The organism is Vannielia litorea, from assembly GCF_018424695.1.
Classification (GTDB): domain Bacteria; phylum Pseudomonadota; class Alphaproteobacteria; order Rhodobacterales; family Rhodobacteraceae; genus Vannielia; species Vannielia litorea_A.
The window spans coordinates 1-57671 of record NZ_QTNQ01000006.1 but is presented as its reverse complement, the minus strand read 5'-3'; the positions used below and the strand labels follow the sequence as shown (position 1 = coordinate 57671).

Sequence of the window (57671 nt, the reverse complement as noted above, 5' to 3'; positions counted from 1 at the left end):
CCGGGAAGGGGGGTCTTATCGATCTGCACGTCGCCTCGTTCGGTTGCGGTCTCATGGCATCAATCGGGGTCTTGGTGCCCCGGGGTCAAGTCTGTTGTGCCAGCACCTCGTCCAGCGCCACCCGCCAGTCCGGACGCGGCAGGCCGAAAGCGGCCTCGGTTGCGGTGCAGTCGAGGCGGGAGTTCAGCGGGCGTTGTGCCGGGGTCGGGTAATCGCTGGAGGGGATCGGCGCCACCTCGCAGGCAAGCCCGGCACGGGCAAAGATCTCGCGGGCAAACTCCGCCCAGCTCACATCCGGCGCGCCCGAGAAATGGTAGGTGCCGCTCTTGGCCGGATCGGCGCAAAGCGCCCCGGCGATGGCCAGGCAGGCGCGGGCAATATCGGCGGCGGCCGTCGGCCCGCCGCGCTGGTCATCGACGATGGTCAGCCGGTCGCGTTCCGCGCCAAGCCGCAGCATCGTCTTCACGAAATTCGCGCCATGGGCCGAGAAAACCCAGGAGGTGCGCAGAATGGCATGGGGGCCGCCCGCGGCTCGCACCGCCTCTTCGCCCGCCAGCTTGGTGCGGCCATAGGCGCCCAGCGGGGCAACCGGCGCATCCGCGGCCCAGGGCTGCGTGCCGCTTCCGTCGAAGACGTAGTCCGTCGAGATATGCACCAGCGGCAGGCCGCGCGCCGCGCAGGCTTCGGCGATGGCACCCGGGGTCGTTGCGTTCACGCCGAGGGCCAGCGCCTCTTCCTCTTCGGCCTTGTCCACGGCAGTGTAGGCAACGGCGTTGATCACCGCGTCAGCCCCGGTTTCGGCCACCAGCGCCGCCGCCTCTTCGGGCCGCGAGAAATCTGCGCGGCTGCGCGGCACCGTCTCGATCCGGGGGCCCTCGCTGCCAAGCGCGGCAAGCTCCCGCGCCACCTGTCCGGTTTCGCCAAAGACGAGTAGTTTCATGCCTCGTGCACCTCTCCGCCGCCTAGCTCACAAGTTCCTGCGCGTACCAGGCGAGGGTCTTCTCGATCCCGGCGCGCAGGTCGTGCTGCGGCGCAAACCCCAGGTCGGCGCGGGCGCGGGCGATATTGGCACAGTTGTGACGAATCTCGCCCGGCAGTGCCGGTGCATGCGCCAGCTTCGGCGGCCTGTCCGGGCAGAGGTCGCGGAAGATCTCCACCACCTGCATCAGCGAGGTCGGCACCCCCGTGCCGAGCTGGTAAAGCCCTTCCGAGCGGCGCTGCAACGCCGAGACCATCGCGCCCGAAATGTCATCCGCATAGATATAGTCACGGGTCTGCCGCCCGTCGCCGTTCACGTTCAGCCGCCCGTCGCCCAGAACCTGCCGGCAGAAATGCGGGATCACCCCCGGCTGCCGGCGCGAGTGCGGGCCGTAGACGTTGGAAAACCGCAGCGTCAGCGCCGTGAGCCCCCAGGAGCTGGAATAGGCCCTGAGCAGCGCCTCTGTTGCCAGCTTCGAGGCGCCGTAGGGCGAGGCCGGGTTGGCCGTGGCCCGCTCGTCAATCGGGCCCTCGTCCTGCGAGACAGCACCGGTGGAGGCAAATATGAAATGGCAGTCCGGCGCATGTCGCCGCAGGTGCTCGATCAGCCGGTGACTGCGCGCGACATTGTTCTCGAAGGTGCCCAGCGGGTCGATCACACTCAGCTGCACCGAGGCCTGCGCAGCCAGGTGGACGACGGCATCGGCACTGGCCGCAAGCGCCAGCCCGGCATCGCTGGCAAAGCAGCCGATATGCAGCTTGTCGAACACCGCGCGCTCTGCCTCTGGGGCATCGCTGTAGCGATCCACGCCGATGAGGTCGCAGGGCATGCCGGAGGCGCGGATGTAGCGCGCCAGGTTCTGCCCGATGAAGCCCAGAGCGCCGGTGATTACCAATCTCATGTCGCGGCCTCACGCGGCAGTACGTTTTCCATCACCACTCCTGCCATGATGGCGCGCCTACTACTTGAGCGCGAACACACCAAACCGTTTCTCTCCGATTGGCTCTAATCCAATCGTGCCGAAAGGCAAACCCCGGCACCATCGGACTGCCTGTGATCGGCAAGATACCTCTTTATTATCTATGTTTGGTTAACCAAGGCGAGATTTCCCTCACGGCACGTCAGATCCGGGCCGCCTTGGCGCGCAGCCGTTGCAGCCGACGGCCCGGCAGCGAGGCTAGCTTGCCCGCCGTCAGATAAAGGATGTAGAGGTCCAGGCACAGGCTTTGCCTACGGTTGTAGAGCCTGTCGAGCGCCGCCTTGCGCGGAATGCAGCGCCGCACGTAGATTGCCTCGGTCTCCTCCGCCGTCCGGCAGTGCTTTATCATGCTCTCCTCGTGGCTGTGGTGCATGATCGTGGCGAGCCCGGTGATCCCGGGACGGCTCTTCAGCACCTCGCCGTAGAGCTCCGGAAACTGCTCCACATATTGCCGCATCGGCGGGCGCGGGCCGACGAAGCTCATGTCGCCCTTCAGCACGTTGAAGAGCTGCGGCAGCTCGTCGAGCCGCAGGCGCCGCAGCTTGTGGCCAAGCGGCGTGATCCGCGCCGCCTTGTCACCGCCTGAAACGCCCACCTCCGCCTCCCGCGAGCCCTTCTGCATGGTACGAAACTTGTAGAGCCGGAAGGGCCGCCCCGGCGCCTTCATCCGTTCGGAGGTGTAGAGCGCGGGCAACCCGTCGCGCGCGGCGATCAGGCACCACAGCCCCAGCATCAGCGGCAGGCCCGGCACCAGCAAGAGCAGCGCGAGGGCAATGTCGAAGGCCCGTTTTCCCGCCGTCACCGGCTCAGCCCCCCACGGCCTGCTTCAGCCCGCCACGGCGGCCACACCGGCCTTGCCCTGAAGCCCCTCGGCATCCGGACGGCCCACGCAGATATAGGCGTCGAACCCCGCCGCGCGGGCATCCTCGGCAGAGTAGATGTTTCGCAAGTCGGCCATGTGGGCCGTGTTCATCGTGCCCGCCATCCGGGCCAGGTCAAGCGCGCGAAACTCGTTCCACTCGGTGAGCAGCACCAGCACGTCCGCACCCTCCGCGGCGGCATAGGGGTCTTCCTCCCATCGCACGCCCGGCAGCAGCGCTTCGCCCTCGCGGCGGCCCTGCGGGTCCACCACCCGCACATCGGCGCCCCCGCCCACCAGCGCGGGCACGATGGTGAGAGAGGGGGCCTCGCGCATATCGTCGGTGTTGGGCTTGAAGGTCACGCCCAGCACGGCAACCTTCTTGCCGTTGAAGGAGCCGCCGCACAGATCCTTCAGCTTCTCCACCATCCGCCGCTTCATGTCTTCGTTCACGGCAATGACGGCCTCGGTGATCTCCAGCGGCACCGCATGGTCCTGCCCGATCCGGGCCAGCGCCTTGGTGTCCTTCGGAAAGCAGGAGCCGCCATAGCCCGGGCCCGCATGGAGAAACTTGTTTCCGATCCGCCCATCGAGGCCCATGCCCTTGCTGACCGCCTTGATATCGGCCCCCACCCGCTCGCAGAGCGTGGCGATCTCGTTGATGAAGGTGATCTTCGTGGCCAGAAAGGCATTGGCCGCGTATTTGATCATCTCGGCCGACTCCAGGTCGGTGTAGACGATGGGGAAGTCACGCAGGAACAGCGGGCGGTAGATGTCTCCCATCACCTCCCGCGCGCGCTCCGTCTCCACGCCCACCACCACCCGGTCGGGCCGCATGAAATCGTCAATCGCCGCGCCCTCGCGGAGGAACTCGGGGTTGGAGGCCACGTCAAAGCTGCCCTCCTCGCAGGTCTTGGCGATGATCTCATAAACCTTCCGGTTGGTCCCCACCGGCACGGTGGACTTGGTGACAACCACGGTGAATCCGTCGAGCGATTGCGCGATCTCCTCGGCGGCGGCGTAAACATAGGTCAGGTCGGCATGGCCATCGCCCCGGCGGGTCGGCGTGCCCACGGCGATGAATACCGCATCGGCGCCCGCAACGGCGGGGGCGAGGTCTTCGGTGAAGGTCAGGCGCCCGGCGGCCGTGTTCTTGGCCATCAGCACATCAAGGCCGGGCTCGTAAATCGGCACCTCGCCCCGATTCAACTGCGCCACCTTCTCGGGGTTCTTGTCCACGCAAACGACTTCGTGGCCAAAGTCGGAAAAGCACACCCCGGACACCAGTCCAACGTAGCCCGTGCCGATCATCGCGATTTTCATCTGTCACTCATCCTTGCGCCCAGCGTTTCTGGCCCGCTCCTGAATGGCGGGCGTAGCGAAAAAAAGCAACGTGCGCATCCGAGTTTCCTCATTCGCGCCTCAAAATGGCCCAAGCAGGCGGCTTCGGTAGGGGCAGAGCAGATGGTGGGGGCCAGTTGCTTGAGGTAACCAATGCAATTTGCAATCCGCCTGGCCCTCGGGGCCATGATGACGGTGGTCAGCCTGTCATCTTCCGCCATCGGCTGCACCCGGGGCGACGTGTCCGGGGCGAACCGCGTGATCGACCCCGCTCGCATCAACCAGCCCTTGCTGGATGCCGCCGTCGCCGTCGAAGTGAACTACCAGCGCTGCCGCAAGGGGCTGCCCCGCCTCGCCGGTGCCGCCAAGCTGCGCGACACGGCGCTCGGCCACGCCCGCTGGATGGCCAAGCACAGCACACTCAGCCACAACTCCACCCGCCCGGGCCGGGCCACGGTAAAGGCGCGCATCCTCGCCTCCGGCCTGAAGGTGCGGCGCGGCTCCGAGAACATCGCCCGCGTCGCGCTTTACAAGGTCGAGGGAGAGCGCGGCTACAAGATCGCCGACGCCGCGCGCTGCGTCTTCACCACGCGGTCGGGCGCCCCGATCGGGCGGCACAGCTACGGCTCGCTGTCCCGCTACATCGTCGCACTCTGGATGGATTCGCCCAGCCACCGGGTGAATATCCTCGAGCGCAAATACAAGATGGCCGCCAGCGCCATCGCGGTCGATCCGCGCGGGCGGGCCTGCGGCTCCGTCTATATTGCCCAGAACTTCGCCGGTTGACCTGAGGTCATCCGTCGGGCCGTGGTAAATGCGCCACGGCCCGGCCACCGCGGCGCCGGGCGCCGCTTCGGCACAAAACCCCTGATTTCAAGCGCTTCACTCAGTACCTGTCTCGGTTGAGCCGCAGTCAGCGGGTTTTTCCGCCGATTCATGCAGCGTTAACCACTCCGCGCTTTACGGTTAACGGATTGGCAGAAATAATGGGGACAACGCAGTTTCAGAGTTATGGAGCAAACAATGTACAAGATTCTGACCACCGCCGCCGTCGCAACCGCGCTGGCCACCTCCGCCTTCGCAGGCGGCTATGAAGAGCCCGAACTGGAAGGCGAAGTCTTCGTCGAAGAGAACGGCTCCAGCTCCGCGTCCAGCGGGTCCATGGGCGGCCTCGGTGCCGGCCCGATCATCGGCGGCGTGCTCGCCCTGGCCGCCATCGGCGCGCTGGCCGGCTCCGACGATGACACCGCCGACGACGATGACGGCCAGACCGCGATCCAGAACTGAGCCATCCGCTCACGGAAGCAGAAAGCGCCCGCAGGAGTTCTCCGGCGGGCGCTTTTCTTTGCCTGGTCTGGCGGTGGCCGGATCAGGCGTAATGCCTGTCATACCAGTCCACAAAAGCCTTCACGCCCTCTTCAAGGCTGGTCTGGGGCAGGGCGCCGACAAGCTCGGTGAGCAGGCGGGTGTCGGCCCATGTGGCGGGCACGTCGCCAGGCTGCATCTCCATCATGTTCTTCTCCGCCCGCTGGCCCAGCGCGGCCTCGATCGCCTCGATGAAAGCCCCAAGCTCCACCGGCGCGGCATTGCCGATGTTGACCACGCGCCATGGTGCCACCGGTGAAAGGCTGTCGGCCTCGCCCACCGGGGCACCCTGCGCGGGCGGGCAATCCACCAGCCGCCGGATGCCCTCCACCAGATCGGCGATGAAGGTGAAATCCCGCTTCATCCGCCCGTGGTTGTAAACGTCAATCGCCTCACCCGCCCGAATCGCCTTCACGAACTTGAAGAGCGCCATATCGGGCCGCCCCCACGGCCCGTAGACCGTGAAAAACCGGAACATGGTGATCGGCAGCTCGTAGAGATGGGCGTAACTGTGCGCCATCGCCTCATTCGCGGCCTTGGTGGCCGCGTAAAAGCTCATCTGATGCGCCGTCCGGTCGGTCTCGCCATAGGGCATTTGCTCGTTGGCGCCATAGACGCTGGAGGTCGAGGCCATGAGCATGTGCTGCGGCGGGTGCGCGCGCGCGGCCTCCAGCAGGCGGAAGGTGCCAATGAGGTTCGCCTCAACGTAGCTCTCCGGCGCGTCGATCGAGTAACGCACCCCGGCCTGGGCGGCGAGATGGATGACGATCTCGGGCGCGTGCTCCTCCAGCAGGCTCTCCAGCCGCCCCGGCTCCTCCAGCCGCGCCTCCACGGCGCTGAAGCTCTCCGATTGCATCAACCGCTGATGCCGCCGCTGCTTGAGGCTCACGTCGTAATAATCGGTCATCGCGTCCAGCCCGATGACGCGAAAGCCGTCGTCCAGCAGCCGCCGGGCGGTGTGGTAGCCGATGAAGCCGGCCGTTCCGGTGACAAGCGCGGTGCGTCCGGTCATGCGCGGGCCTACCTGCGCAGGAGTTGCAGCGCGATGTAGCCGTTCTCCGGCCCGATCCACTGGCGCGAGTTCCACACCGTGCCACCGCCGCCCACCTGGTAGATGTTGGTAAAGGTCTGGCCCCCGCCACGGCAGATCTCCACCATCCGTACCGCGCTCACCGTGCCCGCCGTCACCGTCTGGAGCGGCTCCACCTTGTCGCGGCTGATCCGGCAGGCAAAGCGGGTTGCCACCTCGTGCCCCTCGCCATCCAGCCAGCGCATCGTCCGGCTGGCCTCGCCGCCACGCCGGGCGGTGACAAGCGCGGCGCTGGCCCCAACCTCCGATGACATCAGGTCATAGTTCAGCCCGCGCGTCTCCGCGACGAGCCCGCGATAGAGCGTGAGCGTCTGCTTTTCCGTGGTGGTGTAGGTCCGCCACGGCCCGCGCGTCTCCTGCTCGCCCAGCGCGGCAAGCTGGGTGTTGTCGCGGAACAGCGCCATCAGCGCCGAGCCCCTGATGCGGTTCAGCGCCACCGGCACAAGCGCGGCAATCTGCTGCGGCGTCACCTCTTTGGGTTTCTCGCCCCGGCCCTTGAGCGATTGCAGCGCCAGCTGCGCCACGCTCGGCCCCTGCTTTGTCGGATCGTTGCTGCACCCGGCCAGCACCAGCCCCGCTGCGGCCAATGCCGCCATCATACCTGCGCGCAATACCGTCATCGCCAGAACCGCCCCCAGCGGTCTTCCAGTTCCGGACGATGCGTGTCGCGCACCGTCTCGTAGAGCCTGCCATTTACCGAAAGCCGCGCGCCGCCATCGCGGGCGAGCGAGCGGATCGTGGTGCTCGCCACCTGCTTCGTCGCCTGCCCGGTAAAGACGCTGAACGGCACGGTCACCCGGATACCCTTGTCAAACGACCCCTCGCCGAAATCCTCCGCCGAGACATCGGTAAAGGTGGCATAGGCCCCAAGCTTCCAGCCGTTGTCAAACTCCCGGTCCAGCGCCACGGTCGCGCCCCAGTCGCCTGCAAGGTAGCGGCCCACGTCCAGCGTGCCGTGGTAGCCATTGCCGAAATCGTAATAGGCCGAGGCATGGCCGGTGACGACCTCGTAGTCGCGAAAGCTGAAGAGCTGATCGTAGTCCCGCTGCTTCACCACGTTCAGCTCCGCGCCCAGCGCAAGGCGGCTGTTGACCGGCTTCCAGAGCAACTCGCCCGACACCCCGCCAAACATCGGCTCCAGCAGGCCCACCGTCACCCGGCTGTACAGGTCGGGTCCGGGCCGCCCGTAATAGGCCAGCGTCAGCGTCTCGATCGCCGGGTCGCCCTTGGCGGCATAAAGCGCCCCGTCCGAGCGGACATGCGGCAACACCGAGGTGGAGGGGTCTTCATCCTCGCCCCCGTTCCCCGCGATCTTCTTGGTGATCGAGCCCGCGAGCACCCAGCCGGTGGCGATGTCATAGCGGCCCGAAAGCCGCAGCCCCACGTCTCCCCGCAGCGGTGCCTCCGGGTCGAAGGCGGTCAGCTTCAGGTAGGGCGCAAGCGAATAGGTAAAGCGCGGATACTGGCCGGGCAGCGGCTCCAGCCCCGCCGGGTCTGGCGCGGACCGGGCATCGGAGATGTCAGCGCGCGCCAGCATGGGGGCCGAGCCCTCGTGCTCCAGCTCCTCCACGTCACTGCGCCGCAGGGTCACCCGCGACGTGGGCATGCCGTTGACCACCGGCACCAGCTTGAAACTCTCGACCGAGGCGGGCATGGCACGGGTCAGGATGCGGGCGATCCGCCCCATCGCCTGCGGCTCCGCCATGAAGCGCGTGTTGCGATAGCGCAGCTCCACCGAGCGCGCGTCAAAGGCCATGGCCTCGAGGATCAGCCCCTCCTTCGCCATCGCCTCGCCCAGCACCCGGCGCAGGCCCGGCTTCGCGGCGGGGTCGTCGGCCCAGTCGGTCTCCCAGGCGCCGGGGTCGGAGCGGCGCGCGGGGCGCCCGGCCACCGGCAAGGGTGCGGCTTCGCTGCCGGTGCCGGCCACGGGCTTGCGCGGGTTGGTGCTGAAACTCAACTGCACCGCCAGTTCGGAGCCGCCGATATAGGCGGCCTGAACGCGCGTGTTGTCGCGGATGCGATACTCCAGCCCGAAGTTCCACGGGCTCTCCCGTTCCAGCAGGTCGTTGCCCGCCTCGTCGAGGTAGCCGGCGGTGGAATACTCGGCCTTCAGGGTCAGCCGGTCATTCGCCCTGAACGACACGCCGCCAAAGGCCGCCACATCTCCCTGAAACCAGCTCGTCGCGTTCACCTGCCCGCCCTCGTCGCCGGGCACATAGGCTTCACGAGTGCCGAAACTGTCGATCACCCCGTAGCGCGCCAGCCCGCCCCAGCCGAGCCCGGCGGAAAAGCGCAGCCGCGGGCTCACCGACTTGGTCGCCACGATGTATTCGCCGCTGTAGATCCCGGTGCCGAGAAAGTCCTGCAAGCCGATGGCCACCGCAGGCCACCACTTGCCCTCCTGCTCCTCCACCAGCTGGAACTTCAGGTCAAAGCTGCGGTCCGAAAGGTCTTCTCCGTCGGTGTAATACCCCTCGATCCGCGAGTAACGAAAACTGCCGGTCAGCCTCGGCGCGATCTGGAAGGTGAAGGTGTTGCGCAGCTGTCCACCAATCGCAGTGGTCGAAGCCACAATCTCCGCATCCTTCAGCACCTCCGCCGAGGGCATCGAAAGCACGCCTGGCGTGCCGAACAAGGTCAGGCTGTCGGTCACCAGCGGTTCCGTGCCCGCCGGATTCGGTGCAACTCCGGCCGCCAGCCCGGCCGCCACCGCAATTGCGCTCACTCCTGCCCGGCTCGTGATGCGTTTCACGTCTCGCCCCTCGGTTGTTGTTGACACCCGACTATAGAGAAGCGCGGGCCGCCTCAAAGCCCTTCTCCCCGGGCGGACCACAAACCGACCAAATGTCGCTCATCTACATCGCCCAGCAGTCGCCCGGCACCCGCCACACCTGCTGCGGACGGCGGCGAAAGGCGCCCTCTTCAGGCGCGATGGGCGGCAGGGCCACAGCGCCCTCGCAGGCGGGCGGCACAGCGCGGCGGGTAACGTAAAGCACCTCGCCCGCGCTGCCCGGAAAGGCGTGGCTCTGCACATAATGGTTGGGTGCCCGCCCGCGCTCGGGCCGGGCATAGGCCTCCAACCCGGTGATCTTCCCGGCCACGCCCCGGCCCCGGATGCGATAGAACAGGTCGGCGAGCACGTCCCGGTCATCGGCCACCACCACGCTCAAGCCCTCCGCATCGGCGCGCGCCGCGATCTCCGCGCTCATCGCCACCCGGCCAAGATAGCGCTCCATCAGCAGCGGCCCGTCGCTTGGGCGAAGCACCGAGGCAAAAACCGTCGCCAGCACCAGCACCACCGAAAACAGCGTGCCCAACCCAAGGCTCAGGCCCATCCAGCCCGCGCCCCAGCGCCGCACCACCGGCACCGCCACCAGCACGCCCGCGAGATAGGCCGCTGCCGCCCAGTTGGCATAGGCCTTCGAAAGCAGCGCCTGCCCGCAGACCAGCAGCAGGATCGGCAGCGAGAACCAGAACAGCATCGCCACAAGCGGCACCCGGAACGGCAGGCCGCGCGCAAATCGCACCGCCTCCGCCAGCAGCGCCACCAGCAGCAGCGGCCCGAATACGATCAACTGGCTCCCGGCAAACTCGCCCAGCGACGCCCAGTTCAGCCCCGCCCGCGCACCCGGGTCGCGCACCCAATCGGCGTTGTCCATCGTGTGCTCGAAGGTCGATAGCCCGTTCTGGATGTTCCAGATGATATTGGGCGAAATCACCACCAGCAGCGCCGCCAAGGCGATCAGCGCATGACGGGGCCGCACCCGCGCCTCGGGGATGAACACCGCCGCCAGCCCCGCGCAAAGAACGTAATAGGCCCCGGCGTATTTGCTCATCATCGCCAGCCCCACGCAGAGGCCCGCCACCAGCGCCGCCGCCCCGCTGCGCTCGTTTACCACCCGCACCCAGGCCCAAAGTGCACCCGCGAGGAAAGGGAACATCACGGTATCGGTGCTGATAAGGAAGCTGCCCACCGCAACCAACGGCAGGGTGATATAGCTCGCCGCCACCAGAATCGCCGCGCGCCGCCCGAACATCTCCGCCGCCAGCCCGGCCAGAAGCAAGGCCGTGATCCCATGCAGCACCGCCGCCGGGGCCCGCAGCCAGAAGGCCGAGTCACTTCCCGCCAGTTCGGTCACGCCCCGCAGCAGCCAGCCGATCATCGGCGGCTTGGAATAGTAGCCAAAGTCCAGCTCCTGCCCCCAGAGCCAGTATTGCGCCTCGTCCACGAACACCTCGGCCTGCGCAAAGGGCAGCAGCGCGAGGCGAAACACCACAAGCGCCGCCACCACCGCAAAGGCGGGGCCGAACCAGCCAGCGCCTTCAGGCTTCGCGCTTGCTGACATGGATCAGGTAGAGATTGCGAACGTAGATAAACAGCCCCATCGCCTGCCCCAGCACGAACACCGGGTCTTTGCGATACAGCGCATAGGCCAGCAGGATCAGCCCGCCGAAGATCGAAAAATACCAGAAGGCCAGCGGCACCACCGAGCGCCGCGCCTTCTCACTGGCGATCCACTGCACCAAAAAGCGGGCGGTGAACATCAACTGCCCGCCCAACCCGATCAGCACCCACCAGAACTCCACCCATGTGGCGACATGAAGGATATTGAACAGCCATTCAGCCATCCGGAGTCACCTCTGTCGGCACTTGGGTTTTCTTCCGCTTGATGAGCCAGGCCACGCCGATCAGGTCATAAATGCCCACCAGCGCGCGCCCGAAATTGGTGTATTTGCTCTTGCCCGCCGCGCGCTCGGCGTGGGTCACGTCCACATGGGCAATCTCCCATCCATCGCGGCGCATCAGCGCCGGAAGGTAGCGATGCATGTGGTTGAAGAACGGCAAACCCAGAAAGGCGTCGCGGCGAAAGCCCTTGAGCCCGCAGCCGGTGTCCCGCGTGCCATCCTTCAGAATGCGGGCGCGCAATCCGTTGGCCAGCTTGCTCGCCCAGCGCTTGCTGGCGGTGTCCTGCCGGTCCACCCGCTGGCCTGCCACGAGGCCCAGCTTGCCGGATTCATCGGCCAGGAGCGGGCCGTAGAGGTTCGGCAGCTCCTCCGGCGGGTTCTGCCCGTCACCATCCAGCGTCACGCACACCCCGCCCCGTGCCGCGCGCACGCCCGAATGCACGGCAGCACTCTGCCCGGCGGGCTTTGGATGTTGCAGCACCCGGATGCGCGGATCGTTCTTCGCCAGCTTCACGAGTTCATCGCCGGTGCCGTCGGTCGAGCCGTCATTCACGGCCACAACCTCAAACTCAACGTCGGCGCAGGCCTCCACGATCCGCCCGATGAGCGGGGCCACGTTCTCGGCCTCGTTCATCATCGGGATCACCACCGAAACCTGGGGCGCGGCCATGGCGTCAGCCCCGCTTCAGCGTGTCGCCCAGGGCCAGCACCGGCTCCAGCTCGATCACCGTGCCGCCGCCCTCGCCCGCCAGGTCGCCGCTGGCTGTGCGCTCGGCCACGATCCGCGCCGCCGCCTCGCCGATCTCGCGGCGGCAGGCATCCATCGTGGCCAGCTTCTGCGGGAAGGCGGCCAGCATTTCAACACCGTTGAACCCCGCAAGCCCCAGCTCGCCGGGAATGTCGATGCCCGCCGTCAGGCAGTGCAGCATCCCGCCCGCGCCGATCATGTCGTTGGAATAATAGATGAAATCCAGCTCCGGCGTGCGGCTCAGCATCGTCGCCGTCATCTCCCGCCCCTTGGCCAAGCCCGAGCCGCCCGCGTAGAACTCCCTGTCGCGCACCTCAAGCCCGGCCTTCGCCAGCGCCGTGGTGAATCCCTCGAACCGCTTCCGCGCGCGGTGGTCCAGCGGCATCTTGGTGCCCGCAAAACCGATGTTCTTATAGCCCGCCCCGGCAATCGCCTCGGCCATCATCCGGCCCGCGCGGCGGTGGGAAATCCCCACCATCGAGTCGATCGGCTCGCCATCCACATCCATGATCTCCACCACCGGGCACCCGGCGTTGGCCAACATCGCCCGGGCGGCATCGGTATGCTCCAGCCCGGCCACGATCACCCCGCTCGGGCGCCACGAGAGCATCTCGTAAAGCACCTTCTCGGCGCGCTCGGGCTTGTAGTGCGTGACGCCGACGACGGGCTGCAACTCGGTGTCATCCAGCACCGCGCCCACGCCCGTCAAAACCTCGGGAAACACCATGTTGCTGAGCGAGGGGATCACCACCGCCACAAGGTTCACCCGGCTGCTGGCCAGCGCCCCCGCAATCTTGTTGGGCACGTATCCCAGCCGCTTGGCGGCCGCCAGCACCCGCTCCCGCGTGGCCTGGCTCACATCGCCCCGGTTGCGCAGCACCCGGCTCACCGTCATCTCGCTGACGCCAGAGGCTTCGGACACATCCCGCAACGTGAGCGGTCGGCGAGGAGGGGGCTTGGGGGCGTCCTGGTTCAACTCGGCGGGCCTTTCAGAGGTCTTTCCCCCTGCTTACCGCCTATTGGCCGGGTGTCCAAGCGGTTGCGATCGCGCAGCCACCGCCGCACCCAACCAACCACGTGAGCCACCCGCCTTCCACATCGGCTTGACAGCAAATCCCGCCGGTGGTTCTCTTTTGTTCGGACGGTGGCGCCACATGCCTCCGTTACACGAGACAAAAAGTCGGTGTATGCGTCTGCGTTCCCTATGAAGGCGCACCATGAGAACTGCGGGGTGGTGAGTTCGCACACCTGTCCTGTGCACGCTTTGCGCCCAATCCGGGGGTGGTCCAGAAGGGCCTTGCACGTCCGCTTCGATGAGAACTCGAAGCAATTGGACGTGAAAGATGAACTCCGCATTACAGACTATCAGAACCCGCAAATTCGCTGAACAGAAGGGCCTTTGCCACTACTGCATGCAGGCGATGTGGTCGGGCGACCCCAAGACCTTCTGCGCTCAGCACGGCATTTCCCGCCGTAAAGCAAAGCTCTTCCAATGCACGGCCGAGCACCTGCTGGCAAATCAGAATGGCGGGGTGGTCTCAGCCACGAACATCGTCGCCGCTTGCCGCTACTGCAACGCCACCCGTCACAGGGCCAAGCGGCCACTGGAACCGGAGGCATACAAGCGGAAGGTTGCGAACCGTTTGGAAGCAGGTCGGTGGAACCGGCTAAAGCAGAGGTGAGGAGCCCAACCCCTAAAGCTCGATATCCGGCAGGCTGTCGAGCGCCGCGGTCAGGGCCTCGCCCCAGCCGTTGGAGATGCGCTGGAAATCCTCGTCATTCGCCTCGATCCGGCTCTGGTATCCCAGCGTCAGGCTGCCCTCTTCGTAAAACTGCAAATCCAGCGGCAGGCCTACCGTCAGGTTGGCCTTCACCGTCGAGTCGAAACTCACCATCAGCAGCTTCACCGCCTCGGCAAAGCTCATCTCCGGGCGGTAGGCGCGCACGAGGATCGGGCGGCCATACTTGGTTTCCCCGATCTGGAAGAAGGGCGTGTCGTCCCCCGCCTCGATGAAGTTGCCCTCGGGGTAGATCAGGAACAGGCGCGGCTCGGTGCCGTCGATCTGGCCGCCGAGGATCAGCGTCGCCCCGAAGGCCGCCGCCTGCTGGCCCGCTTGCTCATGCTCGGCAATCACGTCTTTCAACACCTTGGCCACCATCCTGGCGACCTGGAACATGCTCGGCGCCTCCAGCAGCGAGGGGCTGCGCTCGCCGGGCGCCTTGGTGCGCTCTTCGAGGATCGAAACCACCGCCTGCGTGGTGGCCAGATTGCCCGCGCTCATCAGCGTGATCACCCGCTCGCCCGGCACCTCCCAAGAGTGCATCTTCTTGAAAACGCTGATGTTATCGACGCCCGCATTGGTTCGGGTGTCCGACATGAAGACGAGCCCGCGATCGAGCTTCATTCCCACGCAATAGGTCATTTCGCTGCCTTACTGTTGCGCAACCTCTATGGCGACCGAGAGAGATTCCTCATCGCCACCGGTTCGCGTTCCAGTTACCGGGGCAGCGCCGGCATAGTCCAGCCCTGTCGCAACGCGAACGTAGCGCGTGTCAGGCGACATGTTGTTCGACACGTCGAACCCTACCCACCCAAGGGCCTCCACATGCACCTCGGCCCAGCCGTGCATGGCATCCTGGCTCACCGTATCGTCCAGCATCAGGTAGCCCGAGACGTAGCGCGCCGGATGGCCAAGCTGCCGGGCGGCGGAAATGAACACATGGGCCTGATCCGCGCAGACGCCCTTGCCTTCCTCCAGCACCGTCTCCACCGGCCAGTCCGGCTCTGACGCGCCGGTCTGGTAGGTCACGGCCTCGCCGACGGCGGCCATCAGCGCATGAAGCTGGTCCAGCCCGTCCCGGTCGGCGACCTTGCGCGCGAGTTCGCGCAGCTTCGGGCCCGGCTTGGTCTGCGCGGTCGGCCGGTCGAACAACCAGAGCGGCGTGAGGCCCTCATGCGGGCCGATCACGCCGTTGTTCTCCTCGATCTCCACCTCGCCCTCGCTGCGGAGGATCAGCTCCGTCTCGCCGGGCGCGATGCTGATGAGCTCCACCGTGTTGCGGTGCTGGTCCTCGTACTGCAACTCCTTCTTGCCGCCCATCACCGAGGTTTCCCAGTTCAGCACGCGCTGGTTGCGGTAGGACTTGGGCAGCTTGCGCATCTGCTGCAGCCCATAGCGCACCGGCTCCGAAAAGCTGTAGCGGGTCTCGTGGGCGATCTTCAGGCGCATCTGTCGGGCCTATTCATAAAACCTGTAGTCCACCTCAATCTGGCGGCTGAGCTCGCCCAGCGCAATGAGGATGTCCTGGATGTATTCATGCAGCCCGCCATCGAAGATCTCGTCGATCGAGCGCTCCTTCATCTGCTTGCCGAGCTGCACGGCAAGGTCATGGCTGGTGGCTGTGCTGCCGTAGTCATGGGCGAGATAGCCAAGATTGTCCTGCAATTTCTTGGCACAGAAGTAGAGGCTGCGCGGCATCCGACCGTCGAGGATGAGGAACGCCGCAATGTCGCGCGGGCTCGGGTTGTGGCCATACACCATCCGAATGCCGCTCTCCCCGCTGACCGAGCGCAGGATGGTCTCCCACTGCACATTGTCGAGTTGCGAGCCCACGGCGGCGGCAGAGGGCAGCAGCACATAGTATTTCACGTCAAGGATGCGCCCGGTGTTGTCGGCCCGCTCCAGAAATGTGCCGATCCGGGCGAAATCATAAATGTCGTTGCGCAGCAACGTGCCATGGGTGGCACCGCGCACAAGGGCGGTGCGCTGGCGGATCAGGCCCAGCACATGAGGCAGATCGCGCTCGTTGACCTTGCGTTTCAGCGCATCGCGCAGCCGCATCCAGCAGCCGTTCATCGCCTCCCACACCTCGTGGGTCAGCGCCGTGCGCACCTGCCGGGCATTGTTGCGCGCCGCGGTCACCGCACTCATCACCGACGAGGGGTTGTCCTTGTCGCGCAGCATCCAGTCGATCACGAGGTCGCTGCTCAGCTCGTCATGCTTCTCGAAATAGCCAAGGTCCACCGAGGCGGTCTGAAGCACGCTCGCCCATTCGTCGTCGTTTTCCTGGTTTCGGGTAAGCGCAATGCGCTGGCCGGTCTCCACGATACGGGTGATGTTCTCGGCCCGCTCAAGGTAGCGGTACATCCAGAACAGGCCGCCTGCAGTCTTTCCAAGCATGCCCTAGTCCTCCAGCACCCAGGTGTCCTTGGTGCCCCCGCCCTGGCTGGAGTTCACCACCAGGCTTCCCTTCTTCAGGGCCACCCGCGTGAGGCCGCCGGGGGTGATATCCACCCCGTTCGGGCTCACCAGAACGAAGGGCCGCAGGTCCACGTGGCGCGGGGCAAGGCCCGCCTTGGTCATGATCGGCACGGTCGAAAGGCTGAGCGTCGGCTGGGCGATGTAGTTGCCCGGCTTCGCCTCCAGCTTCTTGCGGAACTCGGCGATCTCTTTCTTGCTGGCGGTCGGGCCAATCAACATGCCGTAGCCGCCAGAGCCGTGCACCTCCTTGACGACAAGCTCAGGCAGGTTGTCGAGCACGTATTTCAGGCTTTCCGGGTCGTTGCAGCGCCATGTCGGCACGTTCTGCAAAATCGCCTTTTCGCCGGTGTAGAACTCCACGATCTCGGGCATGTAGCTGTAGATCGCCTTGTCGTCGGCAATGCCGGTGCCCGGCGCATTGGCGATGGCGATGTTGCCCGCCCGATAAACATCCATGATTCCCGGCACGCCCAGCGCGCTCTCGGGGTTGAAGGTGAGCGGGTCGATGAAATCATCGTCGATCCGCCGGTAGATCACGTCGATCGGCTTGTAGCCCTGGGTCGTGCGCATCGCCACGCGCCCATCCACAACCCTCAGATCGGAGCCTTCCACCAGCTCCACGCCCATCTGATCGGCGAGGAAGGCATGCTCGAAATAGGCCGAGTTGTAGCTGCCCGGCGTCAGCACGGCCACGGTCGGCGTGCCCTCGGCACTGGCCGGGGCGCAGGCCGAAAGCGAGCGCAGGAGGCTGCGCGGATATTGGCTCACCGGCTGCACCTTCGTCTGGCTGAACAGCTCGGGGAACATCTTGTACATCGTCTCGCGGTTTTCGAGCATGTAGCTCACACCGCTCGGCGTGCGGGCGTTGTCCTCCAGCACGTAGAAGTCGTCGTCGCCCGTGCGCACAAGATCGATGCCCACGATATGGGTATAAACCCCGCCCGGCGGGGTGACGCCCACCATCTCCGGCAGGTAGGCATCGTTGTTCTTGATCATCTCCGCCGGCAGCCGGCCCGCCCGCACGATCTCCTGGCGGTGGTAGATGTCATGCAGGAAGGCGTTGATCGCGCGCACCCGCTGCTCGATCCCCTTCGTGAGCTTCTTCCACTCCGCCCCGCTGATGATCCGCGGAACGATATCGAAGGGAATAAGCCGCTCCTCGGCGGCGGCCTGACCATAGACGTTGAAGGTGATTCCGGTGAGCCTGAAAACCTCTTCGGCCTCACGTTGCTTGGCCCTCAGCCGCGCCGGGTCTTCGCCTTCAAACCATTGTCCAAATTGGGAGTAGGGCGCACGCAGCGCGTCTTCCGTCCCCCACATCTCGTCATATGTTTTTGTCATTGGTTCGATTATCCACGTCATGGCCCGCTTTACAAAGCGAAATGACAAATCAGGCCTTATCGCGCGGAAATTGCCCGATTTTTAAGCGTCGCCAAACCGTCTCAACATCTCCGCAATCGCCCGAACGGCCGCGCCAAGGTCGGCGGGCGCCGCATGCTCATCGGGCCGGTGACTCACCCCGTCCCGGCACCGGATGAAGAGCATCGAGATCGGGCAGAGACCGGCCATGGCGCTAGCGTCGTGGGTCGCGCCCGAGGTCAGCTCCAGCCCCTTGCCGCCTCCCTTTTGCACCGCCTGCACCAGCCCGGCCCGCAACGCCGGGTCGCAGGGGGCAGCTGGCTGCGCATAGGTGCGGCTGGCCTCCAGCTCCAGGCCCAACTCATCGGCCACGCGCCGCGCAAAGGCCTGAATCGCCGCGCCCGCCGCATCGCGGGCCATGTCGTCCTCACTGCGCAGTTCCACCGGCATCCGCACCTCGCCCGGCACCGCGTTCACCGCGCCCGGGCGCACATCCACCTGCCCCACGGTCGCCCGCAGCCCCGGCGTCGCCCGCGCCAGCCGGTCGACCTCGGCAATCACCCGCGCCGCGCCCACCAGCGCATCCTTGCGGGCCTCCATCGGCACCGTCCCGGCATGGCCGGTCTCCCCGGTGAACGTCAGCGCATGGCGCTCGATTCCGCAGATGCCCGTCACCACACCCAGCGCCTCGCCCTCGGCCTCCAGCACCGGCCCCTGCTCGATATGCGCTTCCAGATAGCCGAGCGCCTGCGCCCGGTCCCGCGCCACCTGCGGAATCGCTTCCGGGTCGCAGCCAAAGCCCTCCAGCGCCGCCCGCAGGCTCACGCCGTCCCGGTCCACCATGTCGAGCACCGCCATATCCACCGTGCCCGCCACGGCCCGGCTGCCGACTAGGGCTGTCGGAAAGCGCACACCTTCCTCATCGGCAAATGCCATGACCTCCACCGCGAAGGGCAGCACCACGCCCTCCTCCGCCAGCAACTGCATCGCCATCACCGGCAGCACCACGCCCGCGATCCCGTCAAACGCCCCGCCCTGCGGCACCGAATCCTGATGGCTGCCCATGTAGAAGGTGCCCGCGCCGCCGCCCTCGGCCCGGCCCACCAGCGTGGCAGCAGCATCCAGATGCACCTCCAGCCCCGCGCCCTCCATCATCACCGTGAGGTACTCCACCGCCGCGCGATGCTCGGGCCCATAGGGCAGCCGCGTGACCCCCGCACCGGGGGCCGAAAACCCCGCCAGCGCGTCCAAATGCGCCGCGGCCAAGGCGCCCCAATCGGTCATTCCTCCGGCTCCGGCACCAGCGTGCCCGTCAGTTCCGGGTCCAGCACCCGGTGGGGCGCCTCCAGCGTCGGCACCTGCCGCGCCCAGTCGCCATAGTCACCGGTGGTGGCGCGCTCCAGCAAGTCGCCCAGCGTCTCCAGCGGCTGCTCCGAATAATCCACGCGCAGCGTCAACGGGGCCGCATCGGGCCGCAGCACCAACAGCGCCGCCGAGAGCAGCCCACGCTTGTCACTCCCCTCCCGCGCGGCGGCCCAGAGCGCGGCCAGCAACCGCTCGGGCAAGGCACCCTCAGCGCCGAGGTAGGCCTGCGCCATCGCCTCCGGCGCTTCCGCGCTGCCCAGCATGTTGCCCGCGGCCACGCCCCCTTCAAAAACATGGGCCGCCGTGCGCGCCGTGTTGCGCGCGCCGGTAAAGCAGGCCCCCTCGCCCGCCATGCTCAGCGCCGAAAGCTGCCGCCAGTCGCGCCCCGGATCGGGCGCCACCACCGCATCCAGCGCCGCCGCCGCACCAAGGCCAGCACCCATCCGCTCCAGCACCTCCTCGCCCCATAGCGTCGAGGGAGAGGCGCCCTGGCTCGCGCTCATCCCCGCGCCCCAGCGTCCACGCAGCACCCAGCCGCCCACACAGAGGCTCCCGGTCGCCGCCGCACCGGCAATGGCGTTTGTTTGGGCATCATGCACAAGAATCGAGAATGTCATTTTGGCGAACTGCTCCCTTGGAAGAAATTTATCATGAAAAATTGACCGGTCAAATTTATCATGATTAATTTCTCACACGAACACCCGGCCACCCGCAAGGGAATCGCCGAGATAAAAACCACAGGGAGATGCTCCAATGACCCTCTTCAACTGGACACGCCGCGCTGTCCTCGCTGCCGGAGCCGCGCTCGCGCTGGCGCCGATGGCGGCTCAGGCGCAAACGCCCGAGGGCGTGCTGATCGTCGGCCAGGTGGCCGAACCCAAGTCGCTCGACCCGGCCGCCGTGACCGCGGTGAACGACTTCCGCATCCTGGTGAACCTCTACGAGGGCCTCACCCGCTACAAGCCCGGCACGCTCGAAGTGGCCCCCGGTCTGGCCGAAAGCTGGGAGGTCTCCGACGACGGCACCGAATATACCTTCAAGCTCCGCGAAGGCGTCACCTTCCACGACGGCACGCCCTTCAATGCCGAGGCGGTCAAGTTCAACTTCGACCGGATGCTGAACGAGGATCACCCCTACCACAACACCGGCCCCTTCCCGCTGGCCTTCTTCTTCTCCTCCGTCGAGGAGACCACGGCGGTCGATGACCTGACGGTGCAGTTCAAGCTCTCCGCGCCCTACGCACCCTTCCTGAGCAACCTCGCCTACCCCACCGGCCTCATGGTCAGCCCGGCCGCCGTCGAAGCGGGCGGCGCCGACTTCGGCCGTAGCCCTGTGGGCACCGGCCCCTTCAAGTTCGTCGAGTGGCGCGCCAACGAGGCGGTGGTGATCGACAAGTATGAGGACTACTGGGGCGAGCCCGCCGGGGCGCAGGCCGTTGTCTTCCGCCCGATCGAAGACAGCAACACCCGCGTCGCCGAGATGATCGCAGGCGGCATCGACATGATGGTTGAAGTCCCGCCCACCGCGCTCTCGCAGTTCGAGGGTGACGGCTTCAACGTGGTCGAGCAAGCCGGCCCCCACGTCTGGTTCCTGATCCTGAACGCCAAGGAAGGCCCGATGGCCGACAAGAAGGTGCGTCAGGCCGTCAACTACGCCATCAACAAGGAAGCGATCGTGAACGACGTGCTCGAAGGCACCGCCGAGGTCGCCGCAGGCCCCACGCCGCCCGCCTTCGCATGGGCCTATAACGACGAGCTCTCGCCCTACCCCTACGATCCTGAAAAGGCGAAGGAACTTCTGGCCGAAGCCGGGGCCGAAGGCGCCTCGCTCACCTTCTACGTCACCGAAGGCGGTTCCGGCATGCTCGATCCGGTGGCGATGGGCACCGCGATCCAGGCCGATCTGGCCGCCGTGGGCCTCGATGTCAGCATCGAAACCTACGAGTGGAACACCTTCCTCGGCAACGTGAACCCGGGTCTGGAAGGCAAGGCCGATATGGCCGAAATGGCCTGGATGACGAACGACCCCGACACGCTGCCCTACCTCGCCCTGCGCACCGATGCCTGGCCCGAGAACGGCGGCTTCAACTCCGGCTACTACTCCAACCCCAAGGTGGACGAGCTGCTGGAATCTGCCCGCACGGCCATCGACCAGGACGAGCGCGCCGCGCTCTACAAGAAGATGCAGGCCATCGTGCAGGAAGATGCCCCCTGGGTCTTCGTCGCCAACTGGAAGCAGAACGCGGTGACGAGCGACCGGGTCGAAAACTTCACGCTGGAGCCCTCCTTCCTGCTCCAGCTTGAAAAGGTGGTGAAAAACTGACCACCGGGTGGCTCATCCCCGGCCTTCGTCCGTCTCTTCGCCCCGGCGAAGACGTCTCGAAGGACGGATGAGCCGCCCCCTGCGGCGGGCATGTCCTCCAATGCCCGCCGCATCCGCCGCGAGGACGTCTCGAAGGACGGACGAGCAGCCACGCCAGACAGGAGCCACCCATGGGCAGCTACATCCTCAAACGCCTCGTCGCCGCGATCCCTGTGCTCATCGGCGTCTCCGTCCTCGTCTTCTTCATCATGGCGATGATCCCGGGCGATCCTGCGCTGGCCATCCTCGGTGCCTACGCCACTCCCGAGAACGTTGCCAAGCTCAACGCCGACCTCGGCCTCGATAAGCCCTTGGTCCAGCGCTACTTCATCTGGCTCGGCAACATGCTCACCGGCGATTTCGGCCGCAGCTACTCGCAGAACAAGCCGGTGATCGACGAGGTGATGGGCCGCTTCGGCAACACCCTCATCCTCGCCGGGGTGGCCTTCGTGCTCTGTTCGATCCTCGGCATCCTCGCCGGCGTGGTCTCCGCCGCCCGCCAATACGGCCTCGCCGACAAGGCCATCACCTTCACCGTCCTCATCGGCATCTCCATCCCCAGCTTCTTCCTCGGCATGATCCTCATTATCCTCTTCGCCCTTAAGCTGCGAATGTTCCCGGTCTCGGGGATGTATCTCATCTACGGCGGCGGCGGGCTGGCGGACCTTGCCAACCACCTCGTCCTCCCCGCCTCCGCACTCGCCGTGGTCGCCACCGGCGTCATCGCCCGCCTCTCCCGCTCCGCCATGCTGGAGGTGCTCCGGCAGGATTATATCCGCACCGCCCGCGCCAAGGGAGTTGGCGAGCGGCGTGTGATCATGGGCCACGCGCTGAAGGCCGCCATGGTCTCGATCATCCCCGTCCTCGGCATCCAGGCCGGCTTCGTGGTCTCCGGCGCGGTTTATATCGAAATGGTCTTCGACTGGCCCGGCATCGGGCAGATGCTGGTCAACGCCATCTCCCAGCGTGACTTGCTGCTGGTGCAGGGCGGCGTGGTGGTGGTCGCCGCCTGCTACGTCCTCTTCAACATCGTGGTCGACGTCGCCCAGGCCCTGCTCGACCCACGGATCAAGACATGAGTATCGCAAGCGAAAGCCGGGCGTGCGCCGACCCGCGGGGTGGCGCTGCAACGACAGTGCGGGTGCGCTTTATGGTGCCAAGTTCATCTTCCCTCCGAGGTCATCCCCAGACCCACCCAAGCGCCGCCCCGGGGGGCGGGTCGGCGCTCGCCCGGCGCCTTCGGCTTGAATCCGGGCGTGGCACACCCGTTTCACCGGCAAGGAGCCTCGCATGACCGCCTTCCTCAAGCTCCTCTTCCGCAACCGCCTCGCCGCCATGGGGGCCGTGGTGCTCTCCATCATCCTCGTGCTGGCCATCCTCACGCCCGTCCTGCCCCTGCAGGACCCCAACATCACCAACACCGGCGACCGTTTCGCCCGCCCCTTCACCGAGGGCTACCTGCTGGGCGCCGACCACCTCGGGCGCGACCAGCTTTCGCGCCTGCTGCACGGCACCCGCACCTCGCTGATGGTCGGCGCCATCGCCGCCTTCCTCGCCGCCTTCTTCGGCTCCGCCATCGGCATCATCTCCGGCTACTTCGGCAAACGCACCGACAACATCCTGATGCGCCTGATCGACATGCTCATGGCCTTCCCCTACATCCTCCTCGCGCTCGCCATCGTCGCAGCACTTGGCACCGGTCTCATCAACGCGCTCATCGCCGTCGCGGCGGTGAACATCCCCTTCTTCGCCCGCAACATCCGCGGCATCACCGTCGGCCTCTCGCACCGCGAATTCGTCGATGCCGCGCGGCTCGCGGGCAAGGGCCACATCCGCATCATCCTCACCGAGGTGCTGCCCAACGTGCTGCCGGTCATCGTCATCGCCATGTCCACCACCGTCGGCTGGATGATCCTGGAGACGGCGGGCCTCAGCTTCCTTGGCCTCGGCTCCCAGCCGCCGGATTCCGACCTCGGCTCCATGCTCGGCCAGGCGAAAGACCACTTCACCACCCACCCGCACACCTCGATCATCCCCGGCATCATGATCTTCCTGATCGTCATGTCGGTGAACCTGCTGGGCGACGGCGTGCGCGATGCGCTCGACCCGCGCCTGCGCTCCGGCGCCCTGTCGCGCCCCCTGCCGGTCACCAATGTTGCAAAAGATCGCAACGTCCCGGCAGAAGACACCAGCGCCAACGCCGCCCTGCTCGATATTCAGGAGCTGGAAACCCAGTTCCACGTGGGCGACCGTATCTACGAGGCGGTCGGCAAGGTGTCCCTCTCGGTCAAACCGGGCGAATGTCTCGGCATCATCGGCGAGAGCGGCTCGGGCAAATCCGTCACCGCCCTCTCCGTCACCGGCCTCGTCGCCTCGCCCCCCGGCGTCATCACCGGCGGCGCGGTGCGGCTCGAGGGCGATGATCTGCTGGCCGCAAAGTACGAAAAGCTCCGCTCGGTGCGCGGCAACCGCATCGCCTACATCTTCCAGGATCCGCTCTCCACCCTGCACCCGCTCTACACCGTGGGCGACCAGCTGGTTGAGGCGATCCGCGTGCATGACAGCCGGGTGAGCAAATCCGCCGCCCGCGCCCGCGCGCTGGAGCTGATGAAGCAGGTGCGCATCCCCAACGCCGAGTCTCGCCTCGGCAACTACCCGCACGAAATGTCGGGCGGCATGCGCCAGCGCGTCGGCATCGCCATGTCGCTGGCCAACGAGCCAGACATCATCATCGCCGACGAGCCGACCACCGCGCTCGACGTCACCGTTCAGGCGCAAATCCTCGCCCTGCTGAACGATCTGCGCCGCGAGCGCGGGCTGGCGATCATCTTCATCACCCACGATTTCGGGGTGGTGGCCCAGCTCTGCGATCGGGTGGCGGTGATGTATGCCGGGCGAATCGTCGAAGAGGGGCCGACGCAGGCGGTGCTCGACGCCCCCGCTCACCCCTACACCAAGCGCCTCATCGCCTGTGTGCCCGAGCTGGGCGGCGGGCGGCGCGAGCTGGCCGCCATCCCCGGCCTGCCCCCAGTGGTCAACGACCTGCCCCCCGGCTGCCACTTCGCCGCGCGCTGCGACAAGTGCCAGCCCGAGTGCAAGGTCGGCTACATCGCGCTGGAAGGGAACGAAAAGCGCACCGTCCGCTGCATCCACCCCGAGGAGGCCCTCGCATGACCGACGCACTTGACGCCAAAGCGCCCGATCACCAAACCGCCAAGGCGCCGCCCTCCGCCGGCAAGCTCGCCCTGAAGGTCGACAACCTGTCCAAGACCTTCCCCATCGGTGGCGGCCTCTTCTCGAAGGCCAAGGCCGGGGTCCGCGCCGTTCGTCCCGTGTCCTTCGAGGTGCCCGAGGGCGAGACGCTGGGCATCGTCGGGGAGTCGGGCTGCGGCAAGTCAACCTTCGCGCGGATGCTGGTGGGCTTGCTGGAGCCCACCACTGGCCATATCGAGATCGCTGGCAAAGCGCTCGACAACGCCGACCCGGCGGCCTTCGGGCGGCTGATCCAGTACATGTTTCAGGATCCGATTTCGTCACTAAACCCGCGGAAAACCATCCGCCAGATCATGGAAGCGCCCCTGAAGCTGCTCCACGGGATGGACAAGCCGCAGCGCGATGCCCGCATCTCCGAGATCTTCGCCTCGGTGAACCTTCGCGAGGAGTTTCTGGAGCGCTACCCCCACGAGTTCTCCGGCGGCCAGGCCCAGCGCATCGGCATCGCCCGCGCCCTCGCCGCCTCTCCCGAGATCATCATTCTCGACGAGCCTGTTTCGGCTTTGGATGTCTCTGTTCAGGCCCAAGTCCTCAACCTGATGGCCCGCCTCAAGGCCGAGTTCGGCCTCACCTACCTCTTCATCAGCCACGACCTCGCCGTGGTCGAGGCGGTGTCCGACCGGATCATGGTGCTCTACTTCGGCTCGGTGGTAGAGATCGGCCGCGCCGAAAACGTCTTTTCCGCGCCCAAGCATCCCTATACCAAGCTGCTCGCAGGCTCCGCCCCGGTGGTGGGCCGCCCGCTGACCGCGCCCGAAAGCGCTGCCGCCGAGTTGCCGGATCCGCTCAACCCGCCCCCCGGCTGCCCCTTCGCGGGCCGCTGCCCCCGGGTGACAGAGGAATGCCGCAAGGAAGAGCCGCCGTTAGTGGCCATGGGAGAAGATCACTTTGCCGCCTGTTTCCACCCCCTCTGAAGCCCGCGCCAGCCGCCCCGTCCAGGTCGCTGAGGCAATCAAGACATGGGTCGTGGAGCACGGCCTGAAGGCGGGCGACCGTCTGCCCGCCGAGGCCGAGCTGATCGCGCGCTTCGGCATGGCCAAGGGCACCATCCGCGAGGCCATGCGCATCCTCGAGGCGCAAGGCCTGGTGAAAACCCGCACCGGTCCGGGCGGCGGCGTCTTCGTCCACGAAGTCAGCCGCGAGCGGGCGCGGGCACTGCTGGGCAATTACTTCTATTTCAAGGATCTCACCGTCGGTGACATCTACCAATTGCGGCAAGCGCTCGAGCCAGAGCTGGCCGCCTCCCTCGCAGGCACGCTGCCACCCGAGGTGCTGGCAGAGCTGGAAGATTGCATCAACAGCTACGCCGAGCCGTCGAAAACCATCGAGGAAGAGCGCGAGCAGCACCTGACCTCCCTGCGCTTCCACGCCATCCTCGCCGCCCAGTCGCCCAACCCTCTGCTGAGCTTCTGCATCGATTTCATGGTCGCCCTGCTGTCAGACCTCACGGTCTACCGCGAGCTCTACGCGCCGCCCAACATCGAACTCTGGCAAAAGGGCCGCACCTTCCAGAGCCGCCTCGTCGAGGCCCTGCGCGCAGGCCACGCCGGGGAGGCGCGGCAGATCATGGTCGATCACATGGCCACCGCGCGCGAGCTGATGGAGGGGCAAGAGGCGGTCATGGCCCAGAGGTTCATGGTGGGGTAGCCGACCTCCGCAAGCCCGCCCGGCGCCACTGTCATCCTCGGACTTGATCCGAGGATCTCCCGGTAACCAATCCAGAAGTCCCACCGCACGGTCCATTAGTTAATGCCCGCCATGTCATCCGACATGTGCATGGGTTGTGTATCGCCAGTGCATGGGTTGTGCCCCTCCGCTTTTCGCGGTTAACGGCACTTCCTTACCCCGGCGCACGCTCCGCCCATCCGGCAAAGATGCTCTCCAGCCAGACCACGATGTAGTAGAGCAGGATTCCGAGGGCGGCGAGGGCGATCAGCACCGCAAACATCAGCGGATAGTCCGAGTTCGTCTTGCCACTGTCGAAGAGCGCGCCGAGGCCTCTGCCATGAGGCGAGACGATCTCCATCAGGTTGGTCCCGATGAAGGCCAGCGTCACCGCCACCTTCAGCGCGCCAAAAAACTCCGGCAGCGTCTTCGGCAGCGCGATCTTCCAGAAAATCGTGCTCTGCGATGCCCCCAAAGCCCTTAGAATATCACGATATTCCGGCTCCAGTGTGCTCAGGCCGATGCTTATGCTAACCGCAATCGGGAAGAAACTGATCATAAAGGCAATCAGCACCGTGTTGAAGTCATGCGCGCCCACGAACATCAGCGCCACGATGGGCACCACCGTTGCCTTGGGAATCGCGTTGAAGCCCACCAGCAGCGGATAAAGCGCCTCTCGCATGACGCGCGAAAAGCCCATCACCATGCCGATGGCCACGCCCACAATGATCGCCAGGATCAGCCCAACAACGGTGCGCCAAAGCGTTTGCCAGCCCATCACCAGGAACAGCTCCCAGTAGCGGGTGTAGGCAGGCACCAGGTCAGACGGGGAGGCCATCTTGTAGTTCGGCCAACCCATTGCCCAAACAAGAAATTCCCAAAAGATGAGGAAGATCACCACGGCCGCAAGCGGCACCGCAATCTTGCGCAATCTCGGGCTCATGCCACCCCCTCCTCAACCGGCGCACGGCCCTGCGCCACCTCGATCTGGTGCCGCAGAATGGCCAGCATCTCCGCCGACTCCGGGGTGTAAAGCTGCTCGATGTCATGGCCCCTGTCAGGCACATCCAGCACATACTGCGTCCGCGCCGGCCGCCCCGAAAGCACCACCACCTGATCGGCCAGGTAGATGCTCTCCCGCAGGTCATGAGTGATGAGCACGCCGGTAAACGGCTCCGCCTCCTTCACCTTCTGCATGGTCTGCCACAAGTCTTCGCGGGTGAAGGCATCCAGCGCCCCGAAAGGCTCGTCCAAAATCAGCACTTCAGGCTTGTGAACAAGGGCACGGCACAGGCTGGCGCGTTGCCGCATCCCGCCCGAAAGTTCGCTCGGCCGCTTGTCCTCGAACCCTTCAAGGCCCACCAGCCCCAGCAGGTAGCGCGCCCGCTCTTCCTGCGCCTTCCGGCTCATCTTCGTCGGCACAATCTCCAGCGGCAACATCACGTTCTTCAGGATCGAGCGCCACTCCAGCAGCACCGGGTTCTGAAACGCCATGCCCACCGTCGAGCGCGGCCCTTTCACCTTCTCCCCGTGCAGCCAAACCTCGCCCTCATCAGGCTTGATCAACCCGGCGACAAGCCGGGTGAGGGTCGATTTCCCGCAGCCCGATGGCCCCACCACGGCGACAAAGCCGCCCTCGGGCACCGCCACATCCAACCCGTCAAGCACCGGCAACGGCCCGCTTGGCGTCTGGTAGGCGTGGCGCACGCCCTTGATTTCAATGAGGTTGGTCATGCAGCCGGGCCCGCAGGGTGGGCAATCCGCCCACCACCACGGTCCCTTGTCACTTCAGCGCAAACCCACCCTCGGGCAGAAACTCTTCGGTGAAATAGAGCGACACATCGGGCGCGTTCACGAACTCATAGGTGCTCTTGATCTGCTCCACCGAGCTGGCCAGCCGGTCTTCGTCGATGGTGCCAAAGCCGCTTTCCATCGCGTAGTCGGTCGCCACGTTGGCGTCGATCGAAAGCTGCAACCGGCGCTGTTCCAGCTCGGCATCGGCCGCCGGGTTGCGCTCCATCAGGCTTGCGGTCGCGGCTGCCGGATCTGCAATCGCGTCTTTCCAGCCCGCGGCGATGGCGGCGAGGAAGCCCTTCAGCGCGTCGCCGTTTTCGGCGGCCCAATCGGTGTTGACGATGATGGCATTCCCGTAAAGGTCCACCCCGTAATCAGCCATTAGGATTGTCGAGATATCCTCCTCTTCGATCCCGAGCCGCACGAGGTTCAGGTAGGAGCTGAACGAGAAGCCGGTGATCGCGGCCACGTTGCCCTCGGCCAGCATCGGCTCGCGGGTCGGAAAGCCCACGGGCTCCACCGTGATCGCGGCCATGTCGAGCCCGTTCTCGGCGGCAAAGATCGGGAACTGCGCCCAGGCACCATCGGGCGGCGGCGCGCCTAGCACCTTGCCTTCGAGGTCTTTCGGGGCCTCCACGCCGAGCGATTTGCGCCCGATCACCGCGAAGGGCGGCTTGTCGTAGATCATCATCACTGCCGTCACCGGGGCGCCGGGGTTCTGGTCGAGAAACTTGATGAGGCTGTTGATATCGGCAAAGCCCACCGGAAAGGCACCGGTGGCCACCTTCGGGATCGCGTCCAGCGAGCCGGAGCCAGCGGTGATTTCGACCGTCAGGCCGTTTTCCGCGAAGTGGCCATTGTCGATGGCGGCAAAATAGGGGGCCGAGGGGCCTTCGAACTTCCAGTCGAGCGCGAAGGGCAGCGCCATGGCGTGGCTCTCTGCGCGGGCGGTGTCGGTGGCGGTCAGCGCGGCGGCCACGAGGGCCCCGGCGCCGAGAAGGGAACGAATGAACACGGGCGATAGCCTCCGTTTCAGGTGTTGAGCGGGCCGACATAGGCACGGCGCGCCGCTGGGGAGAACGCCCGCCGCGCCCCAGCCAACACGCGGGAGTTGTCCGCCTAAAGTTTGGGCGGTTTCTGAGAGCTACGCCGAAGAAAGCGGCGCACGGTCATGCAGGGGCTCGGTAACAATTTTAGCAAAATGCCGCCCCGGGCCGGTCCGCCCTCAACCGGGTCTTAACGAACTCGCCCTAGCCTCCGCGCCCATGGCGGAGCCACGGCTGCCGCTTTTCTGGATTGAGCAGACGACCACATCGGAGACCCCATGATAAAGCACACCCTTTTCGCCGCCGCCCTCGCGGCGCTCGCCCTTCCCGCCAGCGCGCAGGATTACCAGGCCGCAATGACAGATTATCTCTCGGCCAGCATCGCCAACTGGGCGTCGGATGAGGTGATCGTGGCCGCCATCATGGCCGCCAACGCCGAGCGCGCCGGTCTGACCCAGGCCGATATCGACGCGATGGACAAGGCCTGGCGCGCCGAGGCCGGGGGCGGGTCCGGCCCTACCATCGACCCGGTGATGCAGAACGCCGCGGCCGAGTTCCTGCGCAAGCAGGCCGCGGCCTCGGGCGGGCTGATCTCGGAGGCCTTCGTGACCGACAGCCACGGCCTCAACGTCGCCGCCTCCGATGTCACCAGCGACATGTGGCAAGGCGACGAAGAAAAGCACAGCAAGACCTACTCCGTCGGCCCCGACGCCACCTTCGTCAGCGAAATCGAGTTCGACGAAAGCTCGCAAACCTACCAGGGCCAGGTCTCCATGACGATCGTTGATCCGGCCACGGGCGCGCCCATCGGGGCGATCACCGTGGGGCTCGACGTGGAGTCGCTCTGAGCGCTCTTCCACCCCCTGACCCGGAGCGATTCGGGCCAGCGGGTAGCCTTGCTGCAAGTGGTGGCGCCGGGCAGATGCAAAACCGGCGCCCCACATTGCCTGCTATGCATCCCTTCGCAGATGCGGCATAAATTGTGTGTTCGAAACAACCAAGAGAACGCACATCGGCATGGCCATCCTCGCAAGCATCTATCATCTGACGCACTACAAGTATGACCGTCCGGTCACGCTGGACCCGCAGATCATACGCCTCAGGCCGGCCCCCCATTCCCGTACCCGGGTTCTCTCTCACAGCCTCAAGATCTCGCCCGGCGGGCATTTCGTGAACCACCAGCAGGATCCCTACGGCAACTGGCTGAGCCGCTTCGTCTTCCCCGAGCCGGTCCGCGAGCTGAAAATCGAGGTCGACCTGACGGCAGACATGACCGTCTACAACCCCTTCGATTTCTTCGTGGAGGAGAGCGCCGAGAAGTGGCCGTTCGACTACCCCGAAGACCTCCGCGAAGATCTCTCCATCTACCGCCGCCCCGAGCCGGAAGGCCCCAAGCTGGCGCAGTTCATCGGCGGGCTGGATTTTGGAACAGATGGGACGGTCGATTTTCTCGTCGCCCTCAACAGCCACATCTCCCAGACGGTCGATTACACGATCCGCATGGAGCCTGGCGTTCAGACGCCGGAAGAAACCCTCACCATCAAGTCCGGCTCCTGCCGTGACAGCTCCTGGCTGCTCGTCCAGTGCCTGCGCCACCTCGGCTTTGCCGCGCGCTTCGTCTCCGGCTACCTGATCCAGCTCAAGCCGGATGTGAAGGCGCTCGACGGCCCCTCGGGCACAGATGTCGATTTCACCGACCTGCACGCCTGGGTCGAGGTCTACATCCCCGGTGCTGGCTGGATCGGCCTCGATCCCACCTCCGGCCTGCTCACGGGCGAAAGCCACATCCCGCTGGCCGCCACACCGCACTACCGCAATGCCGCACCGATCACCGGCGGATTCGCCGCCGCCGGCACCCCCGAGGTGGATTTCGCCTTCGACATGAAGGTGGATCGCGTCGCCGAGCACCCGCGGATCACAAAGCCCTTCTCCGACGAGGCCTGGACCCGGCTCAACACCCTTGGCAACAAGGTGGATGAAGACCTGAAAGCCGCCGATGCCCGTCTCACCATGGGCGGCGAACCCACCTTCGTTTCGATCGACGATTTCGAGGGCGCCGAGTGGAACACCGCCGCCGTCGGCCCGATGAAACGCGACCTTGCCGACAAGCTGATCCGCCGCCTGCGCGACCGTTTCGCGCCCGGCGGCTTCCTGCACTACGGGCAGGGCAAGTGGTATCCGGGCGAAACCCTCCCTAGGTGGACCTTCTCGCTCTACTGGCGGCGCGATGAAAAGCCGATCTGGGCCGACGAGGCTCTGATTGCCGGCGAAAAGCAGGACACCGGGGCGACCGCCGAGCATTCCGAGAAGTTCCTGCAAGGCATGGCCGAGCACCTCGGGGTGGGCGGCGACTTTGTGGCTCCCGCCTATGAGGATCCCGCCGAATGGATCATCAAGGAAGGCAACCTGCCCGAAAACGTCACCCCCGAAAACTCCAAGCTGAAAGACCCGGAGGAGCGCGCCCGCATCGCCAAGGTCTTCGAGCGCGGGCTGACCGAGCCTGCGGGCCACGTCCTGCCGATCCAGCGCTGGCAGGCCAAGGCTTCGGGACACAAGTGGCGCTCTGAAAAGTGGAAGCTGCGGCGCGGCAAGGTCTTCCTCGTGCCGGGCGACAGTGCAGTGGGCTACCGGCTGCCGCTTGGCACCCTGCCCTACGTGCCGCCCAGCCAGTTTCCCTATACTTATGTCACCGACCCTTCGGTGGAGCGCGACGCGTTGCCGGACTACCACGAGGAGGCCGGTGATGAGCTGCCCGAGTCCACGCCCGAGCACAGCCAGCCCGTCTCGGCCCCCAAGCCCACCGGCCCCACGCAAGACATTGTCGAGCAAGAGCTGGGCACCATCGGCGGCGCGGTGCGCACGGCGATTTCCGTCGAGCCGCGCGATGGCCGCCTCTGCGTGTTCATGCCGCCGGTGGAAGACGCAGAGGATTATCTCGATCTGCTCACCGCCGCCGAGGCCACGGCAAAAGAGATGGGCCTGCCCATCCACATCGAGGGTTATGCTCCGCCCCACGATCCGCGCATCAACGTGATCCGCGTCGCCCCCGACCCGGGGGTGATCGAGGTAAACATTCACCCGGCCTACGACTGGCAGGATTGCGTTGCGACGACCGAGGCAATCTACGAAGAGGCGCGGAATTGCCGCCTCGGGGCAGACAAGTTCATGATCGACGGGCGCCACACCGGCACCGGCGGCGGCAACCATGTCGTGGTGGGCGGCGAGACGCCAAACGACTCACCATTCCTCCGCCGCCCCGACCTGTTGAAGAGCCTTATCCTTATCTGGCAACGCCACCCATCGCTCTCCTACCTCTTCTCCGGCCTCTTCATCGGCCCCACGTCCCAGGCGCCCCGGATCGACGAGGCCCGGCATGACACGCTCTACGAGCTGGAGATGGCCCTCGCCCAGGTCCCCGCTCCCGGCGAAGGCGACGTGCCACCGCCTTGGCTGGTGGACCGGCTATTTCGTAACATGCTGACCGACGTGACCGGCAACACCCACCGCGCCGAGATCTGCATCGACAAGCTCTACTCCCCCGACGGCCCCACAGGGCGCCTCGGGCTCATCGAGTTCCGCGGCTTCGAGATGCCGCCACACCCTCGGATGAACCTCGCGCAACAACTGCTGATCCGCGCCATCATCGCCCGGTGCTGGAAGGCGCCGGTGCAGGGCAAACCGGTCCGCTGGGGCACCGTGCTGCACGACCGCTACATGATGCCCGAGTTCCTCTGGGCCGACTTCCTCAAACTGCTCGAAGACCTCGCGCAGCACGGCTACGCCTTCGATCCCGTCTGGTACGAGGCGCAGGCCGAGTTCCGTTTTCCGTTCTGCGGGCAGGTCGAGGTGGAGGGGGCGCACCTGGAGGTGCGGCAGGCGCTGGAGCCTTGGCATGTGCTGGGCGAAACCGGCGCCATTGGTGGCACCGTGCGCTACACCGACAGCTCGGTGGAACGGCTCCAGGTGAAGCTGACGACACAGCATCAGGGCCGCTACCGGATCATGGTCAACAAGCGCCCCGTTCCCCTGTCGCCGGGCAACGCGAGCGGCACGCAGGTCGGCGCGGTGCGCTTCAAGGCCTGGCAGCCGCCCGAGGCGCTGCACCCGGTGCTGCCGGTCAACGCGCCGCTGCACTTCGACATCTACGATGACTGGACGGGGCGGCCCATCGGCGGCTGCACCTATCACGTCGCCCACCCCGGCGGGCGCAATTACGAGACCTTCCCGGTCAACGGCAACGAGGCCGAGGCGCGCAGGCTGGCGCGGTTCGAGCCCTATGGCCACGCGCCCGGCGCCTACCGGCCCGCGCCCGAGCGGCCACATCCGGAGTTTCCCTGCACGCTCGATCTGCGGCGCGATCCGAGGCTCGACGCTTGAACGAGACCCAGGCCCTCCGCACCAATGGCACGCCGCCATTGCTGAAGGGCTACGCCCCGCGCCCCGGCACGGCAGACGAGCTGATAGACGCCGATGGCCGGATGCGCCCGGTCTGGGACGGCTTCGTCTCCGCCCTCGGTGCCCTGTCGAAACAGGAGATCGAGGCGCTCTTTGCCCGCGGCACGAACTACCTGCGCGACGCGGGTGTGTACTTCCGCCAATATTCCAACGATCCGGCGCCCGAGCGGGACTGGCCGTTCAGCCATGTGCCGGTGATCATCCACGAGCAGGAATGGTTTTCCATCTGCGATGGCCTCGCCCAGCGCGCCGACCTGCTGGAGCGGGTGATGGCCGATCTCTACGGCCCGGCAGAGCTTGTGAAGGGCGGCCACCTGCCCGCCGAGCTGGTGGCCCGCAACCCGCGGTGGCTGCGCCCGATGGTGGGGATCACGCCCGCCTCCGGGCACTTCCTGCACGTGGTGGCCTTCGAGATTTCGCGCAACCCGGATGGCACGTGGTTCGTGCTGGGTGACCGCACCCAGGCCCCGTCCGGCGCCGGTTTTGCGCTGGAAAACCGCATGGCCACGGCCCGCACCTTCCAGGATCCGTTCCCCCGGGCGAACATCCACCGGCTCGCCGGGTTCTTCCGGGCATTCCGCGCGGCGCTCGACGGACTCTCGGGGGCGGCGGGCAAGCGCGCCGCGATCCTCACACCGGGGCCGGGCAACGACACTTATTTCGAGCACACCTACATTGCCCGCTACCTCGGCATGATGCTGCTCGAGGGTGAAGACATGATCGTGCACGATGGTCAGCTCAAGGTGCGCACCGTCGAGGGGCTGGAGCCGCTTGGCGCGCTTTGGCGACGGCTCGACAGCGAGTTTGCCGACCCGCTTGAACTGGATGAAAGCTCCTACCTCGGCACGCCTGGCCTCGTGCAGGCGCTGCGGCTTGGCACGCTTTCGATGGTCAACGCGCTGGGCGCCGGCGTGCTGGAGATGCGCGCCATCCAGGCCTTCCTGCCCCGCATCTCCGAAGTGCTCACCGGCCAGCCCCTGAAGCTGCCCAACATCGCCACATGGTGGTGCGGCACCGAGAAAGAACGCGCCCACGTGCGCGGCCACACCGCCGAGATGATGATTGGCGAGGCGCTCGCCTCCGATCTGCCCTTCGAACTGGGCGCGACGACGGCGCAGGGTGGCGGCTTTCGGTCCAGCGCTCAACCTTCCATCGACGCCTGGATCGAGGAAGAAGGCGGCAACCTCGTGGCGCAGGAACTCGTCACGCTCTCCACCACGCCCGCCTGGGAAAACGGCCGCCTCGTGCCCCGCCCGATGACCGTGCGCGTCACCGCGGCCCGCACCGCCACGGGCTGGACATTCATGCCCGGCGGCTACGCGCGCATCGGCTCCTCCGACGACCTCTCAGCACTGGCCATGCAACGAGGCGGAACGGTGGCGGATGTGTGGATCATGGGCGATGCGCCCGTGGCCGCCGAGTCGATGCTGGGCCACAGCTCGGCCCTGGCGCCGCGCACCGGCACCCTGCCCGCCCGCGCAGCCGAAAACCTCTACTGGCTGGGCCGTTATGTGGAGCGGTTCGAGGGCGCCGTGCGCCTGCTCAGGGCCTATCACCTGCGCCTCGCCGAAACCGGCGACAGGAAAGACCCGCGCCTGGTGCAGCTTGCAAAATACATGAGCGGCTTCGGCATAAAGACCGATGAGGCGATTCCCGCCGCCCTCACCAACCTGCTCTCTTCCGCCAGAAACTGCGCCGGCAAAGTCCGTGACAGGTTTTCGATCGACGGGTGGAACGCGCTCTCCGATCTGGCCCTGAGCCTCGATACCATACGTGGCACCACCTTCCCCGGCGATGCCGCGGCCCATGAGATGGGCGTTCTGCTGCGCAAGGTCACCGGCTTCTCGGGCCTCGTGCAGGAAAACATGTATCGCTCCATCGGCTGGAGCTTTCTGGCCTTCGGGCGGGCGCTGGAGCGGGCCGATGGTCTTTCGTCCGTGCTCGCCACCTTCTGTGAGGCCGATCAGCCCCAGGGCGGCCTCGATATCGCGCTGGAGCTTGGCGATGCCGTCATGACCCACCGCCAGCGCTACCCGATCGACGCGAGCACCGGCACCGTGACCGACCTGCTCGCGCTCGACCCGAACAACCCCCGCGCCATCCTCTTCCAGCTCAAGGAAATGCTCGAGCTCTCCCGCATGCTGCCCGGAAGCTCGGCACCCGGCCGCCCAACGGCCCTCACCCGCGCCGTGCTTCCTATAGAAACGCGCTTGCTGACCGCGGAGCCGGGCACGCTGAGGCGCAAGAACTTTACCCGGTTGCGTGAAGATCTCGCCAACCTCTCCAACCTGCTCTCCACGCTCTACCTGAGGTGACGCCGTGCGCTATGACGTGAAGCTTCAGATCGAGTATGAATACGCGGGCACCTCCGATCACGCGCGCAACCTGCTGCACCTGCTGCCCGCCGAGATCCCCGATCGGCAGCGCATTGCCGCAAGCCTTCTGACGGTCGATCCCGTGCCGCAAGAGCGGCGCGACCTGTTCGACTTCTACGGCAACCTAATGACCTTCATCGCCTTCCACGAGCCGATAGATCGCATCTCCCTCACGCTCTCCGCCCGCGCCGAGCGTCTCTTGCAACCTCCTGGCCTGGAGATATCACCGCCGCTCACGGCCCTGGCCCGCGAGATCGGCGAGGTCCGGCGGCTCGACGGAACAGCGCCGCACCACTTCATCGGGCCAACCCCCCGCGTCTCGCCCGATCCGGCGATGACGGCTTTCGCCCGCGCGCAGGTGACACCAGACATGCCCACGCTGGAAGCCGTCCGCGCCTTGGGCCGGGCCCTGCACGGCGAAATGTCCTTCGACCCGGACGCCACCGAGGTGGATACCCCCGCCTCCGAGGCCTTCGCCGCGCGCCACGGGGTATGTCAGGACTTCTCCCACATCATGATCGCCTGCCTGCGCGCGCTCGGCATTCCCGCCGGCTACGTGTCGGGCTTCCTGCGCACCATCCCGCCCGAGGGCGAGGACCGGCTGGAAGGCGCCGATGCCATGCATGCCTGGGTGCGCGCCTGGTGCGGCGCCGATGTGGGCTGGGTGGAGTTCGATCCGACCAACGACATGCCCGCCGGAATGGACCATATCACCGTCGCCGTGGGCCGCGACTACAGCGATGTCGCCCCGGTCAAGGGCGTGATCCGCACCGCGGGCGAGCAGGACACCAGCCACAGCGTAGATGTCATCCCCCTGCCCGCCGCCTGACTGACGAGCCAAAGGGAAAAACGCGCTTATCTGAGAAAACTGGTGCCGCTGAAGGGCATTGAATATCAATATCATGTAGTCTCAGGGTATCCCACTAAAGCGTTTCACCCAAGAAAACTTGACGTCTGTTGTTTCAGGTCATTCCATCCGGTCTCACCCCATACTATATGTAGGGGTGGATTGAGAGGTGGGTAGGATCGTGAGAGCATTGAACAAACTGACCAGCGTTCAGGTGAAATCCGCCGGGCCGGGCAAATATGGCGACGGCGGCGGCCTCTGGCTGCACAAGCGCGAAGATGGCGGCGCTCAGTGGTTCCTGCGGGTGACAATTCACGGTCGCCGCAGGGAGATGGGCCTAGGCAACTTATCGGCTGTCACACTCAAAGAAGCCAGGGAGGCCGCTGAGCGTTGGCGTGCCGTGGCTCGGTTGGGGAAAGACCCGATCAAGGAACGGCAGAGACTGGAGCGCGAAGCCGCTCGGGACGACAACACCCTACGCACGGTCGCCGAGGATGCTTTCGAAGCCCGTAAGGCTGAACTGAAGGGGGACGGCAAAGCTGGGCGCTGGTTCTCGCCGCTTGAGCTTCATGTGCTGCCGAAGCTGGGCAAGGTGCCTGTCGAAGAGCTGGATCAGCAGGACATCAAGAACACCCTCGCGCCGATTTGGCACGAGAAGGCCGACACAGCCCGCAAGGCGATGAACCGGCTGAGCATCGTCTTCCGCCATGCTGCTGCGCTCGGGTTGGACGTTGACCTGCAGGCCATCGACAAGGCCAAGGCGCTGCTCGGGAAGAGCCGTCACAAGGCCACCAACATTCCTTCGCTGCCATGGCAGGTGGTCCCGACCTTCTACCAGTCGCTCACGGAACCGACCGTCACCCAGCTTGCCCTTCGGCTTCTGATCCTGACCGGTGTGCGCTCGAAGCCGCTGCGCTTCATGAGGCTGGAGGACATTGAAGGCGACATCTGGACCATTCCCGGTGAGGAGATGAAGGGCCGACTGGGTCAGACGGCGGACTTCCGTGTGCCGCTCTCAACCGAATCGCTGGCCGTGATCGAACTGGCAAAGCCCCACGCGCGAGATGGCTGCCTGTTCCCCAGCGTCAGAAAGGGCGTCATCTCGGATGCCACGATGGCGCGCTTCATGGAGCGCAAAGGAATGGAAGAGCGCCCCCACGGCTTCCGGTCCAGCCTGCGGACTTGGTTGGCCGAAGCAACCGATGCGCCGCACGAGGTGGCCGAAACGGTTCTGGGGCATGTCGCCGGTTCAGCGGTTGAGCGTGCCTACCGGCGCACGGACTTCCTTGAGCTGCGCCGTATTCTGATGGAGCGCTGGGCGCAGGTTTGCCTCCGCCAATCCGGCAGATTGATTTCTCTAGCTCGATGAAGCGGCTCAACACACAAAGAGAAGTGCCGAGCACAAAGAGGTCACCTGATACAATGCCCGTCCAATCGGAACACGCCCTTGATCAAATAGTAGAGGGTGATTGCCTAACTGCAGATGCACCGTACCGGGTGTTTGCTCACATGACCTTCCCACAAGACACTGTCACTGCCGAAAGGATTGCAATCGCTACGCGCGATGACTTCGCCGCCTTGGGTGAACATACGCTGGTCTCTGACCTCGGGAGGCAAGAGTTCCTTAAGAGGCAGAATCCCGGTCGATTGTGTGGAGCGGTGGCTGTGCAACTCATCAGAAATCAACGGGACACAGGAAGACCAGATCTCATGAAGGCTCAGCACGCAGTCTCGGAGATGGCGCATTCTTTGAGGACCGGGGAAGGTAAGCGCGTTGCGTCGGACCTGCGTAATCTTAAGAGGAATTTCAAGGTATTGAAGCCGGCGCTTCATCTTTGGGCCACATATGAGCTCATGTTGGCTGACCGTGAGTACGAGGGCACAGAGGGAACCCTCTCAGAGATTCTAACCAGCCCGAAAGAGTTTGAATTGTTTCTCAAAGTAGCTGCTTGGTTTGAAGTCGAACTTACCCCCTTGATTGCAGATTGGTGTCCCCTCCGTATCCCACAGCGCTTCATGAGCGCCGTGCAGCGGGGCGAACTCAAGATCAACTTACCTCCGAACCCACCAGAAATGGATGCGGCTTTAAGGACTTACCGAAACAAGGGCGTGAACAGCTAATCCTCTGCATGGGTGGCAAAAAAGGCGCCACCCATTATGGGACGTTCGGACCCTCTCTACCTTCTCAGCACATCGCAACCATGTGGAGCCGTCCTAAACGGTTCTGCGCAATTTCGAAGGACTGAGACATGAACATCACTGACCCCCTGATCCGCGACGTCGAATGCGCGGCCATGCTGGGTTGCTCGAAGGCGACCTTCTGGCGGCGTCTTGCCGAAGGCATTGTGCCTCCCGCCATCAAAATCGGCGGCACCTCTCGCTGGCGCCGCAGCGACATTGAGAAGGTCATCGCCAAGGCCGAAGCCGAGCGCGAAGCTGTCTGAGGCGAACCATCATGAACAGCAAAACGAAAACCCCGGAAGCGCTGGCAGGCGCGACCGGGGCCGAAAAAAGTGAAGCGGGGCAGCTTCTTAAGCATGATACATCGAAGCGCTCCCGCTCCGCAATGTCTCTCTATGCCAAGCCTGGCCATAAGCGCGCAGCGCGGATGTTAGGGTTCTCCTTGACCCTAGGCACGAGCAGCGGCTGGTCCGACTTCGTGACTGTCGCATCTGCGTGGCTGACAGATGCTGAGCGCGCGGCTCTCGCTTTTTCCTCGCTGAAGTCTCTCTCACCACAAACCGCAGCAGAAACCTTCAACGCGGCCTTCGCTGGGACGGGTTGGCCTGTAGCTGTCTTGGGCGATCCGGTAGCGGAAGCCTCATTCTGGGTAGACCACGCAAGGCCGGAAGAGCGCTGCACCTACCTGGTGACCATCTTCAACACACTCTCGAAGCGCGACCGTCTCAACTTCCTCGAATACGTGCAGGAGGTGGCGGCTTGAACCAGTTTGCACAGATCAACAGACGCATGGACACCCGACGCAGGGCACTTTCTTTGGTGTATCGTCACGAAGACCTGGAACTGATCCGTGATGATAAGAATCGCCCCATCTGGAACATGGCGAATTCCCTTCGCATGCTGACCGATCACGCCGATTGGCATGGCGTGTTCGGCTACGACGAGTTCAGCAGGCGGCGGGTGTTGCTTGAGAACCCCCGCGGGCAGATCGGTGGCCACTATCCCCGCCCGTTGGAGGATGATGACTACACCGTTGTTCAGGCGTGGTTCAACGGCAACGGCTTTCCCAAGGCCACCATGGATATTGTTCAGGGCGCGGTTCGCAAGGTCTGCCGCGAGGCATCTTTCGATCCACTCAAGGTCTACCTCGATCATTTGAGCTGGGACGGCGAGAAGCGCCTCGATGCCTGGCTCACGCGTTACTGCGGCGCTGAGGATAGCGAGTACATCTCGGAGGTCGGCAAGCGGTGGTGCATCTCCGCCGTGGCCCGTGGCTACGACCCAGGCTGCAAGGTTGACCACATGTTGGTGCTGGAGGGCACCCAAGGGCGGCGCAAGTCCTCCGCATTGGCCGCTCTGGCCGGAAAAGAGTGGTTCTCGGATGCCTTGCCACAGATGGGCACCAAGGATGCCAGCAGCTACCTCAAGGGAAAGTGGATCATCGAGGTCTCCGAGCTTGAGGCGATGCGCAGGGAGATGGATGCCATCAAGGCATTCATCACCCGGCAGGTCGAGACCTACCGACCGGCCTACGGGCGTGAGGAAGTCTCTGAGCCGCGCAGGTGCGTGTTCGCTGGAACCACCAACAAGGACGATTGGCAACGCGACGAAACAGGCGGACGCCGGTTTTGGCCCGTAAAGGTCGGCGCGATTGACGTGGATGGCTTGGCCAAGGTCCGGGACCAGATTTGGGCGGAGGCGGTCGTGCTGTACCGGGACGGTGAGCGTTGGTGGCTTGAAGGCGATGTGGCCCACCAGGCAAGTGCCGAGGCATCCGAGCGCCGCCCTGATGATCCCTGGCGGGCAGACATCGCAAAGGCAGCCGAAGGCCGGTCGGAAGTCACCGCGAAGCAGATCCTTGGTGAATTGGGCGTAATGCCCTCTGACATGACGCCCGCTCTGAGCAAGCGCGTGACCCAGGAACTGATTGCCCTGGGATGGAAGAAGGACGGTCGGATCACCTCTGGCGAGGGCAAGGGCGCAGCGCGCTACGTGCCCGAGAAAGGCGGTGAGGCATGAGTGAGGCAGCGGTGAGGGTAGTGAGGCAAGTGAGGGTGGTGAGGCATATTCTTACACAACCTGAGAAACAAGCTAAGTTACTGTTATATATATACATAGGGTCTCTAGGGGAAAGTTATAGAAACTGCCTCACCTGCCTCACCCGATTTTTTCCTCGAACTGGGGCGTGCCGCGTCATGTCAGCGCCTGAGGACCGCAACAATGCGCTGGACGCGAGCAATACTGATGGCACTTTCGCTTCCGGCAACCCAACCCGTTCCGTTGGCACACGGCACAGCGTGAACCGAGTTGTTGCAAGCCTGCTGGAGGGTCAGGCCGAGGGGCGGACGGGCAAACCCACAATCCCGCATCAACATCAGTCATTGGCGCTGCAGCAGATCCGGCGACACCCTAACTAAAGTACACAAAGTGAACACTTCCCATATGATTTGTGACTACGCCCCGCAGATAGATATTAGGAAACTCGCCAAGATGGTGCCCGCGATCCCTGATGTCTTGGTGCATGGCGGGGAGCGGATCGTGACGACGTGGACGAAGACAGCGTTTGGAGGTCGGCGACAGTGGTTTCTCTGCCCATCCTGCGATCGCCGATGCGCCATAATATACCGCCGGGGAAACGGGCCACTATGGGGCTGCCGGGTTTGCTGCCGCGGTAGGTATGCCTCGGAGACAATGTCACCGAGAGCAAGAAAGCTATCCATGGCGCTAAAGGTTAGACGGAACCTTGGTCAGCCAAACCCTGGTCTTCTTCTTCCCTTCCCACCTAAACCAAAGGGGATGCACCACAACACCTACATGAAACAACACGTCCTTGCGTTGCGGCGAGAGAGGGAGATCTTGCTCGAAGAGTTGGGAGAAGAAATCTGCGGCAGCCTTAGCGGTGGCCGCTAATGAGACGGCGGTCTTTCCCGAGACCACTACAGCGAGGGCTTCGGCCACTGAAACTGGGGACAGCTTGGGTTAGGAAACAGACTTGTCGATAAAGTTCAGTGTGTTCGCATTCTCAACCAAGGTCCTAGTCTTAGCGCGATCAAGCCCATCCGGCACCTCCGCATCGATCTCCAATTTGATAGAGACGTCTGCCCCGGGCAAGGTTGTCAGCTGTTCGATGATCGCTTCGACAATTTGATGTATATCGCGCGCTGGCCGCTCAGGGGAGATCATTACCGTCCCGTGAAAACGGGTCGGCTTTTGCTCGGTCGGCGTGGTTTCCGGTGTACCAGCAGCGGGCTGTTGAGGCGCTTCCGGATCACCGGTTGCTGCAGGAGCCTGACCTTCGACCGGTGCCGCGGCAGATTGTTTTTGCCTATGCTGTTCCGCCACATCCGGCTTGACGATGACCGATTCACTGTCGATCACGGCTTGGGCGCTCGAGGCGCCTGAAATCGCGAGACCGACATAGGATCCTTTCGCCTCGTCCCAGCGCTCTGCATAGGCGAATGGGCCCGGCAACATGCCGCTAACGGACGCGTGCACCGCCTTTGACAGCACCGCTCTGTTCTTGACACGGGGAAGGTACGTGTGCCGATTTAGATACTCCCACAAATCCTTCAGATGCAAATGCGGCTTGCCGTTCCAGATGTACTTCTCGAGCTGACGGTTCAGGTTGTCTGGGCCAAGCTCGGGCCAAATGCCCTGATCACTTACCAGCTTCTTGCTGGCGCGCGCGAGAAGTCCATCCTGTGCTGGAACTTTCGCTGACGTCCACTCGACGTCAGCCTGCGCACTCTCCTGAACCGGGTAGATCAAGTAGCACCACGCTTCCTTCATTCGAGTCTTCAGGGTCTCCGTCGCCTCTTTCAGTTTCGCTTCGGCCAAGGCGCTGTCGCTCTGGGTCAGGTTGAGCCGCTTCGTTTCCTGGACGATTTCAGCCCATGCCAGAGCGGCGCGCTGGGCAGCTTTGAGATTATCCAGTTGCCGCTGCTCGGCGGCGAGCAGAACCAGCATATTGCGGTAGACGCGGGGCGTGCTGCCACGCTGCATCAAGATGTCCTTGGCCTCCGCGAGGGCCTCAGACGTGTCGCGACCGGTGTGTGGGTGCGCCACACCGAGGACCACGGCTCGGACACCGCCAGGTTCGTCCGGAACATCGGCAGAGCTGCCAGGGGCAACCTGAACCGTGTCGAAGTGGCCACGATCCGCTAGACCGTTGATGTAGCCGCCCAGCGCCTTGTCGATTTCGTGGAGAACCAAAGCTTCCTCGAACTGGGCTGCGCGGTCGGCCGCCAGCCGGTTCAGGCTGGCCGACATCGAATACCAATATCGCCCAAGATCACTGTGCATGAACTTGGCTTGGTTCGCGAGCCGGCGAAGCGCATCGCCAAAGATGGCAGGACGCTCACCAGGCTGCACAACACCAAGATTGATCTGCTTATCGTCGAGCCCCTTGTTCTCCTGCCCATGGGTCGGGGTCGTTGCCATAAACACCGCGCGCGCAACGCGTCGTGTTGCGGAGTATCGGTTGAGGTTCGGAGCAGATTGGTCGATCTTGTACGGCGTCGACGTCACACCATCCACGTCGCCCGCGATGATCGATTGCCAACTTGCATCCAGGTAATGGAGCAACTCGGGCTCGACGCGAGCCGAGCTGATGGCGACGCTCCCCGGCATAATCATCACCGATGGGTCACTGCCCATCCAAAGCTCGTGGATCACTTGCGCCATCAAGCGCAGTACGCCGCGCGTGCGCTGGAATTTCTCAAGCGAGCCCCAGCTGGTATAGAGCTGGTCGAACAGCTCCGGATGAATGGGATAGGCTTTTTCCAGCTTCCGCCGGTAATCCTCGTCGGAGCAGCCATTCGGGAAATCGTCCGCGTTCTCACGATACAGTTTCGCGAACTGCTTCAGCGTGTTGTCGCGATGATGGAACTTGTCGCCAGGGATCTCCTTGAACAGGCGGCGACGAACGATCTCATAGCTTTCTTCCTGGCTCGCTGGCCGCCAGGACGATTCCACGCGGCTGAAAGTCTGCTTCAGTCGCGCCAGCGCCTCCTGTCCGCCTTCGCCGCCGACCTCGATCTGCGAGGCGGGCAGTGAGGCCACCAACAGCACGCCGGGACTGGCCTTCACGGCCTCGGTCAGCGACTGCACGAAGGAGAGGTTCGCGTCAAACGATCCGGACGGCAGACCCTCGACCTTGTAGATCTGGCGCAGGTAGGCGACCCACTCGTCGATCAGAATGAGCGCCGGCGCGTACTTCTTGAACAACGCCTCCAGCAGGTTCGACCCGGGCGCGATCCCACGCTCGTCATTTTCGGCCAGCATCTCGAACGCTTCGGCGCCGCCCAACTGCCACGCCAACTCGCCCCAGGTCGTCCGGATCTTGCGACCGCCCTCCACCGAGATCACGTCCTGGGGCCCGCGTGACGTGCCTACCAGCACCGCCCGGTTGACCTTCCCAGGCACCACCAGCCCGTTTCGCGACATGAGCTGGTCGAGCCCCGGCAGGTCTTCCACCGGCGTGCCGCCTACCATGTGGTAGAGCGCAAGCATCGAGTGGGTCTTGCCACCGCCGAAATTTGTCTGCAACTCAACGACCGGGTCACCTCCGCCACCGCTCATCCGCTTCGCCGCACCCACGAGCAGCGTGCTCAGCCCCTCTGTCAGGTAGGTCCGCGCAAAGAACTCCCGCGGGTTCCGGTATTCCGATGGCGCGCTACCGTTATGCACCTTCGCGAGGTCGGCCGCGAACTCCGCTTGCTGGAACTCTCCGGTCGCCACGTCCTGGTGCGGCTCCACCACGTCGCGCCATGGCATCAACCCGCCGACCGTGTCGACCGAGATGTCCAGCCGCGCGGTCTTCCGGCGTTCCTCGTTGCGTGCAAGCTCGGCATACTTCGTACGCAGGATCGTGTCGCGCGAGGCGCTGATCTTCTCGGCCGTTTCCTTGGCGCTGACCGACTCCAACAGCCTGCGCATCGTATCGAGCGCGCGTTCAGCGTCGTCGTAGGTGAAGGTCTCGTTGTGCGCGAGCTTGTTGCGCACGTCGAGCAGCTCGGAAACGTAAGACCGCTCTGGATGCCCGAGCACCATCGCGAAAGCTTCCTTCCAGAACGCCATCATGACCTGGAGCAGCCCCTGCTGGTCCCAGTTCACCTGGCCATCGCCATTGGGCCGCAGACCACGGACACGCTCGAGCACCTGCACCTGCCAATGGCCCTGCAGCGAGCTTTCAAGCCGTTTCTCGACGAAAGGGATCAGCGCCTCGGGCAGAAGCTCCATGCCTTCGAACACATGCTGACGGGTAGACTTGGCCATCTCGGAAACCCTTACAGTTCAAATCGTGCTTGCCGGTTCCGCCCTTCTAGCGAAACCGTGGCGGCCATCTGGCTCAACTCTGACCAGTCGGCGATCAGGGCGTTGTAGACCGTGGCCTCGGACGCCTCGCGCCGCTTGTTGGCGGCGATGTCATAGAGGCAATAGGCCAGATCCTTCACCGCCTCGGCCTGGGGCCCGAAGCGTTTCAGCAGCGCCGCGGTGTCGTGCGACAGGCCCTCCTTCTCGTGCAGGCGCACGAGGTGCTGCAGGCATTCCCACACGGTCAGATGCCCGTCCTCCTCGGGCGCCCAGTCGGGGTCGAGCTCGTCGCGCTTCAACAGCCGCACCTTGCCCGCCGCGCTTTCCACGATCCCGGCGTGCTTTGCGCTGTCGACCGAGATACCGCGGGCGCGGGCGAGGTTGTCGGCCACGCCATAGTCGCCCTTGCCCATGCCGTTCTGCTCGAACCAGGTGATGGCGAAGCGCGTGTCAGCGTCGAACTCGCCCTGGATGCCGCCAAGATATTCATCGAGCTCGGCATTGATCAGCTGCAGCGCGGTCTTGACCGTCATCGGGCTGTCGTCGGCCTCGAGAACGGCGGTGTAGCGCGAGAAGACGCCCATGCCGGGGCCGATTGCCGATTGCGGCATGTCGGCCGGGGCGATGTTGGCGGCCTGAAGTTCTGCGATGGCTGGAGGCAGCTCGCGTTTCAGCGCGCGGATGAACTCGGCGCGGGTGATTGTGTCGGCGGTCGCTTCCTTCTTTCGGCAGACAAGGACGACCGAGTTGGCAAGGGCATTGGTGCCAGAGGCAATCATGCGGTTCGCCATCTCGGTGCGCATCGGCCATGTGCCGACAACTGAATATCCGGCTTCGACAACAGCTTGCAGGAAGGTGGCCCATCCCGTGGAACTGATGCCTTCGTCTCTGACTTCGCTCTGTTTAAATGCGTAGTAGATTGTTGCGGGAAAGCCCGGCTGAGCCTGCTTCGAAAGTCGTTCAATCGCACTTCGCATTCCGTCGAGAAAGAACTTCTCCGCAGCTTCCCGCGAACCGTGTCGTTTCGGTGAGGCCACGAGTTCTTCTGACTTCGGTGTCACGAGCATTCCGAACACTTCTGGAAACATCGGTCGAAGCATTGGCCGAAGCCAGTTGTAGAAGAAATCAGAAAGATCGGAGTATTCGATGTTATCGTAGTATGGTGGGTCGCTTGAAACCACCATCGATTTTCCGATTGTCTGGTTCTGCGCATCCGACATGCGAACGCTCCCGCCATTGTTGGCTGGAAGTTGGGCAATAGCGGGCACCACCCAAGACAGTGCGCTATTGTATCCGCCGCCGGAATCACTGAAAGGATTGCCTTCCCCATAGTCCCAAGCCATTTGCATCGCTTGGCGCGAAAACAAGTTTCGAAGAGAGGCGGTTCTCGCGGAGCCTCCAGTGGAAGATTTGGTCCCGGCGGGTCCACTATCCCACGTGCAGAGAGAGTTGTTCCTGTCAGTGAAACGGCTGACCGTGAACGCTAAGTAGATCGCGACTGCTTCTGAATAAGCTCTTGCCCCATTTCCCGCTTCTCTAAGCGCTGCATCATCTTGAGAAAGTCCAGCGGCTTGGGCGTCTTTGAGAACTTCAAGCCTTGCGTCGTCAATCAGATCAACAAGGGTGTTAAGAGCAACAAGCTGACGTTCAGTAAAAGCATCACCAAAGGTGTCAATTCCGTAGTTAGACACGTTCACACGCGCCTTGCCCTGCAGTTTTGCTTCGGGCCGCCACTTCGGTGTTTCAGACGTAGCAATTCTTTCCTGTTCGGGAGTCGGGGAGACGTATGCACGTTCCCGATTTCCTTCCGCAACGATCGCAAGAAGCCGATGCCCAATCTTTCCCTCAGCACCAATTTTCTTGATGTAGTCGTAGGGAATCGGAGCATCCGAAATAATGCAGCGAAATGCCTTGCGCTTGCCGGCGGCCGTGCCTTCCTTGGCTCGTTCAATTTCGGCTGTAGTTCCGCCGTATCGAACACGATACGAGATCGACTTTTCGCCTTTGTCTATGACAGGCTCGATCCACGCCTCCCGGCCTTTCTTCGCACTTAACAAGAAGCTGGAGGCCAGCGGCACTTGGACATCCGCAAAGGCCGGGTCCGGGCTTGGCACCGTCCGCGCCCAGATCCAGGCGATCACCGTCGCCTTGCCACCCCCATACTCCTTCGGCAGGTCCACCTGCGGATAGAGATGCCCGATGCGCTCCCACGCCTTCTCGCGCATCCACTCGCCGTAGTATTTCACGTCCTCAGCCAGCCCTTCGGCGTTGCGGTAGTGGTTGCGCTCATTCCCGCCCGGATGGATTGGCTCCATGTCCTTGAACTTCGGCGGGATCTCGATCATAGCCTTGCCGATCATCACCGCCACCGGGTTCAGGTCGGACCCATAGGCGGGCAGGCCCAGCCGCTGTGCCTCGAGCGGGATCGACCCGCCGCCCGAGAACGGGTCATAGACCGGGGGCAGTTCGCCGCCGCAGCTGCGCCGGATCTCGGCCCGCGCGCGTTCCAGCACCTCTTCCTTGGTCGAGTTCTCCCACTTCACCAGGTCTTCGATGATGGTGAAGAGCCGCTTGCGCTCGATCTCGACCGCCACGTCCTCCAGCGTCGGCTCCGGTGCATTCGCCGCCGCGCCCTGCGCCGAAGCCTTGCTCTTCTCCCACGCCGCCAGCCGCGCGGGCAGCTCCGCCTCGGCCTGCTCGCGCAGTTTCGGATCGGCCATCAGCTCATCGACGCAGGACGAGGGATCATCCACCAACTGCGCGAACAACACCGCCCGACACGCCGCCAGCGGCCGGCGCGCCCACCACAGATGCAGTGTGGAGGGATGCCCATGCCGGATCGACTTCTCCCGCGCCGAGGCGGCGTTGATGGCCTCGAGCGGAATGGCGACTTCGATGAGTTTCTTCTTGTAGGTCTGTTCGCTAGTGCTCATCGCCTGGCCTCACTCATTTTCTTGGTTGTGCCACGACTATCTCAACTCCAAGACCGATGCGAACCATCTCTTTTATGACCAGAAGTTCCTCACTCGCAGCCTGCCGGCGTTCATCAACAGCAGGCCGGTCTTCCGCAAACCCTCGGCGCGTGCGTACACGGGCACGGATGTCATCCTCTGCGCTCCGCAGATTGGACGGTAACAGCGGTTCGACTTCTGCACGGATTTCCTCAAGGCTGCCCTCGAAAGTTCGGGCGCGGCGCTCAGACGCGCGCTGTTGAATGGAATCAACAACGTCGTCATAGGGCAGTGCCTTGACCTTCTTGGGCTCGGAACAGCGCCACGCTATCGACCGGTCGGACGCATATGAAACGTGGTGGTACTTGTCATCGGGGAGAGGGCCGATGTCCAATGGCGAGAAATATGCTGATCTCAAATGAACCTGTGCACGAAGATAGGCAGTATTGAACGCGTAGACCGAGGTTAGTGTTGAAGATGCATAGAACACACTTCCCGGTGTCCTGCGTTCAAGTTCCATTAATCTTGCGTGTTGTCGCGACTTGTCCCGGCGCATCAATGGCATTCGAAAGAACGGTGGGTGCAAGCCGTGCAAGTTGAGGGACGATATCTCCTTCGCGTTATTTCTCACCATCAGCATTGGTAGCTTGAATTGAAGAAATAGTGGGACGACAGGGAAGTCGAGCATGACATCGTACCCAAGCTGGGCTTCTTGAACCAGGTTCGGGAAAACCGGAGCCGTCGCTGGGCCGGTAGAAGAGGCCCGCACAAGGTTTTCAGTAAGCGCGTAGCCATAAGAAAACTCGGTGTACCCGATTATCAACTCGGCACCTCTCCACGCTCAAGGATTCGGCGCATGTTGAATTGAATAGCATTCTGATCAAATGGCGGCTCCCGCGTGTCTAGGGCGCCGCGAACATACCGTGGCTCCCGTGCGAAGCCGTTCTCGACCTGGACCACGGCCAGAATGAATTTGTCGGGCTCGTGGAGCGAGGTGATGACCTCCTGCCGGGTGATCATCACCGTGTCGGCACCGTCAACCCGTCCCTTAACTTCGATGAAACGCAGGTGATCCGCTTTGGGATCGTAGGATGCAATGTCGTAACCAACCTTTTGGGCGGAGACGTCGGTGGGCGTGTTCCCGAGCGTGCGCTCAGCCTCCATGACCGCTTCCATCGCTGCGATCTCGATCTTGCGGCGGGCGACGGGATCCTCGGAGAAGCCGTTCCCGGTTTCGGCAAGTTCACCCGCCGGCGCGCGCGCATTCAGAAGGCCACGCGGGATGACGACCATGCCGCCACGAACGCGAGGCGGCTGTGCGGAAATGAAGCGTTCCTGGTCGAGCGCCTCCAGCCGACGCTTCAGTCGCTCGGCCAGCTCTTCAGCACGGCGCTGGGCGTTCTGCCAGTTGAGGCGTGTCTTATTGCCGGCGCGCTCTTCTTCCTTCAGCTCGAAGGCGCGCGCGTCCCAGTAGTTGATCTCCTTCTTAAGGCGAGCCTTTACCTCCTGCTCGACCTTTTCGATCTCGGGAATGCGGCGCGCCTTGACCTCCGCGACATGCTTTTGAGCGAGCTCGACGGTGGCGAAGCGGACGGCGGTCTTTTCGAGGTCTGTGCGAAGCCAGTCCGCCTGCAGCAGATCCTCGATGCGCGCGATCTCTTCTGGAAGAGCGGGACGAAGGTTCAAGTGGGGCGCGATCCCGGCATTGGTCGCCGCGCCATTCCGTTCGATCGCAGCAAACTGCAAGCGCTCCGAGACGACGTGGGGTTTGCCTGTCGCTGTCGGGCGTCCGTCCTGAACGCTGTGCTCGAGCAAGAACAGCGCCGCAATCTCCTCGCCCGGATCGGTGTCATCCACCAAGATCGCGCCGCGTTTCATGAGGTGGTCGTACTGTTCGCGCACGAGGCTGATCACAGCTTCGAGCAGCGGGTGGCCCGGGCAGACGAAGGCCGCGACAGGCTGCTGGTTGATCTTGCTCTTCTCGAAGCAGATGCGCTCGTACTTCTTCTGGATCGGTGCGCCGCTGCCGATCTGGCGATCGCGCTCGCGGATGCTGAGTGGGACGTGCGTGATTTCCCAACGCCCCTCCTCGCGGCGCTTGATCTGGCCGCCGAGGTGCTTGAACGCCTCGACGAAGAAGCTCTGGATGTGATGGGGCTGGAGACGCTGCGCCTCGGCCCGCTCCATCTCGATCCGCAACTCGTGCACGCGGGTCGCAGGCATTGTGTCGTTGGTCAGCTGTCGGCGCTGAAGCAGATCCAGGAGATGCTGTTGATCGACAGCGCCGTCGACGGCCTGGAACAGCTTGGCCTTCACATCTTCCTGCTCGCCATATTGGATGGCCTGCACGAGCAAGTCGCGCAGCGCAGTTCCTTCGAACAGTTCACCGAGAACGTCGTAGACACGCCCCCCCAGAGCTTCACGTGCCGCTTCGAGCTTCTCGAGGAGGCGCGCATAGACCTCGCCTTCGCGGGTATCTGCGGCAACGAGGTTCCAGAGATGGCAGACCTCGGTCTGGCCAATCCGGTGAATTCGGCCGAACCGCTGCTCGATCTTGTTCGGGTTCCATGGCAGGTCGTAGTTGACCATCAGATGGCCGCGCTGCAGGTTTACGCCTTCGCCGGCCGCGTCGTTCGCGATCAGCACCAACATGTCTCGATCTTGCATGAAGCGCTCGACGACCTTGCGACGCTCCTCCCTCGTAACGCCCCCATGGATGACCTCGACGGAGTCCGGTTTGCCAAGTCGCGCGCGGATCTTTTCCACCAGGTAGTGCAAGGTGTCCTTTGGCTCGGTGAAGATGATCAGTTTTCGGCGATTTCCGTCGCTATCAATCATGAGATCATCGTCGAGGATACGGTCGAGCTGGGTCCACTTGGTATCCTTGCCCGAGCGCAAGACGTCCAGCGCCATGATTTCCAGTCCCTTCAGGGTCTGGACCTCGATCTCTAGCTGCTCGACGGTCTCAGCGGTGGTGGCACCGGTCGATATCTGGTCTTCAATGTCATCAACCTGATCTTGGCTATATTCGTCGATGTTCTTCAGAATCTCGTCAGTAACTTCGTGGGAGGCGAAAGAAGCATGGCTGCCCTTACGCGCAAGTCTTGCTTCCGCAAGCTCGTTCTCAAGCCTCTCTCGCCGCCGTTTCAACGACTCGTAGATAGCCGCAGGAGACGACGCCAGACGGCGTTGAAGGATTTGCAGAGCAAAGCCAACGTTGTTCCTCTTCCGTCCGTCTTGTTCTGCGAACCGCTGCACACGGTTCATTTCCGTTCGAACGTACTCTGTGACGGCACTGTATAGTGCGGCCTCTTCTGACGAGAGGTCATACTTGACCGTGTATGCCCGACGCTCGGGGAACAGCGGTCGACCATCGAACTTCAGAAGCTCTTCCTTGGTCAGACGACGCATCATGTCTGCGCTATCGGCATAGTGGACCCCATCGCGAAAACGACCCTCGAAGCGGTCTCCGTCGAGAAGAGCCATAAAGAGCTGGAAATCTTCCTCTTTGCCGTTGTGCGGCGTGGCGGACATTAGAAGCAGGTGTCGACAGACCTGGCCGAGTTGTTGACCCAGTTGATAACGCTTGGTGTATTTGACGTCTCCGCCGAAGTAGCTCGCTGACATGCGATGCGCTTCGTCACAGATGATCAGGTCCCATTCAATGGAGGACGCGAGCTTCTGCTGGAGATCATCACTCCGCGCAAGGACATCGAGGCGCGCGATCAAGTGTTTTCGATCGTTGAAGACGTTACCCGAGCGCGAAGTCTCGATCATGTCGCGGGAAAGGATGTCGAATTCGAGAGAGAACTTTTCACCTAGTTCGTCTTGCCATTGCTCCACAAGACTTCCTGGCGCGACGACGAGGCAACGTTCGAGATCGCTGCGGGCAATTAGCTCCTTGATAAGTAGGCCGGCCATGATCGTCTTGCCGGCTCCCGGGTCGTCGGCAAGCAGGAACCGCAGCGGTTGCCGTGGCAGCATTTCGCCGTAAACGGCCGTAATCTGGTGGGGAAGGGGGTCAACCAAGCTAGTGTGGATGGCCAGATAGGGATCGAAGTAATGGGCAAGCTTGATTCGGTTCGCTTCGGTGACCAGCCGGAGGAGACCTCCGTCCGCATCGAACGACCACGCGCGGCCTCGCTGTTCGACCGAGATGCGATGCTCGTCATCGCGATATAGGGTGGTCTCCGAAACGCTGTCGCCTGGCAATCGATACACAAGATTGATTGCCTGATCGCCGATCCATTCGACCGATACTGCTTCGACGGTTTGGTTAGGAACAACGCCGGCGACCGACGCTCCATTCCTGATGTCTTCCAGCTTTGCCACGCTCTTAAACGCTCACCTTTTGTACCAAGTCCCCGCTATCAAAGATCACTTCTGCGGCCGCCACGAGAGTTAGCGTAAATTGGCTACTGAAGTCCCATTAACGTGTGCGGTTCTAGTAGCGTTTGGAAACGTCCATGAACGTTTTCTTGCACATCAAGATCGTGAATGCCATCCGATGGTATGTCCCGTGGTTGCGGTGGCACGCGTCGCAAACGACAGCGTTTCGATACAGTTTTCCAGAAGGAACTCCTGCGAGGCATACTGGAGTCTTCGCCAGAGAACCAGCTCGTTGAGTAGTGCGGACCAACTCTCGAGCAACACTCACCGGGCGGTCGAAGCCCGGGTCATACCGTGGGCCGCCTGTAATGAAGCCAGAACCCAATGCCACCGCTTGGGTGGACTGTAGGGTGGACAGAATCCCCAAAGTATCCATTAGGGATCTGATTTTAATGATAAATATCTTTGAAACTGGTGCCGCTGAAGGGACTCGAACCCCCGACCCCATCATTACGAATGACGTGCTCTACCAGCTGAGCTACAGCGGCGACCGGCGCGGTCTATAGCGCGGACCCGGGATGTGGGCCAGCCCTATTTTGCCTTCTCTTCGGATGGATCCGCGTCCGATGGCGTGGCCTCTTCGTCCGGCCCGGGTGAGGTCTCGCCCTCCGTCTCCACGGTTTCGGCATCCTCCACCTCGTCCTCCTCCAACACCAGGGGCGCATCCTCCGGTTCCGGCTGGGGCGCGGGGCCGACGAGCAGGGGCAGCATTTCGACGCCGCCGGGCATGGTGACCTCGGCCCTGGGCGGCTCGCGCCAGCTCAGCGTGTCGAAGGCACCGCAGTTGTCGCAGGTGGGGGCCCACTGGCCGTGGATGTTCTGGCACTTGTCGCACACCCAGGCCGGGCCGCGCGGCGCGGTGAGGGCACGGGCAAGCCAGGCGCGCACCACGTGGTCGTCGCCCCCCTCGCCACGTTCCACAGCAGCCATGATGGTGAGCGCCCGCGCATTCGCCCCCTCGGCGCTGGCCAGCTGGGCCACGGCCTTGCGCGCAGCCGGAAAATCCTCTGCCGCAAGGTTCAACTCGGCGAGCAGCAGCTTGGTCTCCTCATGCTCCGTATGGAGGCGCAGCAGCGGCTGGAAGCGCTTGAGCCGGGCCTCCGGGCTTTCGTCCGGCTGGATCGCGGCAAAGGCGGCGGCCAGATCGGGGTGAGGCTGGGCGTCCCATGCCTTCTTGATGACGCGGGTGGCGTATTTCGGCTTGCCCTGTTCGATGTAGCCATGGGCGGCCATGACCGCCGCAGGCACGAGATCGGGCGAAAGACGGTTGGCCTCGATCCCGGCTTCCCGGGCCTCGATGGTGCTACCCTCTTCCACAACCTCCTTGGCCTCCGACAAGGCCAGCACCGCATCGCGGCGGCGGTGCACGTCACGCGGCAGGCTGCCGTGCTTCAGCTTGGCGTTCAGTGTCTTGCGGGCGCCCTTCCAGTCTGCGTGGCCGGCCTGAAGCTGCAACAGCGTGTCCTGCACCTCCTCATGCCCCGGCTTCATCGAAAAGGCCTTCTCGGCCAGCTTCAGCGCGGTGTCGGTGTCGCCATCGGCCAGCTTCTGCTTCATCAGCCCGCGCACGCCGACGAAGCGGGTGCGATCATCGGTGAGCATCGCCTTGTAGGCGCTCTCGGCGGTGCGCCTGTCGCCCACCTGTTCGGCGGCCTGAGCCGTGAGCAGGCGCGTGAGCTCGGGCTTGCCAAGGTAGCGCTCGGCCCGGTTGGCCTTGGTCAGGGCAAGCTGCCCCTCGCCCGAGGCCAGCGCCATCATGCCATCGGCCAGCGCCTCGTAGCCGCGCTTCTCCCGGTGCCGGTCGAAGTAGCGGCTCATCGCCGTTTCATCACCGTTGAGGAAGCGGACGACGGCCACCAGAAGGCCGGCCAGCTTGAGGATGAGCCACACGGCCAGCAGAAGGAGCAGCGCGCAGATGATCGCCACCAGCGGCGAGGGGGCAAATTCGATGGAGCCCACGCGGAGCAGCACCGAGGGGCCGTTTTCCATTACGAAACCAGCGCCCAGCGCGAGGGCCGCCACGATCACGACGAAGAAGAGAATCTTGAGAACCGACCAGAGCATGCGTCTGTTGTCTCCTAGTTACTTGTGAGCGTGGCAGCCAGGGCATCGGCCCCGGTCACGGCGTCATTGCGGCGGCTGGCCTGGGCGATCCACTGGTCCATCGCCGCCTGCCCGCCGGGGGGCAGGGCCGAGAGTTCATCGAGCGTGGTGGCAAGGTCACCGGCGTTCAGCGCGGCTTCGGCGCGGGACAGCACCGCATCGGGGTCATCCCCCTCCTTGGGCTCCAGCGACCGCGCGCCCACCTGACGCGTGATCCATGAGCCGAAGCCGCCGCCCTCTTCGCCCGCCGTTTCCTCGCGTGATACCTTGAGGGCATTGCGGGCCGCCGCGGGGAAACTTTCCTTCAGCGCATCCAGCGTCATCACGCCCTCTTCGGCATGGGCGGCAAGGCCCTCCGGGATCTCGGCAGACGAAATCCGGCCCAAGGCTTCGCTATAGGGCGTTCCGGCGTCGAGCGCCTGCTGAACGTCCAGAAGGGCGCTCTGTTCGGCGGCGCGCGCTGCGGCGGCAGCGGCCTCTTCCTGGCGCGCGGCAGCCTGCGCCTCGGTTTCCTTGGCCGCGTCGAGCGCCGCGTTCATCTGGCTCATCTGTTCGGCCACTTCGGCGCGCAGCGCTTCCACCTCGCGGCCATAGGCGGCCAGCGCGGCCTGGCTGGCCTCGTCGGTGGAGCCTTCGACCGGGGCCTTCTCTAGCGTGTCGATGCGGGCCGCCAGTGCTGCAACCGTCTCTTCCTGCGCCGCAACCGAAGCCTCTAGTGCGCTGGTGTCGACGGTTGCCGCAGGGGCCGATTCGAGCGCCGCCACTCGCGTGTCGAGCGCTGCGAGGTCTTCGGCAGAGGCTTTGCCTTCCAATGCCGCGCTGGTCCCGGCGGCAGCGTCTTCCTGCTGTGTCAGTCGCGCGCCCAGTTCGGCGGCAGAGCCGTCGCGGCCCCAGATCGCCCATGCGGCGGCAAACCCGATCAGGCCGGCGATGATGCCGCCAAAGATCATGGGCATGGCGCTGGCCTTTTGCGCCGCGTGCGCCGGGGCCAAGGGCTGGGGCGATTCTGCCTCCAGTTCGGGCTGCGCGCTCAGGTCGGGGATCTCTTCGGTCTCCGGCTCGGTCTCGTCGCCGGGGGCCTGATCGGCCTCCAAAGTGTCTGCACCCCGCTCCAGCGGGCCCAATTTCATCGGCTCGGAGGGCTTGAGCCCGGCCTCCGGGTCGGCGACCTCGCCGCTGGGGGAGTCTTCGGCGGCAAGCTCTTCCAACTCCGGCCTATCGCCGTCCGTGCCATCCGCCTCGCCATCTTCCGGGGCGTCAGCTTCTTTGTCGTCAGTGTCGGCGGCATCACCGGTATCCGCAGCACCCTCTTCCGATGGGTCCGATTCGGTATCTTTGCTCGCCACCTTCCCCGCGGGAGCCTCCTCGCCAGCAGTATCCTCGGCAGTCGACGCTGCCATGTTATCGTCGGCTTCGCTGCTGTTGTCGTCTGGCTTTTCGTCCGAACCCGCCACGTCCATTCCTCTCGTCACTTCGCTGCGCTGCCGCAGAACACCCTAGCCTGCCGCCCGCATCGGCTCAACCGACCTCGCGGACAACGGCCTCCAGCATCGCTTCGGCGTCAGGGCGCTCTGCAACCGCCGCCTCGCCGGGCCATTCCCGCGCCACTGCCCTACTCAACGCCACAACCCGCAGATTCGCACCAAGATTTCTGACTTCTGCGGCCAAAAGCCCTGCCGTGCGCGGTGAGAAGAGGGGCGCAACCATGGGTTCACCGGTGGCAATCCGTGCGGCCACGGCAGGGTCCAGCGGCAGCGCCGGCTGGTCATAGATCACCACGTTCCGGCAGCGATAGCCCAGCACACCGAAGAGCTGTGCAAGATCCACCCGCTGATGCGTGCCATGCATGTGCCAGAGCGTCGGCACCGGTTGTTCGCGGCAGACGATCTCCGGCAGGCGCACCGCCGCGCCGCTGCCCGCCCGCGCCTCGAAGCCCAGCGCCTGCGCAGCCTGTGCGGTGCGCTCACCCACGCACCAGGCCCGCCGCCCTTCACCGCGTTGGTAGGGCGCAAAGGCCTCCACGGCGCTCACTGATGTGAAAATCACCGCATCCTCGGGCCCCGGCAGCGCCTCCGGCTCCACCGGCACGATCTCCATCAGCGGGCTAAGCAGGATCTCCACCTCGCCCAGTTCGCGGCGCAGCGCCGCGGCAAACTCCGCCGCGCCCCGGGCCGGGCGGGTGAGCAGAACGGGCAAGCGGTTCACAACGCAACCCAAGCGGGATAACAACGGTCAGCCATCTGCGCGGGTGATGCCGCGCGACCCCTCAAAAGGCAAGACATGAGCGCGCTGACCGTCCTTGGCATTGAATCGAGCTGCGACGATACCGCCGCCGCCATCCTGCGCTGGGACGGCACAGAGGCCCGGATTCTGTCTTCCGAGGTGTCCGGCCAGACCGATCTGCACGCGGCCTTCGGTGGCGTGGTGCCGGAGATCGCCGCCCGTGCCCACGCCGAACGGCTCGACCTGATGGTCGAGCTTGCGCTGGAGAAGGCGAGCCTGGGGCTGGATGCGCTCGATGCCATCGCCGTCACCTCCGGCCCCGGCCTCATCGGCGGTGTCGTCTCGGGGGTGATGTGCGCCAAGGGCCTGTCGGCCGCCACCGGCCTGCCGCTCATCGGGGTGAACCACCTCGCGGGCCACGCGCTCACCCCGCGCCTCACCGACGGGCTCGCCTTTCCCTACCTGATGCTGCTGGTCTCCGGCGGGCATTGCCAGTTTCTCATCGCCCACGGCCCTGACAGCTTCGAGCGGCTCGGCGGCACAATCGACGACGCGCCGGGCGAGGCCTTCGACAAGTCCGCCCGCCTGCTCGGCCTGCCCCAGCCCGGCGGCCCCGCCATCGAACAGGCAGCTCGGGATGGTGACGAAACCCGCTTCGCC

At 64.5% G+C, this 57671-nt stretch carries 46 protein-coding genes and 1 tRNA gene (1 of these 47 running past the window's edge); 18 read left to right on the top strand and 29 right to left on the bottom strand.

Translation table 11 applies throughout. The features are described from left to right. The 5 genes from rfbC to DYI42_RS03830 form a co-directional block, all read right to left on the bottom strand. Positions 1 to 29, bottom strand: the beginning of a protein-coding gene (gene rfbC, locus DYI42_RS03850) for a dTDP-4-dehydrorhamnose 3,5-epimerase (RefSeq protein WP_213544602.1). Its footprint begins 541 nt before the window's first position; the window shows 29 of its 570 coding nt (coding positions 1-29); it begins with the start codon at positions 27 to 29; its stop codon lies beyond the left edge, outside the window. A 56-nt stretch (positions 30 to 85) separates the two neighbouring features. Beyond that, complete coding sequence (gene rfbD / locus DYI42_RS03845; RefSeq protein ID WP_213544601.1) at positions 86 to 940, bottom strand: dTDP-4-dehydrorhamnose reductase; 855 nt, start codon at positions 938 to 940, stop codon at positions 86 to 88. Between the two features lie 22 nt (positions 941 to 962). Continuing rightward, positions 963 to 1880 (bottom strand): NAD-dependent epimerase/dehydratase family protein, encoded by a 918-nt coding sequence (locus DYI42_RS03840; RefSeq protein ID WP_213544600.1) that lies wholly within the window; start codon positions 1878 to 1880, stop codon positions 963 to 965. Positions 1881 to 2100: 220 nt separating this feature from the next. After that, on the bottom strand, positions 2101 to 2760 hold the full coding sequence (locus DYI42_RS03835) for a sugar transferase (protein WP_213544599.1): 660 nt from the start codon (positions 2758 to 2760) through the stop codon (positions 2101 to 2103). A 24-nt stretch (positions 2761 to 2784) separates the two neighbouring features. Further along, the gene (locus DYI42_RS03830) at positions 2785 to 4140 is read right to left on the bottom strand and encodes a UDP-glucose dehydrogenase family protein (protein WP_213544598.1); all 1356 of its coding nucleotides are present in this window, start codon (positions 4138 to 4140) and stop codon (positions 2785 to 2787) included. A 171-nt stretch (positions 4141 to 4311) separates the two neighbouring features. On the opposite strand from DYI42_RS03830, the gene DYI42_RS03825 reads away from it, so the two are divergent. Further along, positions 4312 to 4944, top strand: a complete 633-nt coding sequence (locus tag DYI42_RS03825; RefSeq protein WP_213544597.1) for a CAP domain-containing protein — start codon at positions 4312 to 4314, stop codon at positions 4942 to 4944. A 237-nt stretch (positions 4945 to 5181) separates the two neighbouring features. Next, on the top strand, positions 5182 to 5445 hold the full coding sequence (locus tag DYI42_RS03820) for a hypothetical protein (protein WP_213544596.1): 264 nt from the start codon (positions 5182 to 5184) through the stop codon (positions 5443 to 5445). 82 nt (positions 5446 to 5527) lie between these two features. Here DYI42_RS03820 and DYI42_RS03815 read toward each other — a convergent pair whose 3' ends face one another. The 7 genes from DYI42_RS03815 to DYI42_RS03785 all read right to left on the bottom strand — a co-directional run bounded on the left by DYI42_RS03815 (position 5528) and on the right by DYI42_RS03785 (position 13023). Continuing rightward, a complete protein-coding gene (locus tag DYI42_RS03815) occupies positions 5528 to 6535 on the bottom strand; it encodes an SDR family NAD(P)-dependent oxidoreductase (protein ID WP_213544595.1) in 1008 nt (335 codons plus the stop codon). An 8-nt stretch (positions 6536 to 6543) separates the two neighbouring features. Further along, a complete protein-coding gene (locus DYI42_RS03810; protein ID WP_213544594.1) occupies positions 6544 to 7233 on the bottom strand; it encodes a YjbF family lipoprotein in 690 nt (229 codons plus the stop codon). After that, complete coding sequence (locus DYI42_RS03805) at positions 7230 to 9365, bottom strand: YjbH domain-containing protein (RefSeq protein WP_342344601.1); 2136 nt, start codon at positions 9363 to 9365, stop codon at positions 7230 to 7232. Before DYI42_RS03805 ends, DYI42_RS03810 begins: the two co-directional genes overlap by 4 nt. A gap of 103 nt (positions 9366 to 9468) precedes the next feature. After that, complete coding sequence (locus DYI42_RS03800) at positions 9469 to 10959, bottom strand: ArnT family glycosyltransferase (protein WP_213544593.1); 1491 nt, start codon at positions 10957 to 10959, stop codon at positions 9469 to 9471. After that, positions 10937 to 11242, bottom strand: a complete 306-nt coding sequence (locus DYI42_RS03795; protein ID WP_213544592.1) for a lipid-A-disaccharide synthase N-terminal domain-containing protein — start codon at positions 11240 to 11242, stop codon at positions 10937 to 10939. Before DYI42_RS03795 ends, DYI42_RS03800 begins: the two co-directional genes overlap by 23 nt. After that, positions 11235 to 11969 carry a glycosyltransferase family 2 protein gene (locus tag DYI42_RS03790; RefSeq protein ID WP_213544591.1) on the bottom strand — a complete coding sequence of 245 codons (735 nt, stop codon included), beginning with the start codon at positions 11967 to 11969 and terminating at the stop codon, positions 11235 to 11237. Before DYI42_RS03790 ends, DYI42_RS03795 begins: the two co-directional genes overlap by 8 nt. Before the next feature lie 4 nt (positions 11970 to 11973). Then, on the bottom strand, positions 11974 to 13023 hold the full coding sequence (locus DYI42_RS03785) for a LacI family DNA-binding transcriptional regulator (RefSeq protein WP_213544590.1): 1050 nt from the start codon (positions 13021 to 13023) through the stop codon (positions 11974 to 11976). Positions 13024 to 13390: 367 nt separating this feature from the next. On the opposite strand from DYI42_RS03785, the gene DYI42_RS03780 reads away from it, so the two are divergent. After that, entirely contained in the window at positions 13391 to 13729 is a 339-nt protein-coding gene (locus DYI42_RS03780; RefSeq protein WP_213544589.1) for a hypothetical protein, read from the top strand. Positions 13730 to 13741: 12 nt separating this feature from the next. On the opposite strand, the gene DYI42_RS03775 is transcribed toward DYI42_RS03780, so the two are convergent. The 6 genes from DYI42_RS03775 to DYI42_RS03750 all read right to left on the bottom strand — a co-directional run bounded on the left by DYI42_RS03775 (position 13742) and on the right by DYI42_RS03750 (position 19650). Next, entirely contained in the window at positions 13742 to 14470 is a 729-nt protein-coding gene (locus DYI42_RS03775; RefSeq protein ID WP_213544588.1) for a peptidase, read from the bottom strand. Between the two features lie 9 nt (positions 14471 to 14479). Next, positions 14480 to 15277, bottom strand: a complete 798-nt coding sequence (locus DYI42_RS03770; RefSeq protein WP_213544587.1) for a transglutaminase family protein — start codon at positions 15275 to 15277, stop codon at positions 14480 to 14482. A gap of 9 nt (positions 15278 to 15286) precedes the next feature. Beyond that, positions 15287 to 16228, bottom strand: coding sequence for an alpha-E domain-containing protein (locus DYI42_RS03765; RefSeq protein WP_213544586.1), 942 nt, complete (start codon positions 16226 to 16228; stop codon positions 15287 to 15289). A gap of 3 nt (positions 16229 to 16231) precedes the next feature. Continuing rightward, positions 16232 to 17650, bottom strand: a complete 1419-nt coding sequence (locus tag DYI42_RS03760; RefSeq protein ID WP_213544585.1) for a circularly permuted type 2 ATP-grasp protein — start codon at positions 17648 to 17650, stop codon at positions 16232 to 16234. 81 nt (positions 17651 to 17731) lie between these two features. Then, a complete protein-coding gene (locus DYI42_RS03755; RefSeq protein WP_213544584.1) occupies positions 17732 to 18952 on the bottom strand; it encodes a M20 family metallo-hydrolase in 1221 nt (406 codons plus the stop codon). Beyond that, positions 18949 to 19650: a DUF1028 domain-containing protein gene (locus DYI42_RS03750; RefSeq protein WP_213544583.1), complete on the bottom strand. Its 702-nt coding sequence runs from the start codon at positions 19648 to 19650 to the stop codon at positions 18949 to 18951. The genes DYI42_RS03755 and DYI42_RS03750 overlap by 4 nt, the downstream gene beginning before the upstream one ends. Positions 19651 to 19786: 136 nt before the next feature. On the opposite strand from DYI42_RS03750, the gene DYI42_RS03745 reads away from it, so the two are divergent. From DYI42_RS03745 to DYI42_RS03725, 5 genes are all read left to right on the top strand, one after another. Then, on the top strand, positions 19787 to 21355 hold the full coding sequence (locus tag DYI42_RS03745; protein WP_213544582.1) for an ABC transporter substrate-binding protein: 1569 nt from the start codon (positions 19787 to 19789) through the stop codon (positions 21353 to 21355). Positions 21356 to 21525: 170 nt separating this feature from the next. Further along, positions 21526 to 22473: an ABC transporter permease gene (locus tag DYI42_RS03740; protein WP_213544581.1), complete on the top strand. Its 948-nt coding sequence runs from the start codon at positions 21526 to 21528 to the stop codon at positions 22471 to 22473. A gap of 211 nt (positions 22474 to 22684) precedes the next feature. After that, positions 22685 to 24568: a dipeptide/oligopeptide/nickel ABC transporter permease/ATP-binding protein gene (locus DYI42_RS03735; RefSeq protein ID WP_213544580.1), complete on the top strand. Its 1884-nt coding sequence runs from the start codon at positions 22685 to 22687 to the stop codon at positions 24566 to 24568. Beyond that, positions 24565 to 25581 (top strand): ABC transporter ATP-binding protein, encoded by a 1017-nt coding sequence (locus DYI42_RS03730; RefSeq protein WP_213544579.1) that lies wholly within the window; start codon positions 24565 to 24567, stop codon positions 25579 to 25581. Before DYI42_RS03735 ends, DYI42_RS03730 begins: the two co-directional genes overlap by 4 nt. Next, positions 25550 to 26314, top strand: a complete 765-nt coding sequence (locus DYI42_RS03725; protein ID WP_440870621.1) for a FadR/GntR family transcriptional regulator — start codon at positions 25550 to 25552, stop codon at positions 26312 to 26314. Before DYI42_RS03730 ends, DYI42_RS03725 begins: the two co-directional genes overlap by 32 nt. 193 nt (positions 26315 to 26507) lie before the next feature. On the opposite strand, the gene DYI42_RS03720 is transcribed toward DYI42_RS03725, so the two are convergent. Genes DYI42_RS03720 through DYI42_RS03710 form a run of 3 tightly spaced genes read right to left on the bottom strand, consistent with a single transcriptional unit; the run spans position 26508 to position 29141 of the window. Continuing rightward, the gene (locus DYI42_RS03720; protein WP_213544577.1) at positions 26508 to 27275 is read right to left on the bottom strand and encodes an ABC transporter permease; all 768 of its coding nucleotides are present in this window, start codon (positions 27273 to 27275) and stop codon (positions 26508 to 26510) included. Then, positions 27272 to 28066, bottom strand: a complete 795-nt coding sequence (locus tag DYI42_RS03715) for an ABC transporter ATP-binding protein (protein WP_213544576.1) — start codon at positions 28064 to 28066, stop codon at positions 27272 to 27274. The genes DYI42_RS03720 and DYI42_RS03715 overlap by 4 nt, the downstream gene beginning before the upstream one ends. A gap of 49 nt (positions 28067 to 28115) precedes the next feature. Continuing rightward, a complete protein-coding gene (locus DYI42_RS03710; RefSeq protein ID WP_213544575.1) occupies positions 28116 to 29141 on the bottom strand; it encodes an ABC transporter substrate-binding protein in 1026 nt (341 codons plus the stop codon). Between the two features lie 309 nt (positions 29142 to 29450). Between DYI42_RS03710 and DYI42_RS03705 the strand changes: the two genes are divergently transcribed. The 9 genes from DYI42_RS03705 (at position 29451) to DYI42_RS03665 (ending at position 41049) form a co-directional block, all read left to right on the top strand. Next, positions 29451 to 30020: a hypothetical protein gene (locus DYI42_RS03705; protein ID WP_213544574.1), complete on the top strand. Its 570-nt coding sequence runs from the start codon at positions 29451 to 29453 to the stop codon at positions 30018 to 30020. A gap of 169 nt (positions 30021 to 30189) precedes the next feature. Next, positions 30190 to 33549, top strand: a complete 3360-nt coding sequence (locus DYI42_RS03700; RefSeq protein WP_213544573.1) for a transglutaminase family protein — start codon at positions 30190 to 30192, stop codon at positions 33547 to 33549. Next, entirely contained in the window at positions 33546 to 35942 is a 2397-nt protein-coding gene (locus DYI42_RS03695) for a circularly permuted type 2 ATP-grasp protein (protein ID WP_244867511.1), read from the top strand. The genes DYI42_RS03700 and DYI42_RS03695 overlap by 4 nt, the downstream gene beginning before the upstream one ends. Before the next feature lie 4 nt (positions 35943 to 35946). Beyond that, the gene (locus DYI42_RS03690; protein ID WP_213544572.1) at positions 35947 to 36831 is read left to right on the top strand and encodes a transglutaminase family protein; all 885 of its coding nucleotides are present in this window, start codon (positions 35947 to 35949) and stop codon (positions 36829 to 36831) included. A gap of 199 nt (positions 36832 to 37030) precedes the next feature. Continuing rightward, positions 37031 to 38218, top strand: coding sequence for a tyrosine-type recombinase/integrase (locus DYI42_RS03685; RefSeq protein ID WP_342344600.1), 1188 nt, complete (start codon positions 37031 to 37033; stop codon positions 38216 to 38218). Next, positions 38215 to 38970, top strand: coding sequence for a hypothetical protein (locus DYI42_RS03680; RefSeq protein WP_213544571.1), 756 nt, complete (start codon positions 38215 to 38217; stop codon positions 38968 to 38970). The genes DYI42_RS03685 and DYI42_RS03680 overlap by 4 nt, the downstream gene beginning before the upstream one ends. A 128-nt stretch (positions 38971 to 39098) precedes the next feature. Next, positions 39099 to 39293, top strand: coding sequence for a helix-turn-helix transcriptional regulator (locus DYI42_RS03675; protein ID WP_213544570.1), 195 nt, complete (start codon positions 39099 to 39101; stop codon positions 39291 to 39293). An 11-nt stretch (positions 39294 to 39304) separates the two neighbouring features. Continuing rightward, positions 39305 to 39793, top strand: a complete 489-nt coding sequence (locus DYI42_RS03670) for a hypothetical protein (protein WP_213544569.1) — start codon at positions 39305 to 39307, stop codon at positions 39791 to 39793. Further along, a complete protein-coding gene (locus DYI42_RS03665; RefSeq protein WP_213544568.1) occupies positions 39790 to 41049 on the top strand; it encodes a virulence-associated E family protein in 1260 nt (419 codons plus the stop codon). The genes DYI42_RS03670 and DYI42_RS03665 overlap by 4 nt, the downstream gene beginning before the upstream one ends. 960 nt (positions 41050 to 42009) lie before the next feature. On the opposite strand, the gene DYI42_RS03660 is transcribed toward DYI42_RS03665, so the two are convergent. The 8 genes from DYI42_RS03660 to DYI42_RS03625 all read right to left on the bottom strand — a co-directional run bounded on the left by DYI42_RS03660 (position 42010) and on the right by DYI42_RS03625 (position 56993). Then, on the bottom strand, positions 42010 to 45306 hold the full coding sequence (locus DYI42_RS03660) for a DUF499 domain-containing protein (RefSeq protein WP_213544567.1): 3297 nt from the start codon (positions 45304 to 45306) through the stop codon (positions 42010 to 42012). Between the two features lie 11 nt (positions 45307 to 45317). Beyond that, on the bottom strand, positions 45318 to 48278 hold the full coding sequence (locus DYI42_RS03655; RefSeq protein ID WP_213544566.1) for a DUF1156 domain-containing protein: 2961 nt from the start codon (positions 48276 to 48278) through the stop codon (positions 45318 to 45320). 13 nt (positions 48279 to 48291) lie between these two features. Continuing rightward, positions 48292 to 49119: a hypothetical protein gene (locus tag DYI42_RS03650; protein WP_213544565.1), complete on the bottom strand. Its 828-nt coding sequence runs from the start codon at positions 49117 to 49119 to the stop codon at positions 48292 to 48294. Continuing rightward, entirely contained in the window at positions 49116 to 52628 is a 3513-nt protein-coding gene (locus tag DYI42_RS03645; protein WP_213544564.1) for a helicase-related protein, read from the bottom strand. Before DYI42_RS03645 ends, DYI42_RS03650 begins: the two co-directional genes overlap by 4 nt. A 469-nt stretch (positions 52629 to 53097) precedes the next feature. Next, positions 53098 to 53173, bottom strand: a tRNA-Thr gene (locus DYI42_RS03640). Positions 53174 to 53216: 43 nt separating this feature from the next. Continuing rightward, positions 53217 to 54749, bottom strand: a complete 1533-nt coding sequence (locus tag DYI42_RS03635; RefSeq protein WP_213544563.1) for a heme biosynthesis protein HemY — start codon at positions 54747 to 54749, stop codon at positions 53217 to 53219. 14 nt (positions 54750 to 54763) lie between these two features. Beyond that, entirely contained in the window at positions 54764 to 56248 is a 1485-nt protein-coding gene (locus tag DYI42_RS03630) for a hypothetical protein (RefSeq protein ID WP_213544562.1), read from the bottom strand. Between the two features lie 58 nt (positions 56249 to 56306). Beyond that, positions 56307 to 56993: a uroporphyrinogen-III synthase gene (locus DYI42_RS03625; RefSeq protein WP_213544561.1), complete on the bottom strand. Its 687-nt coding sequence runs from the start codon at positions 56991 to 56993 to the stop codon at positions 56307 to 56309. Positions 56994 to 57068: 75 nt separating this feature from the next. Here DYI42_RS03625 and DYI42_RS03620 point away from each other — a divergent pair. Then, the coding region (locus DYI42_RS03620) for a tRNA (adenosine(37)-N6)-threonylcarbamoyltransferase complex transferase subunit TsaD (RefSeq protein ID WP_369334179.1) at positions 57069 to 57671 on the top strand (603 nt) is incomplete at its 3' end.

What these genes read in the sequence shown, in the direction of transcription:
- DYI42_RS03775 (WP_213544588.1), bottom strand. Translation starts at nt 14,470, where the DNA reads ATGACCTATTGCGTGGGAATGAAGCTCGATCGCGGGCTCGTCTTCATG.
- DYI42_RS03780 (WP_213544589.1), top strand. Translation starts at nt 13,391, where the DNA reads ATGAACTCCGCATTACAGACTATCAGAACCCGCAAATTCGCTGAACAG.
- DYI42_RS03815 (WP_213544595.1), bottom strand. Translation starts at nt 6,535, where the DNA reads ATGACCGGACGCACCGCGCTTGTCACCGGAACGGCCGGCTTCATCGGC.
- DYI42_RS03800 (WP_213544593.1), bottom strand. Translation starts at nt 10,959, where the DNA reads ATGTCAGCAAGCGCGAAGCCTGAAGGCGCTGGCTGGTTCGGCCCCGCC.
- DYI42_RS03750 (WP_213544583.1), bottom strand. Translation starts at nt 19,650, where the DNA reads ATGACATTCTCGATTCTTGTGCATGATGCCCAAACAAACGCCATTGCC.
- DYI42_RS03820 (WP_213544596.1), top strand. Translation starts at nt 5,182, where the DNA reads ATGTACAAGATTCTGACCACCGCCGCCGTCGCAACCGCGCTGGCCACC.
- DYI42_RS03715 (WP_213544576.1), bottom strand. Translation starts at nt 28,066, where the DNA reads ATGACCAACCTCATTGAAATCAAGGGCGTGCGCCACGCCTACCAGACG.
- DYI42_RS03675 (WP_213544570.1), top strand. Translation starts at nt 39,099, where the DNA reads ATGAACATCACTGACCCCCTGATCCGCGACGTCGAATGCGCGGCCATG.
- DYI42_RS03700 (WP_213544573.1), top strand. Translation starts at nt 30,190, where the DNA reads ATGGCCATCCTCGCAAGCATCTATCATCTGACGCACTACAAGTATGAC.
- DYI42_RS03795 (WP_213544592.1), bottom strand. Translation starts at nt 11,242, where the DNA reads ATGGCTGAATGGCTGTTCAATATCCTTCATGTCGCCACATGGGTGGAG.
- DYI42_RS03720 (WP_213544577.1), bottom strand. Translation starts at nt 27,275, where the DNA reads ATGAGCCCGAGATTGCGCAAGATTGCGGTGCCGCTTGCGGCCGTGGTG.
- DYI42_RS03670 (WP_213544569.1), top strand. Translation starts at nt 39,305, where the DNA reads ATGAACAGCAAAACGAAAACCCCGGAAGCGCTGGCAGGCGCGACCGGG.
- DYI42_RS03730 (WP_213544579.1), top strand. Translation starts at nt 24,565, where the DNA reads ATGACCGACGCACTTGACGCCAAAGCGCCCGATCACCAAACCGCCAAG.
- DYI42_RS03660 (WP_213544567.1), bottom strand. Translation starts at nt 45,306, where the DNA reads ATGGCCAAGTCTACCCGTCAGCATGTGTTCGAAGGCATGGAGCTTCTG.
- DYI42_RS03655 (WP_213544566.1), bottom strand. Translation starts at nt 48,278, where the DNA reads ATGAGCACTAGCGAACAGACCTACAAGAAGAAACTCATCGAAGTCGCC.
- DYI42_RS03705 (WP_213544574.1), top strand. Translation starts at nt 29,451, where the DNA reads ATGATAAAGCACACCCTTTTCGCCGCCGCCCTCGCGGCGCTCGCCCTT.
- DYI42_RS03745 (WP_213544582.1), top strand. Translation starts at nt 19,787, where the DNA reads ATGACCCTCTTCAACTGGACACGCCGCGCTGTCCTCGCTGCCGGAGCC.
- rfbD (WP_213544601.1), bottom strand. Translation starts at nt 940, where the DNA reads ATGAAACTACTCGTCTTTGGCGAAACCGGACAGGTGGCGCGGGAGCTT.
- DYI42_RS03680 (WP_213544571.1), top strand. Translation starts at nt 38,215, where the DNA reads ATGAAGCGGCTCAACACACAAAGAGAAGTGCCGAGCACAAAGAGGTCA.
- DYI42_RS03740 (WP_213544581.1), top strand. Translation starts at nt 21,526, where the DNA reads ATGGGCAGCTACATCCTCAAACGCCTCGTCGCCGCGATCCCTGTGCTC.
- DYI42_RS03770 (WP_213544587.1), bottom strand. Translation starts at nt 15,277, where the DNA reads ATGCGCCTGAAGATCGCCCACGAGACCCGCTACAGCTTTTCGGAGCCG.
- DYI42_RS03825 (WP_213544597.1), top strand. Translation starts at nt 4,312, where the DNA reads ATGCAATTTGCAATCCGCCTGGCCCTCGGGGCCATGATGACGGTGGTC.
- DYI42_RS03735 (WP_213544580.1), top strand. Translation starts at nt 22,685, where the DNA reads ATGACCGCCTTCCTCAAGCTCCTCTTCCGCAACCGCCTCGCCGCCATG.
- DYI42_RS03840 (WP_213544600.1), bottom strand. Translation starts at nt 1,880, where the DNA reads ATGAGATTGGTAATCACCGGCGCTCTGGGCTTCATCGGGCAGAACCTG.
- DYI42_RS03635 (WP_213544563.1), bottom strand. Translation starts at nt 54,749, where the DNA reads ATGCTCTGGTCGGTTCTCAAGATTCTCTTCTTCGTCGTGATCGTGGCG.
- DYI42_RS03760 (WP_213544585.1), bottom strand. Translation starts at nt 17,650, where the DNA reads ATGACAAAAACATATGACGAGATGTGGGGGACGGAAGACGCGCTGCGT.
- DYI42_RS03810 (WP_213544594.1), bottom strand. Translation starts at nt 7,233, where the DNA reads ATGACGGTATTGCGCGCAGGTATGATGGCGGCATTGGCCGCAGCGGGG.
- DYI42_RS03765 (WP_213544586.1), bottom strand. Translation starts at nt 16,228, where the DNA reads ATGCTTGGAAAGACTGCAGGCGGCCTGTTCTGGATGTACCGCTACCTT.
- DYI42_RS03755 (WP_213544584.1), bottom strand. Translation starts at nt 18,952, where the DNA reads ATGACCGATTGGGGCGCCTTGGCCGCGGCGCATTTGGACGCGCTGGCG.
- DYI42_RS03830 (WP_213544598.1), bottom strand. Translation starts at nt 4,140, where the DNA reads ATGAAAATCGCGATGATCGGCACGGGCTACGTTGGACTGGTGTCCGGG.
- DYI42_RS03630 (WP_213544562.1), bottom strand. Translation starts at nt 56,248, where the DNA reads ATGGACGTGGCGGGTTCGGACGAAAAGCCAGACGACAACAGCAGCGAA.
- DYI42_RS03790 (WP_213544591.1), bottom strand. Translation starts at nt 11,969, where the DNA reads ATGGCCGCGCCCCAGGTTTCGGTGGTGATCCCGATGATGAACGAGGCC.